The sequence below is a fragment of the Mesorhizobium sp. B2-3-5 genome (genome assembly GCF_006442395.1).
GTDB lineage: Bacteria > Pseudomonadota > Alphaproteobacteria > Rhizobiales > Rhizobiaceae > Mesorhizobium.
This window is the reverse complement of record NZ_VFVX01000026.1, coordinates 1-56,806: the sequence shown is the minus strand read 5'-3', so window position 1 is coordinate 56,806 and position 56,806 is coordinate 1. Positions and strand designations below refer to the sequence as shown.

The 56,806-nt window shown below is 61.4% G+C and carries 56 protein-coding genes and 3 pseudogenes (1 of these 59 cut by a window edge); 38 read left to right on the top strand and 21 right to left on the bottom strand.

Annotation, left to right across the window (positions count from 1 at the left end; all coding sequences use genetic code 11):
• Nucleotides 1-354, bottom strand: the 5' end (the start) of a protein-coding gene (locus tag FJ958_RS23885) for a sugar phosphate isomerase/epimerase family protein (protein ID WP_181176494.1). 495 nt of this gene lie to the left of the window's left edge; the window shows 354 of its 849 coding nt (coding positions 1-354); the start codon lies at nt 352-354; its stop codon lies off the left edge, out of view.
• A gap of 89 nt (nt 355-443) precedes the next feature.
• Between FJ958_RS23885 and ugpC the strand changes: the two genes are divergently transcribed.
• From ugpC to FJ958_RS23840, 9 genes and pseudogenes are all read left to right on the top strand, one after another.
• Nucleotides 444-1,574, top strand: a complete 1,131-nt coding sequence (ugpC, locus tag FJ958_RS23880) for a sn-glycerol-3-phosphate ABC transporter ATP-binding protein UgpC (protein WP_140746022.1) — start codon at nt 444-446, stop codon at nt 1,572-1,574.
• Between the two features lie 32 nt (nt 1,575-1,606).
• On the top strand, nt 1,607-2,815 hold the full coding sequence (locus FJ958_RS23875; RefSeq protein ID WP_140746020.1) for a CaiB/BaiF CoA-transferase family protein: 1,209 nt from the start codon (nt 1,607-1,609) through the stop codon (nt 2,813-2,815).
• Between the two features lie 9 nt (nt 2,816-2,824).
• Nucleotides 2,825-3,793: a dihydrodipicolinate synthase family protein gene (locus FJ958_RS23870; RefSeq protein ID WP_140746018.1), complete on the top strand. Its 969-nt coding sequence runs from the start codon at nt 2,825-2,827 to the stop codon at nt 3,791-3,793.
• A gap of 106 nt (nt 3,794-3,899) precedes the next feature.
• A complete protein-coding gene (locus tag FJ958_RS23865; protein ID WP_140746016.1) occupies nt 3,900-5,561 on the top strand; it encodes a choline dehydrogenase in 1,662 nt (553 codons plus the stop codon).
• Nucleotides 5,562-5,681: 120 nt separating this feature from the next.
• Complete coding sequence (locus tag FJ958_RS23860; RefSeq protein ID WP_140610680.1) at nt 5,682-6,458, top strand: TIM barrel protein; 777 nt, start codon at nt 5,682-5,684, stop codon at nt 6,456-6,458.
• Between the two features lie 102 nt (nt 6,459-6,560).
• Nucleotides 6,561-6,715, top strand: a pseudogene (locus tag FJ958_RS23855) (IS110 family transposase); the annotation flags it as partial.
• A 195-nt stretch (nt 6,716-6,910) separates the two neighbouring features.
• Nucleotides 6,911-7,276: a nuclear transport factor 2 family protein gene (locus FJ958_RS23850; protein ID WP_140746014.1), complete on the top strand. Its 366-nt coding sequence runs from the start codon at nt 6,911-6,913 to the stop codon at nt 7,274-7,276.
• Nucleotides 7,277-7,322: 46 nt separating this feature from the next.
• Complete coding sequence (locus FJ958_RS23845; RefSeq protein WP_140746012.1) at nt 7,323-7,925, top strand: DsbA family protein; 603 nt, start codon at nt 7,323-7,325, stop codon at nt 7,923-7,925.
• 64 nt (nt 7,926-7,989) lie between these two features.
• Entirely contained in the window at nt 7,990-9,159 is a 1,170-nt protein-coding gene (locus FJ958_RS23840; RefSeq protein ID WP_140746010.1) for an MFS transporter, read from the top strand.
• Between the two features lie 490 nt (nt 9,160-9,649).
• On the opposite strand, the gene FJ958_RS23835 is transcribed toward FJ958_RS23840, so the two are convergent.
• On the bottom strand, nt 9,650-10,189 hold the full coding sequence (locus tag FJ958_RS23835) for a DUF6101 family protein (RefSeq protein WP_246679727.1): 540 nt from the start codon (nt 10,187-10,189) through the stop codon (nt 9,650-9,652).
• Between the two features lie 532 nt (nt 10,190-10,721).
• On the opposite strand from FJ958_RS23835, the pseudogene FJ958_RS23830 reads away from it, so the two are divergent.
• The 3 genes and pseudogenes from FJ958_RS23830 to FJ958_RS23820 all read left to right on the top strand — a co-directional run.
• Nucleotides 10,722-11,310, top strand: a pseudogene (locus tag FJ958_RS23830) (transposase); the annotation flags it as partial.
• Between the two features lie 598 nt (nt 11,311-11,908).
• A complete protein-coding gene (locus tag FJ958_RS23825) occupies nt 11,909-12,136 on the top strand; it encodes a hypothetical protein (protein WP_140746008.1) in 228 nt (75 codons plus the stop codon).
• 454 nt (nt 12,137-12,590) lie between these two features.
• Nucleotides 12,591-12,920, top strand: a complete 330-nt coding sequence (locus tag FJ958_RS23820) for a hypothetical protein (RefSeq protein WP_140746006.1) — start codon at nt 12,591-12,593, stop codon at nt 12,918-12,920.
• Nucleotides 12,921-13,131: 211 nt separating this feature from the next.
• On the opposite strand, the gene FJ958_RS23815 is transcribed toward FJ958_RS23820, so the two are convergent.
• The gene (locus tag FJ958_RS23815) at nt 13,132-13,764 is read right to left on the bottom strand and encodes a thermonuclease family protein (protein WP_246679725.1); all 633 of its coding nucleotides are present in this window, start codon (nt 13,762-13,764) and stop codon (nt 13,132-13,134) included.
• A gap of 205 nt (nt 13,765-13,969) precedes the next feature.
• Nucleotides 13,970-14,578 carry a hypothetical protein gene (locus FJ958_RS23810; protein ID WP_140746004.1) on the bottom strand — a complete coding sequence of 203 codons (609 nt, stop codon included), beginning with the start codon at nt 14,576-14,578 and terminating at the stop codon, nt 13,970-13,972.
• Between the two features lie 567 nt (nt 14,579-15,145).
• Between FJ958_RS23810 and FJ958_RS32180 the strand changes: the two genes are divergently transcribed.
• The 13 genes from FJ958_RS32180 to FJ958_RS23745 are packed head-to-tail and all read left to right on the top strand — an operon-like array spanning nt 15,146 to nt 27,430.
• Nucleotides 15,146-15,622 (top strand): lytic transglycosylase domain-containing protein, encoded by a 477-nt coding sequence (locus tag FJ958_RS32180; protein ID WP_246679724.1) that lies wholly within the window; start codon nt 15,146-15,148, stop codon nt 15,620-15,622.
• An 11-nt stretch (nt 15,623-15,633) separates the two neighbouring features.
• The gene (locus FJ958_RS23800; protein ID WP_140746000.1) at nt 15,634-15,972 is read left to right on the top strand and encodes a TrbC/VirB2 family protein; all 339 of its coding nucleotides are present in this window, start codon (nt 15,634-15,636) and stop codon (nt 15,970-15,972) included.
• A 3-nt stretch (nt 15,973-15,975) separates the two neighbouring features.
• On the top strand, nt 15,976-16,275 hold the full coding sequence (locus tag FJ958_RS23795) for a VirB3 family type IV secretion system protein (RefSeq protein ID WP_140745998.1): 300 nt from the start codon (nt 15,976-15,978) through the stop codon (nt 16,273-16,275).
• Between the two features lie 2 nt (nt 16,276-16,277).
• Complete coding sequence (locus FJ958_RS23790) at nt 16,278-18,692, top strand: VirB4 family type IV secretion system protein (protein ID WP_140745996.1); 2,415 nt, start codon at nt 16,278-16,280, stop codon at nt 18,690-18,692.
• Nucleotides 18,689-19,753 carry a lytic transglycosylase domain-containing protein gene (locus FJ958_RS23785; RefSeq protein WP_140745994.1) on the top strand — a complete coding sequence of 355 codons (1,065 nt, stop codon included), beginning with the start codon at nt 18,689-18,691 and terminating at the stop codon, nt 19,751-19,753. Before FJ958_RS23790 ends, FJ958_RS23785 begins: the two co-directional genes overlap by 4 nt.
• Before the next feature lie 32 nt (nt 19,754-19,785).
• Nucleotides 19,786-20,484 (top strand): type IV secretion system protein, encoded by a 699-nt coding sequence (locus FJ958_RS23780; RefSeq protein WP_246679723.1) that lies wholly within the window; start codon nt 19,786-19,788, stop codon nt 20,482-20,484.
• Nucleotides 20,481-20,723, top strand: coding sequence for a hypothetical protein (locus FJ958_RS32175; protein WP_140745990.1), 243 nt, complete (start codon nt 20,481-20,483; stop codon nt 20,721-20,723). The genes FJ958_RS23780 and FJ958_RS32175 overlap by 4 nt, the downstream gene beginning before the upstream one ends.
• Nucleotides 20,708-21,709 carry a type IV secretion system protein gene (locus FJ958_RS23770; RefSeq protein WP_140745988.1) on the top strand — a complete coding sequence of 334 codons (1,002 nt, stop codon included), beginning with the start codon at nt 20,708-20,710 and terminating at the stop codon, nt 21,707-21,709. Before FJ958_RS32175 ends, FJ958_RS23770 begins: the two co-directional genes overlap by 16 nt.
• A 50-nt stretch (nt 21,710-21,759) precedes the next feature.
• Nucleotides 21,760-22,455, top strand: a complete 696-nt coding sequence (locus FJ958_RS23765) for a type IV secretion system protein (RefSeq protein ID WP_140745986.1) — start codon at nt 21,760-21,762, stop codon at nt 22,453-22,455.
• 17 nt (nt 22,456-22,472) lie between these two features.
• On the top strand, nt 22,473-23,264 hold the full coding sequence (locus FJ958_RS23760; RefSeq protein WP_246679729.1) for a TrbG/VirB9 family P-type conjugative transfer protein: 792 nt from the start codon (nt 22,473-22,475) through the stop codon (nt 23,262-23,264).
• Entirely contained in the window at nt 23,264-24,484 is a 1,221-nt protein-coding gene (virB10, locus tag FJ958_RS23755) for a type IV secretion system protein VirB10 (RefSeq protein ID WP_140746055.1), read from the top strand. The genes FJ958_RS23760 and virB10 overlap by 1 nt, the downstream gene beginning before the upstream one ends.
• Entirely contained in the window at nt 24,465-25,490 is a 1,026-nt protein-coding gene (gene virB11, locus FJ958_RS23750; protein WP_140745982.1) for a P-type DNA transfer ATPase VirB11, read from the top strand. The genes virB10 and virB11 overlap by 20 nt, the downstream gene beginning before the upstream one ends.
• The gene (locus tag FJ958_RS23745; protein ID WP_140745980.1) at nt 25,487-27,430 is read left to right on the top strand and encodes a type IV secretory system conjugative DNA transfer family protein; all 1,944 of its coding nucleotides are present in this window, start codon (nt 25,487-25,489) and stop codon (nt 27,428-27,430) included. Before virB11 ends, FJ958_RS23745 begins: the two co-directional genes overlap by 4 nt.
• A gap of 322 nt (nt 27,431-27,752) precedes the next feature.
• On the opposite strand, the gene FJ958_RS23740 is transcribed toward FJ958_RS23745, so the two are convergent.
• From FJ958_RS23740 to FJ958_RS23720, 6 genes are all read right to left on the bottom strand, one after another.
• Nucleotides 27,753-28,034, bottom strand: coding sequence for a hypothetical protein (locus tag FJ958_RS23740; RefSeq protein ID WP_140745978.1), 282 nt, complete (start codon nt 28,032-28,034; stop codon nt 27,753-27,755).
• A gap of 242 nt (nt 28,035-28,276) precedes the next feature.
• The gene (locus FJ958_RS23735) at nt 28,277-28,459 is read right to left on the bottom strand and encodes a hypothetical protein (RefSeq protein WP_140745976.1); all 183 of its coding nucleotides are present in this window, start codon (nt 28,457-28,459) and stop codon (nt 28,277-28,279) included.
• A 173-nt stretch (nt 28,460-28,632) separates the two neighbouring features.
• On the bottom strand, nt 28,633-28,806 hold the full coding sequence (locus FJ958_RS31665) for a hypothetical protein (protein ID WP_181176492.1): 174 nt from the start codon (nt 28,804-28,806) through the stop codon (nt 28,633-28,635).
• Nucleotides 28,807-28,839: 33 nt separating this feature from the next.
• A complete protein-coding gene (locus FJ958_RS23730; protein WP_140745974.1) occupies nt 28,840-29,967 on the bottom strand; it encodes a WD40 repeat domain-containing protein in 1,128 nt (375 codons plus the stop codon).
• 13 nt (nt 29,968-29,980) lie between these two features.
• Nucleotides 29,981-30,313, bottom strand: a complete 333-nt coding sequence (locus FJ958_RS23725) for a hypothetical protein (protein ID WP_140745972.1) — start codon at nt 30,311-30,313, stop codon at nt 29,981-29,983.
• Entirely contained in the window at nt 30,310-30,786 is a 477-nt protein-coding gene (locus tag FJ958_RS23720) for a hypothetical protein (RefSeq protein ID WP_140745970.1), read from the bottom strand. The genes FJ958_RS23725 and FJ958_RS23720 overlap by 4 nt, the downstream gene beginning before the upstream one ends.
• Nucleotides 30,787-31,347: 561 nt before the next feature.
• Here FJ958_RS23720 and FJ958_RS23715 point away from each other — a divergent pair.
• The 10 genes from FJ958_RS23715 to FJ958_RS23670 all read left to right on the top strand — a co-directional run bounded on the left by FJ958_RS23715 (nt 31,348) and on the right by FJ958_RS23670 (nt 41,721).
• Nucleotides 31,348-33,015 (top strand): aromatic/alkene/methane monooxygenase hydroxylase/oxygenase subunit alpha, encoded by a 1,668-nt coding sequence (locus tag FJ958_RS23715; RefSeq protein WP_140745968.1) that lies wholly within the window; start codon nt 31,348-31,350, stop codon nt 33,013-33,015.
• A gap of 57 nt (nt 33,016-33,072) precedes the next feature.
• Nucleotides 33,073-34,134: a 2Fe-2S iron-sulfur cluster binding domain-containing protein gene (locus FJ958_RS23710; protein WP_140745966.1), complete on the top strand. Its 1,062-nt coding sequence runs from the start codon at nt 33,073-33,075 to the stop codon at nt 34,132-34,134.
• 49 nt (nt 34,135-34,183) lie between these two features.
• A complete protein-coding gene (locus FJ958_RS23705; protein WP_140745964.1) occupies nt 34,184-35,242 on the top strand; it encodes an aromatic/alkene monooxygenase hydroxylase subunit beta in 1,059 nt (352 codons plus the stop codon).
• Between the two features lie 16 nt (nt 35,243-35,258).
• Entirely contained in the window at nt 35,259-35,630 is a 372-nt protein-coding gene (locus tag FJ958_RS23700) for an MmoB/DmpM family protein (RefSeq protein ID WP_140745962.1), read from the top strand.
• Nucleotides 35,631-35,709: 79 nt separating this feature from the next.
• A complete protein-coding gene (locus FJ958_RS23695; RefSeq protein ID WP_140745960.1) occupies nt 35,710-36,732 on the top strand; it encodes an amidohydrolase family protein in 1,023 nt (340 codons plus the stop codon).
• A gap of 5 nt (nt 36,733-36,737) precedes the next feature.
• Nucleotides 36,738-37,535, top strand: coding sequence for an iron-sulfur cluster assembly protein (locus FJ958_RS23690; protein WP_140745958.1), 798 nt, complete (start codon nt 36,738-36,740; stop codon nt 37,533-37,535).
• 77 nt (nt 37,536-37,612) lie between these two features.
• On the top strand, nt 37,613-39,244 hold the full coding sequence (locus FJ958_RS23685) for a molecular chaperone GroEL (protein ID WP_140745957.1): 1,632 nt from the start codon (nt 37,613-37,615) through the stop codon (nt 39,242-39,244).
• 39 nt (nt 39,245-39,283) lie between these two features.
• Entirely contained in the window at nt 39,284-40,327 is a 1,044-nt protein-coding gene (locus tag FJ958_RS23680; protein WP_115144037.1) for an NAD(P)-dependent alcohol dehydrogenase, read from the top strand.
• 71 nt (nt 40,328-40,398) lie between these two features.
• On the top strand, nt 40,399-41,088 hold the full coding sequence (locus tag FJ958_RS23675) for an MIP family channel protein (RefSeq protein ID WP_140745955.1): 690 nt from the start codon (nt 40,399-40,401) through the stop codon (nt 41,086-41,088).
• 135 nt (nt 41,089-41,223) lie between these two features.
• Nucleotides 41,224-41,721, top strand: coding sequence for a DUF1097 domain-containing protein (locus FJ958_RS23670; RefSeq protein ID WP_140745953.1), 498 nt, complete (start codon nt 41,224-41,226; stop codon nt 41,719-41,721).
• Between the two features lie 185 nt (nt 41,722-41,906).
• Here FJ958_RS23670 and FJ958_RS23665 read toward each other — a convergent pair whose 3' ends face one another.
• The 3 genes from FJ958_RS23665 to FJ958_RS23655 all read right to left on the bottom strand — a co-directional run bounded on the left by FJ958_RS23665 (nt 41,907) and on the right by FJ958_RS23655 (nt 45,040).
• The gene (locus tag FJ958_RS23665) at nt 41,907-43,985 is read right to left on the bottom strand and encodes a sigma-54-dependent Fis family transcriptional regulator (RefSeq protein WP_140745952.1); all 2,079 of its coding nucleotides are present in this window, start codon (nt 43,983-43,985) and stop codon (nt 41,907-41,909) included.
• 83 nt (nt 43,986-44,068) lie between these two features.
• A complete protein-coding gene (locus FJ958_RS23660; RefSeq protein ID WP_140745950.1) occupies nt 44,069-44,542 on the bottom strand; it encodes a hypothetical protein in 474 nt (157 codons plus the stop codon).
• Nucleotides 44,543-44,734: 192 nt separating this feature from the next.
• Nucleotides 44,735-45,040 (bottom strand): ribbon-helix-helix domain-containing protein, encoded by a 306-nt coding sequence (locus FJ958_RS23655; protein WP_140745948.1) that lies wholly within the window; start codon nt 45,038-45,040, stop codon nt 44,735-44,737.
• Between the two features lie 212 nt (nt 45,041-45,252).
• Here FJ958_RS23655 and FJ958_RS23650 point away from each other — a divergent pair, with 212 nt between their 5' ends.
• Complete coding sequence (locus tag FJ958_RS23650; RefSeq protein ID WP_140745946.1) at nt 45,253-45,648, top strand: VOC family protein; 396 nt, start codon at nt 45,253-45,255, stop codon at nt 45,646-45,648.
• A gap of 409 nt (nt 45,649-46,057) precedes the next feature.
• Here FJ958_RS23650 and FJ958_RS23645 read toward each other — a convergent pair whose 3' ends face one another.
• Nucleotides 46,058-47,467, bottom strand: coding sequence for an ISNCY family transposase (locus FJ958_RS23645; protein ID WP_140745944.1), 1,410 nt, complete (start codon nt 47,465-47,467; stop codon nt 46,058-46,060).
• Between the two features lie 425 nt (nt 47,468-47,892).
• A pseudogene (locus FJ958_RS32170) lies at nt 47,893-48,039 on the bottom strand (flavin reductase family protein); the annotation flags it as partial.
• A gap of 119 nt (nt 48,040-48,158) precedes the next feature.
• Here FJ958_RS32170 and FJ958_RS23635 point away from each other — a divergent pair.
• Both FJ958_RS23635 and FJ958_RS23630 read left to right on the top strand, forming a co-directional pair.
• Nucleotides 48,159-48,413 carry a helix-turn-helix transcriptional regulator gene (locus tag FJ958_RS23635; RefSeq protein WP_140745942.1) on the top strand — a complete coding sequence of 85 codons (255 nt, stop codon included), beginning with the start codon at nt 48,159-48,161 and terminating at the stop codon, nt 48,411-48,413.
• Nucleotides 48,413-49,732: a type II toxin-antitoxin system HipA family toxin gene (locus FJ958_RS23630; protein WP_140745940.1), complete on the top strand. Its 1,320-nt coding sequence runs from the start codon at nt 48,413-48,415 to the stop codon at nt 49,730-49,732. Before FJ958_RS23635 ends, FJ958_RS23630 begins: the two co-directional genes overlap by 1 nt.
• 130 nt (nt 49,733-49,862) lie before the next feature.
• Here the strand turns inward: FJ958_RS23630 and FJ958_RS23625 are convergent, their stop codons facing one another.
• From FJ958_RS23625 to FJ958_RS32160, 6 genes are all read right to left on the bottom strand, one after another.
• Nucleotides 49,863-50,051 carry a hypothetical protein gene (locus FJ958_RS23625; RefSeq protein ID WP_140745938.1) on the bottom strand — a complete coding sequence of 63 codons (189 nt, stop codon included), beginning with the start codon at nt 50,049-50,051 and terminating at the stop codon, nt 49,863-49,865.
• 80 nt (nt 50,052-50,131) lie between these two features.
• Nucleotides 50,132-51,862: an SEL1-like repeat protein gene (locus FJ958_RS23615; protein WP_140745934.1), complete on the bottom strand. Its 1,731-nt coding sequence runs from the start codon at nt 51,860-51,862 to the stop codon at nt 50,132-50,134.
• A 43-nt stretch (nt 51,863-51,905) separates the two neighbouring features.
• Entirely contained in the window at nt 51,906-53,312 is a 1,407-nt protein-coding gene (locus tag FJ958_RS23610) for an HlyD family type I secretion periplasmic adaptor subunit (RefSeq protein ID WP_140745932.1), read from the bottom strand.
• A gap of 108 nt (nt 53,313-53,420) precedes the next feature.
• Complete coding sequence (locus FJ958_RS23605; protein WP_246679721.1) at nt 53,421-55,454, bottom strand: peptidase domain-containing ABC transporter; 2,034 nt, start codon at nt 55,452-55,454, stop codon at nt 53,421-53,423.
• Nucleotides 55,455-55,939: 485 nt separating this feature from the next.
• Complete coding sequence (locus tag FJ958_RS32165; RefSeq protein WP_246679719.1) at nt 55,940-56,209, bottom strand: hypothetical protein; 270 nt, start codon at nt 56,207-56,209, stop codon at nt 55,940-55,942.
• Nucleotides 56,210-56,417: 208 nt separating this feature from the next.
• Nucleotides 56,418-56,806 (bottom strand): hypothetical protein (locus tag FJ958_RS32160; protein WP_246679718.1); only part of this gene is annotated, 389 nt, incomplete at its 5' end.

Here is a 56,806-nt window from a genome sequence, read left to right as displayed (position 1 = left end):
CCTCGCGACCCGAATATCCTTCAGATCGGGCTGCAGACCGCCGGGAACTATGACCAGAGTGTCGGCGTGCAATTCCGCCGTCGCCTCGATCTGGCGCAGAGTTTGGTCAATGGCGGCGTCGCGTTGTTCCTTTGTCGAACCTGTAAAGAAGCCTCCGCGGTTCACGCCACTGATCGCGAGCCCGTGGTCTCGGATGAGCTCACCCGCCGCAGTAGGCGACAGGCCGTCAAGCCGTTCAGTCCATACACCGACGCCTCGTGCGCCTGTCTCAGCAACGGTCTCCAAAAACGTTCGGAACGACGCCTCTGGTCCGAATGTTGCGTGGTTGAAAGAAATACGATCGAGAAATGGCAATGGACGGCCTCTGGACAAGCAGCTTGTAATCGATTACAACCCCCGCCCTATGTAGTCAAGCGCAATTGAATTTGCGAAGGAGGAAGCCGATGCAGGGCGTGGAACTCGTCGGAATAAACAAATCATACGGCGCCGTTCAAGTCGTGAAGGATGTCGACCTCTCGCTTGGGCACGACGAATTCGTCGTGTTGGTCGGGCCGTCTGGTTGCGGCAAAACGACTACCCTTCGCATGGTCGCGGGCCTCGAGACCATCACGTCCGGCAAGCTGTCTATTAGGGGGCAGCATGCCAACCACCTCAGTCCCGCCCAGCGGGACGTCGCCATGGTGTTCCAGAACTACGCCCTGTATCCGAACATGAACGTGTACGACAACATGGCCTTCGGACTGCGAAACCGCGGCATGCCGAAAGCGCAGGTGGACAGCGAGATCAGACGCGCCGCCGATGTACTGGCCCTCGGAAAATTGCTGGACCGCAAACCCCGCCAGTTATCAGGTGGACAGCAACAGCGCGTTGCGCTCGGCCGCTGCCTTGTCCGGAATCCGAAACTCTTTTTGTTCGACGAACCGCTTTCAAATCTGGACGCGAAGCTGCGTTTGGAAATGAGGCAGGAGCTGAAAAGGCTCAAAAGCCGTATCACCGCGACGTCCATCTACGTCACCCACGACCAGATCGAGGCCATGACGCTCGGCGATCGCGTCGTTGTGATGGCCAACGGCGAGGTCCAGCAGGCCGGAACACCCGAAGACATTTACCACCGCCCGAGGAACATTTTTGTCGCTACCTTTATCGGTTCGCCACCTATGAACATCATCGAGGTAGGAATTACCTCGATCGGCGACCGCTCGTTCTTCACGGCCGGTGACCTTAAGATGCCTGTGCCGGATCGTTTGAAAGCGGCAGTTCTGTCACTACGTGGCAACGCGCTTCTCGGCCTGCGTCCTGAACATATCGTTATCGATGGGGCCTGCTCGAGCAGTTTCGCATCCGGCAACGTCGATATCACCGAGCTTCTTGGCTCGGAACAACTCGTTCAGGTGCGTCTCGGCGAGAAGCAGGTGACAGTGACCCGTGTCGACCCATTCCGGCGCCTGTCACCGGGTCAAGCCGTCAACCTGTCGATCGCTACTGAAGAGATCCACGTGTTTGACCCCGCGACCCAACAGAACATCGCCGACCATCAAGATCGACGCGCTGCGACCCCTGTCATTGCGGCCTAAAGCTACCGTTTACTGCACAAGGAAATGCACAGATGCTTCTGCAAGGAATGAAAATCGTCAGTTTCTGCCACTTTCTGCAGGGGCCGGCTGCGACCCAGTACCTGGCGGACATGGGGGCCGACGTCATCAAGATCGAACCTGCTAAGGGCCCATTCGAGAGGAGCTGGTCCGGCGCCAAGGTGTTCGTCGGCGGCGTCAGCGGGTTCTTCCTGGCGGCCAACCGCAACAAGCGAAGCTTTTCCGTTGACCTGAAGTCGGCCGAGGGCAAGGAGCTGGTTCTCAAGCTCATCGATCAGGCGGACGCCGTGGTAGAGAATTTCCGCACCGGCGTCATGGACAAACTCGGCCTGTCCTATGAGGACCTGAAGAAGCGCAAGCCGGATATCATCTTCGCAAGCGGCACGGGCTGGGGCCTGAATGGACCCATGGTCGGCCGCACGGCTCAAGACCTGATCATTCAGGCCCGTTCAGGTTTCATTTCCGCCACTGGCCCACACGATCGTCCGACGGCGGCTGGGTGCGCTATCGTTGATCAGCACGGGGGCGCTTTGCTCGCCATGGGCGTTCTGGCCGCCTACATCAAGAAGCTGAAGACTGGCAAAGGTACCCATGTCCAAGGTAGCCTCCTGAATTCCGGCCTGGACCTTCAGACTGAGCCACTCACGAACTATATGTCCAGCAGGCCCGGAACAGAGGCATTCGACCGCCAGGAGAATCTGATCACCTGGTTCCACGAAGCCCCGACCGGCGTCTATCGCATCGCCGACGCCCAGGTCGTGATCCCGACCAATGACATTGCTAACGTCGCCGAGGCGCTGGACAGCGATGCCCTGCGGGCGCTGCAACACCTTGATCGCTACGACGACCGTGACGTGCTGGCGGCGGCGGTTGCCGAAGCCGTTCGCAGCTGGACGTATGACGATCTGTCAAAAGCCTTCGATGCGCGCGGCGTATGGTACGGGATCGTTCAGGACTATGAGGCCGTTGCCGCCGATCCGCAGATCGCCGCGAATAACGTCTTCCGCGAGGTCGAGGTCAACGGGAAAACGGCAACGCTCGTCAACCATCCCCTACGTTACGATGGCCAGGTGCCGGAACTTCATACGCTCTCGACCGAAGTCGGCTCACATACCTCCGAAATCCTGCATGAAATGGGTTTGTCGGACGCCGATATAGAACGCCTTTTTGCCAAGAAGATTGTCTCGGGTCCGGCCGAAGTTGTCGGCGCCCTCACGGAATAGGAGGAAACCATGAAGCTCGATGGTGGCGTGCTGATCGCGAATATAACGCCTTTCAAGGACAACCTTGAGGTCGACTGGGACGAAATGGCCAAGCGCACGCGTGACCTGGCATCGGTGCCCGGGATCCAGGGGTTTGTCGTCAACGCATTCGCCGCGGAGTCCCCTGCGCTGACCACAGAGGAGCGTCAGCGCGCAGTCGCCGTCCACAAGGAGAACATCCGCCCCGGTCAGCCGGTTGTCGCGGCGATATTTGATTGGGCGCCACCGGCAACGATACGTCGCGGCGAGGAGGCACGGGAAGCGGGCGCCGACGCGGTCATGGCCTGCTCGCCCTACCTCTCGGCTTACAACGCTAACCATAGCCCCGAATACGCCTTCCACTTCCACAAGGAGGTCGCGGAAGGCTTGGACATGCCCATTCTGCTGTTCCAGCTGGCCTCCGGCGACCAGCTTTCCTATCCCCATGAAGCGTTGATCAAGATGGCGTCTGAGATCGACCAAGTGGTCGGAGTGAAGATGGCGCAAGCCGCGGACTGCGTACGTTACGATCGCGACTACTACGCCTTGAAATCCCTCAACAAGAAGATCATCTGCCTGCCTTCGGTCGGGTCCTCTTTCTTCCACAACCTCTCGACAGGCGCCGACGGCATCCTGTCCGGGCTCGCGGCACTCGCTCCTTACGAGTGCGTGGAAATGCTGCGTCTTGTTGAAAAGGGCGACCTGCTAAATGCGCAGGCCCTTCATCGTCGTCTCGCGCCGCTCAACCATGCGATCTATGGCTTCCCATATGCGGACCTGCACACCCGTTACAAGGAAGTGGCCTACATGGTGGGCGCGATTTCCCGCCCGGTGGTGCGTTCGCCGCAACTGCGCATGCAGGCGGCTGAACTGGATCGCCTCTGGCGTGCAGCCCAGATCGCCGACCTACGTCCGATCCCAGGTGCGGATACAGCGCGGCCTCGGCTGGTAACAGCCTGAAGGGACCACACTCTCCAGGCCAGCTCCAAACGGGGTTGGCCGTCTCTTCATCGCGCAATGGCGCTAAGCCATTGCCACCTCCTCGCCCGAACGATTGGTGCGCAAGATGCGTAAAGACTATGACTACATCATCATCGGCGCAGGCTCCGCAGGCTGTGTGCTCGCAAGCGAGTTAGGCCAGGATCCAGATGTCCGGGTCCTGATCCTGGAGGCCGGTCGCCGAGACTTGTCGCCGATGATCCACATGCCTGCCGGCATCCAAAGCCTGATCGAAGGCACCAAGTACAACTGGGCGTTTCGTACGGCCCCTCAGAAGCACCTGAACAATCGGGAAATGTTCATCCCACAGGGCAAAGCGATCGGGGGTAGCAGTTCAATCAACGGCATGATTTATATACGCGGCAGCCATCAGGACTATGACCGTTGGGCAGAGGATGGCTGCATAGGTTGGAGCTACCAAGACGTTCTGCCGGTCTATAAACGCCTTGAAGCCAATACCCGTTTGCACGACGAATATCACGGCAACGACGGCCCGCTAAACGTCACCGACTTCACCTACCTTAATCCTCTGACCGCGACCTTTATCGAAGCCTGTACGGAGGTCGGCATACCGCGCAGCAAGGATTTCAACGGTGCTACCCAGCACGGTGTCGGTCACTTCCAATACACCGTGAAAGACGGACGGCGCATGAGCTCTGCCCGCGCGTTCCTACATCCGGCGCGCAAGTCCCGCTCGAATCTCGACGTTTACGCGAACACCCTCGTTTCGCGGATCATCATTGAGAAAGGGCGTGCCGTGGGAATCGAACTGGTCGGGAATGACAACCGCACCACAAGGGTGAGTGCGACGCGCGAGGTTATCGTCAGCTCGGGAGCTTTTAATTCTCCCAAGCTCCTCCTTCTTTCCGGCATCGGTCCGGCAAGTGAGCTTAAGCAAGCCGGCGTGACAGTAGTGCACGACCTGCCCGGTGTCGGCAAAGGCCTGCAGGACCATCTCGACGCGGCGGCCATCTGGCACGCGACCACTAAACTCACCTACGATGACGCGGCGCGTTTCCCCTACAAATATATTCACGGCGCCCGCTACCTCCTCTTCAGGTCAGGACCGGTCACATCGTCGGGATGCGAGGCTGTCGCTTACACCAAGAGCGAAGCTGGGCTCGAGGAGCCAGATATCTCTGTCCACTTCCTGCCGGCGTGGGTCATCGACCACGGGTTCACCAAATTGCCCGGCAATGGCATCACGCTGCACAATAATAACATGCGGCCGGTCAGCCGCGGCGAGGTCAGACTTACCTCGTCGAACCCGTTAGATGCTCCCCTGATCGACCCAAACTTCATGGCCGACCCTATTGACGCCAACAAGATGATCGCTTGCGTTAGGATTGGAAGGGAAATCATGGAGTCCAAGGCATTCAGGCCCTATGTGTCTCGCCCCTACGCCCCCTTAGCCGACGTCAAGACCGACGCGCAGATCCTCGACTTCGTCCGGCAGACTGCTGAGACCGACTACCATCCGGTTGGCAGTTGCAGGATGGGAGTTGACGAGCTCGCGACAGTCGATCCGAGGCTCAAGGTTCGTGGCCTCGAGGGATTGCGGGTTATCGACTCGTCCATCATGCCGAGGCTGATTGGCGGTAATACCAATGCTGCATCGATTATGATCGGTGCCAAGGGCAGCGACCTCATTCGTGAAGACAACGGGGGAAGCGTTGGGGCGTGGTCCACGGGAAACCGCGCTTCCAATTGGTCGACGCAAGATGCCTGATGATGGCGGATCCGGTGGCCGCCACGAACGCCATCCTAATCAGCGACCATGAAACCCTGATCAACAAGACAGTGTTCGGATTCAAAAACCCAGGACACTTCGTCCAATGATGGATCGACTATGCTCCGCTTCTCCGCAAACCTAGGATTCTTGTGGCCCGACCGCCCGCTCGTGGATCGCATCGACGCGGCAGCGGCGGCTGGATTCAAAGCCATCGAATTGCATTGGCCCTACGAGACGCCAGCGGGATTGGTGAAGCAGCGCTGCATCAATCACGGCCTAACTCTTCTCGGGATCAACACGCCGCTGGGCGATACCGACAAGGGCGATTTCGGACTGGGCGCCATCGATGGACGCCAGAGCGAATTTCGCACGGGATTCGCGATGTCCGCCGGCTATGCGCGCCAAGCCGGCGCGAACTCGATCCACGCGATGGCTGGCGTCGTTCCGCTGGACCAACGAGCGCGAGGAAAGCAAGTGTTCATCGAGAATCTTGTCTTCGCCACCAATGCTGCCCCAGACCTGACGATCCTGCTGGAGCCAATCAACCAGCGCGACAAACCGAACTACTTTTACTCCACGATCGAGGAAGCCGCTGACATGCTTGATCAAGTCGGAGCGCCGAACCTAAAGATCATGTTTGACATATACCATGTCGGGATTAGCCAAGGCGATGTGCTGACTCGACTTTCCCGTCACTTGCCGAAGATCGGCCACGTCCAGATTGCGGCGGTGCCGAGCCGTGCCGAGCCCGATGAAGGCGAGATCAGCTATCTTGCCGTGTTTGCAGCGCTTGAACGGCTTGGCTATCGGAACTGGGTTGGATGCGAATACAAGCCCAGGGCCGCAACCGACCATGGCTTGAAATGGATTAAGACGCTCAGCCTTGAATTATGAGACTTGCGGGCAATTCGACACGCGATGTCCGAGAAAGGGTTCGAGCATCTCGCAGATCGCATCGGGGTCGGTCACGACCGCCACCTCCAGATGCACCTCGCGCTGCGTCGCGTCGCTCACGAGACCGGATCGCTGTTGCCCTGGCTGCATCCGGAGCTCAAGAAACTCGGCCTGGAGACACGACACCGTGCGTGCTGCGATGTCGGCGCAGCGCACAAGACGCCCTCATCATGCGCACCGGCTGGTTCCGCCAAGCTGATAATCAACTCGGACAACGATTTGGATCATTTTTCCGGCGCGGGCTTCGGGTCAGCGATGTGTCCAGGCTTGTAAGAAGAGTTCGGCCGCGGACCATCTTTTGGGTGGAGAGGCCAGCGGCCGACCCGTATTGGAGGATTGTCGCATACCTGAGAAATCCCTAATATAGCGATCTAGCGCCCGGAGGGCCGCCGATGTCGATCCACGAGGAACTGCAGGTTTTCTGGAATGCCTATGTGGCTGCCTATCGTGCCGGCGACACCAAGACATGCGGCGCGATGTTTACGGCTGATGCCGAATTACATTCGCCCTACGCGCCTCCGGCTAGAGGCCGCGACGCGATCGAAGCTCTCCACGCAACCTGGACGAATGGGCACAGCGAGGCGACCGACAAGAAAATGAAATTGATATATGCGGGCAGATCCGGTGACCTGGCTTGGTGCCTGGCGACGTATACCGAGGGCCTTGAGGTCGGCAACGGTACGTCGGTCGACGTCTTCGAGCGACAGGCCGACGGGTCATGGCTAATACGCATGTGCAGCCTTAACAGCACCGACTGAGGAATAGGTTTGTTGCCGACTTGGCGCGGCCGCGGAGGAGGAGGGAATGAAGCAGATCGACTTCTTCTATTTTTTCGGGAGCGGCTACGCATATCTGTCGGTGATGCGCATTGACGCCATGGCGAAACAGTCGGGCGTTGCCGTTCGATGGCGCCCATTCAATGTCCGCACCGTGATGGCCGAGAACAACATTGCCCTCCGCACCCAGGCGGCAAAGGTAAAGTACATGTGGCGCGATGTGGAGCGGCGCGCGGCGACGCACGGCGTCCCTTACATCAGGGCTCCCATCTGGCCGACCGACCCGGACCTTCTGGCTAACCGGGTCGCCATGGTGGCGGCCGAAGAGGGCTGGTGCGAGGTCTACACCGTCGCAAGCTTCAGGGCGTGGTACCTGGAAGGCATGGAACTGGGCAGCCGCGTCCATCTGGGGCATGTGCTGGCTCCCCTGGGTCAGGACATCGACGATGTGGTTGCCAAGGCTGACGGCGCCCGCGCCCATGAGCGTCTCAAGCAGGAGACCGACGCGGCTCGCAGCTATGGCATTTTCGGCTCCCCGGCCTTCGTCGTCGATGGCGAAACATTCTGGGGGGACGATCGGTTGGAAGAGGGGCTTGCCTGGGCCGCTGGGCGACATGAACTGCAACGTTGAATCATGACGAAGAGGACGCATTTGGTGAAGCCATGCGCTGATCGTCAATCCCAGGGGGGATCAAGTGCGAAGCCGCTGGATCATTCTTGCTGTGTTGTTCGTCGCTCGTGCCGCCTTCGCCTTCCAGTTCGGCAGCGTGGGGGCCGTAGCGCCGCAGCTTAGCGAAGGTCTCGGCGCCAGCCTGACCGACATCGGCATCCTTATCGGAGTCTATTTTGCGCCGGGCGTCCTGCTCGCCTTCCCCGCTGGCACCATCGGACGCCGCTATGGCGATAAGGCGACGGTTCTCGCCGCACTCCTGGCGATGCTGGCTGGCGAATTACTGATGGCTGCATCGGCGTCATGGAGCGTGCAAATCGCAGGCCGACTGATCGCCGGCACTGGCGGTATTCTCCTCAGCGTTCTGATGACCAAGATGGTCGCCGACTGGTTTGCCGGCCGGGAAATCGCAACCGCGATGGCCATTTTCGTCAACTCGTGGCCGGTAGGCATCGCAATCTCGCTCATGCTCTTGCCATGGATTGGAGCGAGATTCGGCCTTTTTGCCGTCAACCTAGCCGTCGCAGGGTGGATCCTGATCGGCTTCGGCCTGATGGCGTTTTTCTATCGCGCTCAGGAGGCGCCCGTCCCCGTTAAAGGCGAACGAGGCAGTGTGACCTCGGAAAACGTCTATGCGATGATTGCCGTTAGCTCGATCTGGTGTCTCTACAATCTCGGTTTGGTGATGATCTTCAGTTTCGGCCCAACGATGCTCGTCGAGCGAGGCTGGTCCATGGCTGCAGCTGGATCAACGATCAGCATCGTCCTCTGGCTCACGGCGCTTTCGGTTCCCTTAGGAGGCTTGCTCGCTGATATGACCAAACGCGGCGAAGCCATCGTTGTCGCAGGCTGCATCGGCTTTGCGCTGCTGACGGTTCTCCTGTCGCGAAGCGGCCAGGTGCTTCCCGCCGTCATTGCTGTTGGGACCGTTTGCGGCCTGCCCGCCGGCGCCATCATGAGCCTACCGGCGCGCGTGCTCGAGCCGAAGACGCGGGCGATCGGAATGGGAATATTCTATACGGCTTTCTATGCTGGAAGCCCGGTTGGCTCCGCGATCGGCGGAAAGCTTTCCACGTCGCTCGGCTCCGCGCGCGCCGCGCTCGACTTCGGCGCCCTCATGCTCCTGGCCTGCCCAGCAATTCTGTGGGTCTTCCACCGTATCGTTGCTGGCCAAGATCGCCCGGCACTTCCCTAGGGGCGGCGGATGCCAAAGCTCATAGCCAACCTACTGCTCCTGTTCGCCACCGTGATTGTCGGCGCCGAAAGCGGCTCGGTCCTGTAGGTTGCGATATCGAACGAAGCACCGGTGCGCCTCACCTCTGAAACCGACGCTGGCGCTTCCGACGCACCGATCCACGGCTTTGCCGGCGCACCGGCAGGCTGGGGGCTCTTGTCGGCAACGCGCACCGCCGCGCCTAGCCGATTGCACGGCTTCGAAAACGATCCGTCAGTGAGATGATGATTCCCGATCAAGCACTGCATCCCCGCAGGTCCGCGGCAGTTTGCCGACGCCGAGAGATCGGCCAGACGAAGGGCCGGGAAAGCGGTCCAGTCCTTGGCTGAGACTGGCGGTCTTTTCAACCAGGCCGACGCTACCTGGCCGCGCCTGGCGGGGGTTCCCCAGCAATCGACACAGTGGGGAGGATCGACCCTGCTGCCCAAATGAACACGAGACACGTGTCACATCACTTCCGATCCACCAGTCGACCGATTTGCTCTAATGGCGTCAGTTTGTTCATCAGGCCAGCATCAGAAAGCCTGGCCGCATGATCGAGACGCAGCCCACCGAGCGTTTCCTCAAGCGTGCGGGCAACGCCGTCGGCACCAAGCAGAAGCATAGGCAGACGGTAGGCCTCGGCCCAGGCACGCCAGTCGGCGGCAACAAGTTCGAGATCGTCGGACACCAGCAGTGGCACCGTCAGCATCGGATCGTTGTGCAGAAGCTTGAGCTCCGATGTGAATTTTCCATCCGGATCCTCCATCGCGCAGGCGGCCACGCCGCGGAAAACCTTGGCGGGAAGGGCAATGATTGCCGGTACGCTGCTTAAATCCTGCATGCGTCGGACCACCACACCACGCTGGTTGAGCGTGAAGGTCACGTCGCCATAGGTGTCGCGCGTGGTATAGCTCACCATCTCCGGCAGGCGCGATGGGTCGAGACGCCTGTTGCGGCCGGTCCAAGAACTCGTCTCCGGTTCAGTACGAGCCCGCTCACTATCGTCCATCACTGGCACCTGGAGAGAGAAGGCTCCCGAAGCACAGCGCGCAACCAGTGCCCCGAGTGAGCCCCAATCCTTTGCGGCGCCGTCTTCGGCTTGAGTCCAGCAACAGCTGCGTGCCTTCGCAATCTCTACTCCTTATTGAGGTCGAACGATGTACCCGCCCTCGAACTCTCACTCATGTCCTACTGTCACATAAAGTAGCAGTGTATTCTGTATTAGCGATTACTAATTTATGTCAATTTTTCGGTAACTTTGGCAAAATGGGCGTCGGCTGAGCTATGCAACCCGACAGACGCGGCTGGACCCAGTCAGCGCATTTGTTGCGCGCCGATTCCGAGTAGGCTTCATCGGTTTTCAGCTGGTCGTCGGTGATGAGGATATCGGCCGGTTAGCTGTCCCCCGGTTGAGGTAGCCAAGCGTCCGCCGCCAAGCGCAGTTCGTTTTCGGTACTCTTGCCCGGACTGAGCTTAAAAGTCGGAACGGCGATGGGTACCATGGGCGTCGATAAGGCGTACATTGTCATAGAGACTTCGATTTGGGCCACGGGGCCAGCTCGCTGTCGCCGTGGATGCACCCGGAACTGAAGAAACTCGGCCTGCCGGCCATCTGCCTGGAGTCGCAGCATGTGCGCGCCGCAATGTCGACGCAGCGCAACAAGACCGACAAGCCCGATGCGCTGGGCATCGCCCACATCATGCGCGCCGGCTGGTTCCGATAGGCCTATATCAAGTCGGAAAGCTGCTACCGAACGCGGTTTCTGCTGACGCACCGGCCCAATCTGAAGGCCAAAGTTCCTTGACCTGGAGAACGCCATCCGCCACTCGCTGAAGTCGTTCGGCATCCGCTTGAGCAAGGTCGGACGCTCGGCATTCGAGCACGCGGTGCGCTAGGCTGTGGCGGAGGATCCGCTATGGGTCGAGCTGATGGTAAGCGATGCTGTCGGCCGCGCGCGGCGCTGTGGCGACAGTATTGCCGACTGCATGACATGGTCGTGAAGATCGTCACCCGCAACGAACCATGCCGGCGCTTCATGGCCGTCCCCCGCGGGCCCGGTGACCGCGCGCTCCTTCCTGACCGCGACCGACGATCGGTCGCGCTTCCGCCGCTCGCGTGATATCGCGGCCTCACATTGAAGGTCAGCTGTCGTGCTTCCCTGGTCACAAGCGAACTGACCGCTAGCGGCCCCATCTCAGACTACCAGTCCGAAGTCCGATGGCGTCGGCGGCAGCAGGCTGCCTTCTCGCCAAAAGATTGGTCGCTTGCGGCCAACGCGCCGCCGCCAGCCAGCGACGCAAGGTCGGCTTCCGACGCGAAATACTCTTTCTGAGCGCCGGTTGACTGCGGTGAGTTCTTGCGCAGTGGAGACGCTGTGGGCACCGGCCGATCTCATTTGGGCTAAATTCTACATTCTACGAGGATCGTGTACCCCTCCGTTCCATTGCAGGCCAACAGGCCCCTTCGACGTCGGCCGATCGGGAAACCCGATCTGGCAATGATGCCTGTCGATCTCGCACGCTGGTTGCCTTGGCGCGAGAGCTCTGCAATAAATTGCCTCTGCGCCAGCTTCCGAGGTCCTCCTGCGAAGCTGTAGATGGCCAGGGACGACACGACGAATGTCCTAGGCGTAATGCCTCAGGATCGTGGCTCACCCCGTGAGTTTCCAACGTCCGGCCTTGCAGCGCATAGCTGCCGCTCGCCGGATCCACCGCGGGAGGCTTTTGCATGCCAGAAATTCATATTGACCGGCTTGGTTCCGGCCACGCCGAATTGACGCTGTGGGAGTTGCTGGACCCAGCAGCGACGGTACGGGCGACGATAGAGCTCTATGGTCCAGATGCGGCGACAGCCGCGGCATGGTGCGCGCTGACCGCTAATTTCGACGGACGCGATGACGACTATCGCTTTTGGTGTCGGGTCTTCTCGAAATTGCGCAAGGAGCCGCAGGCCTGAAGTGATCGACTGACGCTCTAAAACCAATACCGCGGCGATGACAGGCTGCAGTTCGCAAGGACGAATATTTCGAACCCTTAACCTAAGCGCATTATATTTCAGTCGCTTCACATCATTTCATCCAACTTTAGCACGGTGGCTGCCGCAATTGCGCTATGCTTCCCCTATTCTGGCGTTCTGCTGGTTTTGCATTGGTGGCCTCGCTACCGAAACCAACACTGGCAGCATCCAAGGACGACGCTTCGGCCACGATGTACCCTTTGGGGCCATCTGCGCAGCTTGGTAAGGAAGGATGACGGGACAGAAACACACTGCGAATGCGGCCAGGCCGCAGAGGCCAAGCGAAGTCGTTGATCAAGGATTATCCACCGAGCATGACAGCTCCAATTCCCGACCGTTGGGACGCGGCCACGACAGCTGCCCCGCTCGGCGCAGGGCCGCAAGTTCCACGGCCATGGCGCGCGGCATAGCCCGGCACCGCCGCCTGCTCGATGCCATCGAAATGTTCTCCCGCAAGACAGGCTCCGGTCGCTGGACGGTTCGCTCCACCCCTGTCCGGTTGTGCCTGGTCCTAAGCAATCTTCTCGAAGCTTCAGCGCGTCGGCGACTGATCAAACTCCAGGCCGGGAACCGGCTGGAGGCTGAGCAGAAGGTCCGCTACCTGATCGCTACAATGCTGGCACGGAAGGTGAAGCTGCAGCCAAGCGAGGTCGACACCGTGAAAGCCAGCGTCGGAGAATTCCATCCGGATATTGCCGGGTTTCTGCGAAAACAAAGCGGCTAAGTTTCGGAACGAATTTAGATGTGGTCGGGCGGGATGGGATTATACGGCTTCTTCAGGTAATGCGTGTCGACATAGGTCAACCCACGAAGTCATCGACCTTGTGCTCCGGTGTCAGTTTCAGCTTTCTGATCTCATCAGCGGTCAAGTCTTGCGAAGTCTGTGGGGCCAACAACCCGGGCCAACCCGGGCGCTACCAATCACTGCGATATCTCTACCGGTCGGAGCGGACAGGGCGCTCTCGGGCGTCAAGGAATGGTGGCGAGATTTCCTGCTCACGCTCGCCCAGCAGATTCAGGTCGGCAAGCGGCTTCCGCCCCAGGGTTCTGTCCACTGCCTTGGCGCGCCATTCATCCGGATCGATCACATATGTCGCCCACATCCCATAGCGCGCTGACATGGCGTAGCGCTGCCATTTCCAATACTGCGAGCTCACGGGGGAGGGGCCTTGGACTCGAGCCCAGCCAGCACGCAGCATGCCGACCGCGAGATCGCGTCCACCCGCGATGCATCGGCCCGTCAGGGCTCCGTCGACGGAATAGGCTGAAATGCGGCAGACGACCGGGCTGTCGCCGACCAGCCGCTTCAGCCAGGCTTTGGACAAGGCTCCGCAGGGCACCGGCTTCAGGACCAGGCTGTCGCCATGCTGTTTTGGATCAAATGCCCATTGCGGCAGGTCGCATGCGTCGATGCCGTCGAGCCGAACCGTCTCGGACACATCGGGAAACCACAACGTGCGGCCGTCGACCACTGTCACGCGACCTGCAAGCCTTGCCATACTGGAACCGGAAAAACCCGTCGGCACGGTGTTCGCGCGCCAGCCGCGTGTAATGTCGGCCGCGAACACGGGGGAGGGAAGGCTGCAGACAATCAGCGCCGTCAGGGCGCAAGGCAGGATTTTGCTTTTCATGGCTGGACGCCATGGAGGTGGTCGGCCAACCCTGCATCGATCGAGAAGACGTCTGCCTTGGAAGTGCGCCCGCGGTCTCGCATCGAAACGGTCCGACGGGGCGCTGTCCCGATCGCGCGCCCAACCACAAAAGCCATGGTCCTCATTGATCCTTGATCCTTGGATCGGCCCACATGCCGAATCCGCCGCGGCCAATCTTCTCGGCTTCTGCGAGATCCTTGCGGGCGGGCGTGCCATCGGGCTTTTTGGCGATGCGGTGCGTGCCGATCGACACCAATTGCTCCTCCAACATGTCGATCGTGTCCAGGCTACCGGGGTAGTTGTAGTAGCCATAGCAGGTGGCATCCTGGGCCTGAGCATTCGTCTCGCTGAGAAAGGCCCGGCAGAAGATCACTTTCGGTGACTGCAGCATCGTCTGCAGCCCGCGCCTGGCGTAATCGGCGCAGGTGCCTGAGAAGTTCTCGCGCTGCTTGACCAGATCACCGTCGCACGGCTCGATGCCATAAAGATGCACCGTCAGCTTGTCATCGACTTGAAAGTCGGTTGGTGAAACGGCATCGAAGCCCCTGGCCGAGGCAAAGCCCTTGCGATCCACGATGGCGCCCTGGCCATCGTAATATTCCATGACCAGTACCGTCTTGCCCGGCGCCGCGAGCGACCTGACATAGGCCTGGTCGATGGGTGGGGCGCCGCTCGCCGGCAACGCCAACGCAAGGCCAGCAACGAGGCTGCCCAATATCCTGGCTTTCATCGCAACGCTCCTCTCGACATCCAATCACGTGGCCAATGTGCCTAGTTCTGATTTGCCGCGCAATAAAAACAATATCTGTTTGACATCTTTTTTCAAGTCGCTTACCGATACCCGGCATTCTTCGAACCGGCCACCCAAGGGCTTCCGATGACTGACCCCCTGTCCAGACCGACGAACCGGCATCTGCTTCTCGCCCTCACCAGCACGGCTCTGGTCGCGGTCTGGACCCCATCATCGGCCGCCGCGGAAGATGCCCGGTCAGGAACGGAACTAACCTCAAACCACGCGGCGATCCGGCCTTTTCAAGCGTCCGATGAAAGTGTTGCAGCCGTCTTCGACGCCCGCTGGGGAACTGACGCCAGGGAGTATGAACTTAGGCAGGATGGACAGCTTCATCGAACGAGCACGGCCACCGCAAGCCTGCCCAGACCGGGCTCCTCCGGACCGGGCGCTTCACCGGCACCCGAAAAATACAGTCAATTTGACAGTTCACCTGTTCCGCACCGGAATCCGCACGCAAAACCATGTGGCGCCTCGCCGATCAGCGCTGCGGAGATCGCCCGGCTCGTGAGGGCCGCGGCTTACAAATACGATGTCGATCCGGATTTCGCGCTTGCGATCGCCACGGTCGAAAGCCAACTCGACAGGGTCCGCAATTCCCCCAAGGGTGCGCGCGGGCCCATGCAGCTGATGCCGGCGACAGCAGGCGAGCTTGGCGTGAGCGACATATGTGACCCCGCCGACAACATCGACGGCGGCGTCAGATTTCTGCGGCAGCTGTTTGCGACCTATCGCGATCCGCTGATCGTTGCCGCCGCCTACAACGCCGGCGCCGCTCGCGTGGACGACTATGGCGGCGGCATTCCGCCTTTGCCGGAAACCGTGCGCTTCGTCGCCGAAGTCATCAAGCTGCGGCCTGGTCCGTCAAGCGCGGATCCGCAGGCTCGCGCCGCCGATGCCGCCGTCGATCTCCCCACGGCCGATACCGAAACGATTTCGCCTACCACACGCCGCCAATGGGTTGGCGGCGTCATGCAGTTCTAACGGAGCCAGACATGACCCGGATCTTGCCGACCTTAACGCCAACAGCCAAGACACGAACCGTCATCGCGGGCCTGGTTCTTGGGGTATCGCTGAGCGCGATCGCAGACCCGGCATTTGCCCAGACGTCGGGAGCCTTCGCCCCGCTCGAGACGGCGGTGCAGATGATCGTCGATTTCATCACCGGTCCCTTCGGCCGGCTGCTCGCCATCATCGCCGTCATCGGCCTCGGCTTCCTCGCCTTCGCCGGCCGGCTGTCCTGGTTCACCGCCGGCGCCGTGGTGATCGGCATCGGGCTGGTATTCGGCGCGCCGGCCATCGTCGACCAGATGATCTCGGCCGTCGGCAAGTGACCGATGGACGAGGCAACCAACGACAAGCCACAGCTGACGCCACTGGTAATCGGGCTGACGCGGCCGCCGATGATGTGGGGCGTTCCGCTCAGCGCATTCTACATCATCATTGGCATCACGCTGATCGCATTCCTGGTGACCGGCAGCTTCTGGTCCGTTGCGATCGCCCCGGCGACCTATCTCGCACTGTTTGCGCTGTGCAGCCGCGATATTCGCATTCTCGACCTTGCTCAGGTCGCCGGGCGCCGCACGCCACGCACGCCCAACAGGATCTTTTGGCAAACCAACTCCTACGGGGCCTGACCATGCTGAACGTCGTCATGGATGAATTGGGCTTTGGCCGCGAGCGCCGCCGCGACAGACCGGTGGCGACGCATGTGCCCTATATGCGCCACCTGGCAAACGGCATCGTCGGTCTGGAGAGCGGCGCGCTGGTCTGCGTGATCAAGCTCGATGGCCTGTTTTTCCAGACCGAGGACCAGGCCGAGCTCAATATGCGCGCCAGCGTCCAGAACACGATGATCCGTGCGCTTGGCTCAAGCCGGTATTCGCTGTGGTCGACGATCATCCGCAAGGAGGTCACGCCATCGATCGGCGGCTCGTTCGCCAATCCGTTCTGCGACGCCCTCCACACGCGCTACATGAGCGGGCTCAAACAACGGCGCATGTTCACCAACGATCTCTACCTGACCGTGGTGCGTGCCCGGATGCGGGGCGCGTTGGGAGCCGCTGAATCGCTCGCCAGGCTGTTCGACTGGTCGTCCGATCGCGAAGCGCGGCTGCTGCAAAGCCGAGAGCGCATCGGCGAGCTGGAGGAAGTGGCGGCCAACGTCACGCGCGAGCTGCAAAGATATGGCGCCCGCGTCCTTGGCATCGTCTACCGGGACGGCGATCCCTATTCCGAGCCTTGCGAGTTCTTCAACACGCTTTTGACCTGCGCAACATCGCGGCCGATGCGCCTGCCGCGCATGGCCATTCGCAATTTTGTCGGCACATCACGCCTGCATTTCTCCAGACGCACGCTGCAGGCGCAGGCACCGACCGAGGCCGACAGCCGCTTCGGTGCGATCCTGTCGATCAAGGAGTACCCGCCGTTCTCGGGCCCGGGAATGCTGGACGGACTCCTCCAGCTCAATCACGAATTCATCCTGACCCAGTCGTTCACGATCGCCGACAAGCCGATCGCACAGGAACGGATCGCAAGGCTCCAGCGGCAGATCCAGGCCTCCGACGAGGCCGGCAGCACGGTCGAGACCGACATCGATTTCGCCTTCAACAGTCTCGTCAACCAGGAGGCCGTGTTTGGATATCATCACCTGAGCCTGCTTTGCCTGGCCCGTGATCTCGGCGGCGTGGACAGATCGGTGTCGGAGCTCGGCGCCTGCCTGACCGACATGAACATCACCTGGCTGCGCGAAGACCTCAACATGGAGGCTTCGTTCTGGGCGCAGCTGCCGGGCAATCACAGCTACATCGCCCGCTCCTCGATGCTGTCGAGCGCCAATTTCGCCGGTTTCTCCTCGATGCACAATTTTGCGACCGGAAGGGCGCAGGGCAATCATTGGGGCCTGCCGATCTCCATCCTGGAGACGACGTCGCAGACGCCCTACTGGTTCAACTTTCATCAGCGCGACATCGGACATTTCCTGGTCACCGGTCCGACGGGATCGGGCAAGACGGTGGTGCTCACCTTCCTGCTTGCGCAGGCGTTTCGGATCTCGCCGCAACCACGGGCGGTCTTCTTCGACAAGGATCGCGGCGCCGAGATCTTCATTCGCGCCGTCGGTGGCACCTATGAGGTGCTGCGGCCGGGCATCAGCACCGGCTTCAATCCGCTCCAGATGGACAACAGCGCGCCAAACCGCGAATTCCTGCTGCGCCTGCTCAAGGTGATGCTGAAGCCCGCCGGCGGGCACGGCTTCTCGCAGGAAGAAGAGGACATTTTGGAACAGGCGATCGGCCGCATCTGCCGCGAGCCGATCGAGCAGCGCACGCTTGCCAATTTGTCCGGGCTGCTGATGGGGCGATCGCGCTCGGACGCCAACGATCTCCAGTCGCGCCTGCGGCCATGGTTCGAGGGCGAGAAGGCATGGCTGTTCAACGCGCCGCGCGACGCATTGTCGTTGTCCAACAGCCGCGTCTTCGGCTTCGACATGACGCATGTGCTCGACAATGCCGAGCTGCGGACGCCGGCCTTGATGTATCTCTATCACCGCCTCGATGAGTTGCTTGACGGCGATCCCGTCCTGATCTTCATGGACGAGGGCTGGAAGCTGCTCCAGGACGCGACCTTTTCCAACTACATCGTCGACAAGATGAAGACGATCCGCAAGCTGAACGGCATCGTCGGCTTCGGAACCCAGTCGGCGGCCGACATCGCCAGGGCGCCGCAATCCAACACGCTGATCGAGCAATCGTCGACAAACCTGCATTTCCCGAACCCGCGCGCCGACGCGGAAAGCTATGTTGGCCGCTTTGGCCTCACCGCCAAGGAGTTTGCGTTCATCCGCAACACGCCGCCCGAGCGGCGGACATTCCTGATCAAGCATGGCAACGATTCCGTCATTGCCCGGCTCGATCTTTCGTCGATGCCCGACATGCTCAAGGTCCTGTCGGGCCGCAAGGAAACCGTCGAGGCCTGTGCTGCCTTGCGCGCCCGCCTTGGCGATGATCCGGCCGACTGGTTAGCCGAATTTTGCCGGGAAGGGGCCTCGACATGATCCGGCGTTTCCCGCTCCTGCTGGTGCTGCTTGCCTCGCCCGCGGCCGCCGACATTCCAACTTTCGATGGCGCGGTGCTTGATCAACGCAGGCACGCGAGCGACAAGATCGCCGCGATCGAAGACATAGATCGCCAGCGCCTTGGCAACAATCAGGGTGTCACCTGCGCGCTCTACCGGCCAGCCCGCACGGACGATCCTGTCGCCGCCGCCAAGGCCAACGCGTCGATTGCCGGGCTGGTCCGGCGCATTGCGCGCGAGGAGGGCGTCGACGAGAACCAGTTCCTGGCGCTTGTCTACCAGGAAAGCCGCTTCAACCCTTGCGCCAGATCGGGCGCCGGCGCGATCGGACTGGCGCAGCTGATGCCGGCGACCGCCGCCGAGCTTGGCGTCAATCCCTACAGCATCGAGCAGAACCTGCGCGGCGGGGCGCGCTATTTCAAGCAGCAGCTGGAGAACTTCAACGGTGATGTTGCGCTGGCGTTCGCGGCCTACAATGCCGGTGCCGGCAATGTCGAAAAATACGGCGGCATTCCGCCCTTTCGCGAAACCCAGGGCTATGTCGCCAACATCACGCAAAGATGGATGCCGGCATTTGGCGGCTCCGACAAGTCCGGCATACCGTTGAATTTCGGCGGCACCGGCGAGGCCTATGCCGGTATGCGCACGGCGACGCTGGACACCATGGCGCTGACCGGCGCCTTCGGCGACGGATCGGACGGCGTCGCGTCCTGGTTTCAGCAACGCGCCAGACAGCCAAGCGGCACCATCCAGGAGAGCTGGGATCAGAACTCCGGCGCCCGCAACGCCAACATCGAGATGCTGAACCGCATGATTGAGTTGAGCGCGAGCCTTGCCGACCTCGTCAATTCCCGCAATGCCCTGGCGCTGAGCGACATTTCGGGGGCGCGCCGCTCGGGCCATTACACCAACGGCGATCGGCAAGGCGGCACGGAAACGACCGGCCGCTGTGACGAGCCGGGCCTCAAGTGGAGCCCCGACGCGCAAGGTTGCGTGCAAAAGCTCGACGCCAAGCCCGAGCTGCTTTTGACCGCGCAATGACATCTCACCCCGCAATGAACAGGAGAACCCTCGTGAAACATGTTTTTGCCCTCATCGCCGGCGCCGCAATCACCGTCAGTTCGGCCAGGGCCGACATCCCGGTGATCGACAAGACCAACTACGCGGTCGCCAAGGACACCGCCGACAAGGCGGCCAGGATCCTCGACACGAACAAGGATATCCTGGCCACGGTCGAAAAGACCCTTGAGGCCGTCACCGGCGAGCGCGGCAGCGATGCGGGCGCGCTCAAGGACCTGGCGGTCGGCAATGGCTTCAGTGTCTCTTCGGTGCCCTCCCTCGATGGCCTGCTCAAGGGCGGGATGCCGGATTTCGGATCGATGGATCCGCGGCTTGCCAAGGCGGCAAGCGCCTTCATCAACGGCCTGAAGCTGGTGAAATCGCTTTCGGGCAAGGAAAACTCGTCGCTGGCCAGCGACAAATCCTATGAGGAGCTGGTCAAGACGGTGCTTGGCGTCTCCGCCTTGATCAACGGCTCGCGGCAGGCGGTCGAGACGCGGCGGACAGCGCTCGAAAATGCCGGCCAGGACATCGGCCAGGCCAAGGACATCAAGGGCTCCATTGACCAGAACACCCAGCTCCAGGTCCAGACCGGCCTGACGCTCAACGAGATGATCGGCGTCATGAACAGCGCCGTCCAGTCGCTGCAGGCCGAGAACCAGCGGCGGCTGACCGACATCTCGAACACCAAGAAGGCGCTGACCTACGAATGAGACGGCCGGGGCGCGCAATAATTGCGATGTGCGGCGTGTTGCTGCTGACGGGGTGCGAGACGGCCAGGGAAAAATCGGCACCTTGCAAACGGCCGGACACCCTCACCAGTTTCGCGCCCGATCCTCGTGCGGAGTGTGGCCCGATGAGGGCGGTGAACGCCGACAGACAGGCAGCGCAGGCGCGATCGCGGCGCTCGGAAATCATGTGGAATAGGGCAGGGCGGTGGACAATTTCATAGGCGAGCTTCTGCAGCGCATCGATGCGTCCGGCAAGAACTTCTCAGAGCGCGCGTTCGAGGTCCTGAGCCGTGACATCGAGCCGCTGCTTCGCCTGCTCTTCATCCTGGTCGTCCTCTTTTACGGCGCGCAGCTGGTGCTGGGAACGTCGCGGCTGAGCGCGGGCGAGATCGTCGGCCGGATCACCCGGGTGTTCCTCATCCTCGTCCTGGTGAGCAGCTGGTCGAATTTCGACAGCCTCGTCTATCTGTGGCTCACCAAGGTTCCCGAGGCCGCGGGCCGCGCGGTGCTCGCCGCATCGGCCACGGGCGTCACCGAACCGAGCAACGGGCTTTCGCAGATATGGCAGACAGCCAATCTGGCTGCCTCGACATTCTCCGAACAGGCGGGCTACTTCTCGGTGCTTCCTGCCCTGATCGGCATGGTCATCATGGCGTTTGCCGGCCTCTTCGTGGCCGTTGCGCTGGGCATCCTGGTGCTCGCCAAGGTGATCTTGTGGGTCCTGCTTGGCACCGCGCCGGTGTTCATTGCCTGCATGTTCTTCAATGCCACGCGCGGCTACGCGGTTGGGTGGTTCAACCAGTCGCTGCTCTATGCGCTCATTCCGCTGTTCGTCTACGTGATCGCCGCCTTCCTGATCGCGGCCATGGCGCCCGAGCTCACCAAGATCGACCAGATCTCGGGCAATCGCGAACTGAGGCTCAGCGATCTCGGCGCCTTCATCATGTTGTGCCTGGCCGGCAGCTTCGTGCTCATCCACATCCCCTCGCTCGCCCAGGGCATCGTCGGCGGCCTGCCAATGCCGGTCGGCCATCGCTCGCGCGCGCTCACCCAACAAGGCGTCGTGTTGGGCCGCAGGGTCCTCGGCGGCTCGGCCGGTCAGATGCGCGCCGCGGTTCAGCGCGTCCAGGCAAGGCTGCATACGCCGCGGACCTTGTCGCGCGATGCCATGCAGCGCGCCATCGCGGCCAATGGCACTCCGCGATAGCGCGCGCCGAGGTTTCCGAGATCTGGCCTCCCAACGAATGGAATTGATGCATGGCAGCAGACACCCAGGACGGACTTCGATCCTACTTCCAGGATGGCGATGTCTGGGAACATGAGATCCTCAAGCGCGCCAGGCATTCGAGCCGCATTGCCTGGTTCTTCACCCTGGTCTTTGCCGCGTTCGCCTTGCTTGGCCTGCTGGCGGTGGTGCTGATGCTGCCGCTGAAGAGTTTCGAGCCATACGTCGTCGAAGTCGACAAGAACACCGGATACATCGAGGTGAAGTCGGGCCTGACCAAGGCCTCGACGCTCTCCGGCCAGGAAGCCGTCACACAGGCCAACATCGTTCGCTACATCCGCAATCGCGAGGGTTATGATCCCTTTGCGATCGAGGAGTATTTCGGGATCGCGGCGCTGTTGTCGACGGGCGAAGCCGCACGCGACCTGCAGACGCTGTTCAGCGCGGCAAATCCGAAAAACCCGGCCAAGGTGAACGGCGTGCTGAAACGGGTTCTGGTCGATATCAAATCGGTGTCGTTTCCCAATGACAGCACCGCCATCGTTCGCTTCTCCACCACCGAAAAGAGCGAGACGGAATCGATCGACAGGCATTGGATCTCGGTGGTCAGGTTTCGCTATACCGAGACGCCGCTCAAGAACGAATGGCGCTTTGAAAACCCGCTCGGCTTCCAGGTCTACAGCTACCGCCGCGACCAGGAGACGGTCACGCCAGGGTCAGCCGGATGAGACCAGGCGCGATCGTCATGGCGGCGCTGGTGGTTTGCGAGCTGACCACGCCGGCAAGCGGCGCACAGGCGCCGAAAGCCGGCGCCCTGGATGCGCGCGTGACCAGTGTCGCCTACCAGGAGAACAACGTCGTGCGGGTCTCGGCCACCTACGGCATATCGACAATGATTGTCTTTGATGAAGACGAGAGGTTCGAAACCATCTCGCTGGGCGACAGCGAGAGCTGGCAGGTGGTGCCGGCCGACAAGGGCAACATCCTGTTCGTCAAGCCGATCGCCAGGAATGTCGCCACCAACATGAACGTCGTCACCAACAGACGCATCTACTTTCTCGAGCTCGCTGACAGTGCGCCCGACAGCGGCCGGCAGGTTTTCGGTATCCGCTTCTCCTACCCCGACAAGAGCCTCAACGCCGGGCTGCGGCAGGAGGCGGAGCGGCGCCTGGCCTGGCCAAACATTGCCGGCATCGACAAGGCCAACGTCAACATCGACTATTCCTATTCTGGCGATGCCCGGCTGAAGCCGTCCCTGGTTTTCGACGACGGTCACAAGACCTTTTTCACCTTCAGCGGACGCGTCCCGGCGATCTTCGGCGTCAATTCGGATTTCTCCGAAACGCTGAAGAATTTCCGCAAGGAGGGCGAGTACATCGTGCTTGACGGCGTCTCGACCCAGTTCACGCTCCGCGATGGCGATCAGTGGATCTGCATCTTCAACCTGCGAAAGCCCGACTTCGGCGCGCCCGATGCCGATGTCATGGCTCCCGCAAGGGACGTGCAGGCAAAGATACGCAGGAGGAGCGGCAATTGATCCAGCGCAGTCCGGAACTGGAGGCCTTGGCCAACAGCGGCGGCTCGGCAATCGCCGATACATCCATGCGCCGCAAGAACCTGTTTGGCGGCGCCGTCCTGATGCTGTCGGGGCTGCTCGCCGGGTACTTGGTGCTGGCCGGGCGTCAACCGCCGCAGCGCGACATCCTCGCCGGCGACGAGGAATTCTCGACCACGACTTTTCGTCCGCCGTCCTTTGTCCGCGACGGCGACCCGCAGCCCAAAACGGCCGAACCCGCGGTCATCGAGTTGCCGCCGCCGCCATCCCCGCCGCCGGCAAAGACCAATCCCGACACCACGCAGTTTGATGTCCCGCCACCCCCTGGCGCCACGCCTGCGACGCCAGACGTCTCGGTGGTGGGGCCAGCCGACGAGTTTCCCAAGCGCTATCGCTCCAACATGGTGGTGTTCGACAACAAAGGTTCCGCTGACGGACAGGATGGCCAGCCGAATGCAAGCGGGCAAGGCGCGGTGGTTGCCGGCGACGACCGAAACAGCAAATTTCTTGCAGCCGCGTCCGGACTTGGTGATCGCTCCGCCGTCGCCAGGAAGCTTCGGCGCATGGACGCGCTCGTGCCCGAAGGCACGCTCCTTGCCGGAATCCTGGAGACCGCGATCGTCAGCGATCTGCCTGGCCAAATTCGCGCGATCGTGTCGCAGGACGTTTATTCCTTCGATGGCCGGCGCGTTCTGATCCCGGCCGGCACGCGCCTGATCGGCGAATACCAGTCCGAAATGACCCAGGGACAGAAACTGATCTTCGTCATCTGGACACGCCTGCTTCGCGACGATGGCGTCAGCGTGCGCCTGAACTCGATCGGTGCCGACAGCCTCGGTCGCTCCGGCCTTGGCGGCCATGTCGACAAGAAGTTCCGCGAACGCTTCGGGGCAGCGATCCTGCTGTCGATCGTCGGCGGCGGCGCCAGCTATCTCACCGGCTATGGCAGCCAGGCGGCTACCGGAGGCAGCGACGAGGGCCAGCGCGCGCAAGAGATCGCCCGCGCCACGCTTGCCCAGACTTTTTCGGACATGGCCAATCAGGTGCTCGGCGAAAGCCTCAAGATTGCGCCAACGATCAGCGTACCGCAGGGCGAACGTATCTTCGTCTTCGTCCGTCAGGACCTCGACTTCTCGGCAATTTATGAAGATCCCCTCTCGCAAGCCATGAAGGACATCCGTCGTGAGCGCGGCCTCGACTGACAGTGCTGCAAGCCACCAGCATTACTTCCTCTATCGGGCGCTTGAGCCGGTGGCGGCATTCCTGGCCGATCCAGAGATCATCGAGATCTCGGTCAACAAGCCTGGCCATGTCTATGTCGAGCGGCTTGGGGCCGATCACATGGAGTTCCATTCGATCCCGAAGCTGACCAGCGCCGAGATCGCCAACATGGGCGAACGGGTCGCGGCCACCACCAACCAGTTCATCAGTCCCGCCAACCCGGTCCTGAGCGCGGCCCTTCCTTCGGGTGAACGCATTCAGTTCGTCCTCCCGCCGGCCTCGCCCTGTGGTGGTGCGGTCTCTATCCGCAAGCAGGTGGTCGCCGATTTCAGCCTCGAGGACTATCGCGACAGGGGCGGCTTCGATCGGGTTTCGGTGGCGATCGGCGGGATCAGCGATGGCATCCGATCGCTGATCGAGCTTCTGCTTGGCGACGACATCCATGGCTTTGTTCGCGGTGCGATCGCCAACCGCTTGTCGATCCTGATCAGCGGCGGAACCTCGAGCGGCAAGACCACCTTTCTCAATGCGTGCCTGAAAGCGGTGGATATGCACGAACGCATCATAACGCTGGAGGACACGCGCGAACTCTATCCGCCACAGCCCAATACCGTTCATCTGCTTGCTTCCAAAGGCGATCAGGGCACGGCCAGCGCCACGGTTCAGACCCTGCTGGAGGCTTCGCTTCGCATGCGCCCGGACCGGCTGTTCGTCGGCGAGGTTAGGGGCGGGGAAGCCTTTTCGTTCCTGCGCGCCATAAACACGGGCCATCCAGGATCCATGTCGACTGTCCATGCCGACACCCCCCAAGGGGCCTATGAGCAGCTCGCCATGATGGTGATGCAATCGGGTCTCTCCGCGGCCTATCCCAAGGCCGACCTGATCTCATACATCCGCAGCGTCATCCCGATCGTCATCCAGCTTCGGCGCCACGGCGGCAAACGCGGCGTGTCGCAAATCTATTTCTCCGCGATGGACAAGCCATGAGCGGCCCTTACCGCATCGCCTACATCGCATTTTGCCTCGCGCTGGCGATCGTGGTCTGGCTGCTCGCCTATGGTCTGGGCTTGAGGCTGCTGCATGGCGACGGCCGCATCCTTGACGTGACGATCACCACGAACCCGTTCGCACCGTTTCAGCAGCTGATCCGATATGCCGACAGCCCTGTGCTGCGTCGTGTCGGCCTGGGCGCCCTCATTCCCGCACTGATGTGTGCGAGCCTGGTCGCCTATGCCGGTCTGAAACCGGTTTCCAACCCTCTGGGCGATGCGGAGTTCCAAACCCTGCAGTCGCTTCGCCGTGGCAATTGGTTCCGGCGAAAGGGTCACATATTGGGGCGCTTCGGCCGACGATTGTTGCGCGTCGAGGATGAACGCCACCATCTGGTGATCGGGCCGACGCGCTCGGGGAAGGGGGCTTGCTACGTCATCCCCAACGCACTGACCCATGAAGGTTCGATGATCGTCACCGATCTCAAGGCGGAGATCTTCCGGTCGACGGCGGGCTACCGGAAGGCGCAGGGCAATCAGGTCTTCCTGTTCGCCCCAGGATCGGAGAGGAGCCACCGTTACAACCCGCTCGATTTCATCAGAACCGACCGCGGCGAGCGCACGACGGACATCCAGAATATCGCAAACATCCTCGTGCCGGAAAACGCCGAGTCCGAGAATTCGATCTGGCAGGCGACGGCCCAGATCGCGATCGCAGGCGCGATCAGCTACATCGCCGAAAGCGATTTTTATCGAGACCGGCGTAACCTTGGCGAAGTGACATCCTTCTTCAACAGTGGGGCCGATCTCCAGGCCCTCATGAGCCGGATCAAGGAACGAGAACCTTACCTGTCGCGCTTCACGCGCGAGAGCTTCAATGCTTATCTCGCGCTGTCCGAACGCGCCGCCGCCTCCGCCTTGCTGGACATCCAGAGGGCCCTGCGACCGTTTCGCAACGAACGTGTGGTGGCGGCCACTTCGGTCAGCGACATGGATCTGCGCGCGCTGAAGCACAGGCCGATATCGATCTATCTGGCGCCCAACATCACCGATGTCGCGCTGCTGAAGCCGCTGCTTTCGCTCTTCATCCAGCAGACACTTGATGTGCTGCTGCGCGCGCATGATCCGAAGGCCGTGCCGGTCTACTTTTTGTTGGACGAGTTCCGCCAGCTGCGACGGCTGAGCGAGATTACGAGCAGGCTACCCTATGTCGCCGCCTACAACATAAAAATGGCCTTCGTCATTCAGGACCTCAAGAACCTTGACGAGATCTACGGCGAAACCACGCGTCATTCGCTTATGGGCAATTGCGGCTATCAACTTGTCCTTGGCGCCAACGATCAGGCGACGGCCGAGAGTGTATCGAAGGGACTGGGCAAGAAGACGGTGCGCTACAAGACCGAAACGCGCACCATCGAGTTGATGGGACTGCCCCGACGCACCAAGGTCGAACAGCTCCGCGATCGTGATCTGATGATGCCTCAGGAGGTCAGGCAGCTGCCGGCTGACAAGATGATCATCCTGGGCGAGGGACAAAGGCCAGTCCTGGGCCAAAAGCTGCGTTTCTTTGCAACGGCACCCTTTATCGCAATGGAAAAATACTCGCAGCTCAACGTCCCCGATGTCCCGCCAACAGAGTTTCTACCGCCCATGGGCGTGCCCGCGACCGCGGCTGGTTATGGCAGTGCTGACGTTGAGCCCGGGCCGATGGAGAGGCCCGGGGCAGCCCGGTCACAGACGGGCTCCGGCCGCCCGATGCCCGGCCAGCCAGTTGACCCGCAGGCAGGCCCGCGCATGGACACAGAGACCCGTTTTGCCGCCGCGGCCCGCAAACTCAAGCTGCTGACGGCCAAGGCGGCCTCGAATTCGACCGGCGCACGCGCCAGGGATTGGTCGGCCATCTTTGATGAGACCGTTCCCGATGAAGAAGATGCATAAGGCCGTGATGGCGGGTCAGCATGAATTTCGGTCTGCGACGATCGTCACGTGCACAAAGCAGCCGCCTGCGCTTATTCTAAATGCCCCCGCGGGCAGCCCAACCGAGCCAACTCAACGCTGGAAGACGAGATCGCGCTTTCGCCCGGACGAGGACGAAGGCGCCACGGCCTTCTCAAATCGCAACCGTCGCCGAGCGCGCCGAACCCCAGTATGCCTCCCCTTCCGGCCAGATCGGTCGCCGTTGCGATATTGTCCAAGCCTGTGTCCCTGCCTGAGGGATGGTCTCGATCAAGATGAGAGAGGATGGGAGAGAAGCGGGAGGCTATGGCCGCAGGAGCGCACCACCAAATTGCGCCCACAATCGATCGCAATCCGTTGCCCTAAGGCTAGGCGTTCCAGGTTCGCCATAAAAGACCATGGCCGAACGGACATCGTAGCCGAGCACGGAGGCATTGGCCACAAATTGGATGGCCATTCCCAAGTTGCTCGGTATGGGCCTGGACTCGGTTTTATTGGTGAGGTCGACGACGCCAACAATTTCGGCATTTCCGCTCCTGCCCGCCAGGACCGTCGTCGAGATCGCGTTCTCCATGGCAAGGAGCATTTTTGTTCGGTCCCCGGAAAGCCGGCTCCTTAACGCGCTTGAGCCAACTTTGTTCCCCGCGGAATGCTTGTCGCCGATCCGCCGAGCTTGTCGTCACATCCCGGCGGCAATTGGGGGAATGATCCCGTGGGTTACGCGGACGTGAAGATGGGCTGGTCGAGGTCGGATCCTATCGTCGTGGCGGATCGACAATCGTGCGGCTGGTGAGATTCCAGGAACCGTTCTAGCACCTGCTAATTGACTCAGCGCCTGCCGCGCTTGCCGTGCTTCGGTGCCTTGCTCTTGGAAGGCTTGGAACCGTAGGCACTTTCAATGATCCGCAACGCGTCTTCAAGAGGGATGCCGCACTTCCTGGCGTAGTAATTCGCCTCGGCCAATCGTTCTTCCGATACGGCCTCAGTGATCAGTCCAGTTTTCTTCCCCACGGCAGCCCCCACGGTGGACCATAGCCGATTCTCGGGAAATTTTCATCGGTGCCAGCGCGGTCGTTTTTGGTAGCCGGTGCCTCTCGTTGGCGATCGCCCGAATGGCGCCGGCCTGACAGTTGCGAGCATTGCTCACGGCGAAGTCCTGCCGGCCACAAAGCCAAATGAACTTCCTAATTGGTCTTCAACCGTCCAACCCGGTTCTCGGCGATCCAGCGGGCGGCGAGCACCAGCGCGCCCATGCTGAAATCCTTGCCGTGCTTGGCCACCATCTCTTCCGACAGTTTGGCGAGTTGTTCGAAGAACGCGTCCTTGCTCTCTTCCTCTGTGGTGATTTCGGTCTGCATTCCATCCTCCTGTTTTACGCGGGGCCGCGCGCCTTATTTGAACATCTGCACTGGGAAGGTGATGATCGCCGCGGTGCCGTCGACCATGCCTGCAGCCAGGTGCCGTCCGTCGCCCGACCAGGCCAGCGCCGTTATCCCGCTGCCCAGCGACCTGATGACAAGCTCGTCGCGTCCGCCGATCTGGGCGACCGTGATGCGGCCGTTGGCGTAACCCGCCGCGACAAGTTTCTTCTGCGGATGCGCGGCCACCGTCTCGACCAGAACGAGACCGGCGCGACCGGTTTCCAATGCTCCGGCGGTTTCGCCGTCAAGCGGCGGCGCGGTCATCGACCAGCCGGCAATCCGGAACGCACCCGAGGCAAGCAGCGCATTCGCCGGCGCGCTCCAGCACACCGCGCGTACCGGGGAGGGAAATCCCGCAACGATAGCCGTTAAACCGTCGGCAGGGCTGATCAGCCCAAAGCCACCCGTCTCGAGACCGCAAGCCAGCCATGTGCCGTCGCCGCTCCAGCGGATCGATATTGGGCGCGCCGGCAAGGAAAAGTCTCGTATCAGGCTGGCAGGCCCTTCGACCGCCCAGATCGACAGTCCATTGCCCAAGCCGCAGGCGAGACGGCGTCCGCCCGGCGAGAAGGCCACCGCGTGCGTCGACGATGTCACATTGCGTTCCAGTCTCGCCACATCGCCGCGGTTGCGCGACAAGAAGACGTCGTGCCCGTCGCTGACCGCTGTCACCGCTGTCCGTGCACTATGATCGATGGCCACGATGGGGCCTTCGATCTTGACCAGCGTCTCCGCAACTTCGCCGCCAGCCGTCAGATGCACTGCTTCGCCGGCCGCCGTTCCGACAAGGAAGCCGGAACGCAGGTAAGCGACGAGGGGAGGATCGCCATCGCCAAATGCGGCGGACGCGATCAACGGCACCGGGGGCTTCTCGCGCGGGCGGATCGTCGTCTGGCCGAGATCGCCGCTCACCCGGATCCGCGATTCCGGCGGTTCCTGATCGGCGACCGCGGCAATGGCGACGGTTCCGTCCACGGATGTGAAAGCAACGGTCGAATCATCGGCGCTGAAGCAGAGGGCGGCGACGGCCGACGGCCGTCGCCAGCTGCGAGCCAGGAGCTCGAACAGCGTCAGGTTCTGCATCATCTGCTGGTTCACTGAGTCTCTCCCATCAGTCCTCGTTCACTGTCGCCGCAAGCTCGCGATCGACATCCGCGACATCGCCTTCGGCTGCGGCGATACGGTCCTCGCATGCCGCGCATGCGTTCATGATCGCCTCGGCGCTCTCTTTCGCCTCATGCAAGTCCTGCACCAGTTGCGCGCTGGGGCCGTTCCTGCCGATCTCGAGTTCCACGCGCAGCACATCCATCTCAAGGCCGGCGAGCTTCTGCTTGAGCCGCAATGCCTCGGCGGTGAGCGCCGAGACGTTGCCGACAAGCGCCAGCCGGCGCTCGAGCAGCACCTCACGCGCAGCGGCTTGTCCCTTCACTGGACCCTTCATCATTTTTCCTCGCCGGCTGTCGGCCAGGCCGGGGGCTCGAAGGCCGAAAGCAGATTGGGCAGAGTGTGAGCCTGCGACTGGAATTGCTTTTCGGCCGTCTCGATGTGGCTCTTGAGTTGGTCCCAGATGTCGACGCGGATCATCGATGTCGTGTCGCCGGTCAGGCGCTCGATCTCGTCCACAGGGAACTGGCGCGCCAGCGAAACGCCGGAAAACACGAAGTCGCGCAAAAGGATCGCATGCCTCTCGATGAACAGATGGATCATCGGATGCGTTCGCGCGGTGACGCCGCCGGCGGCCAGCTCGGCGCGGATGAAGTCCTGGAAATGGCGCTGCAGCCGGTGCTGGCTTTCGCCCATGAAGCGCATGACGAAGACGAGGTCGCGCGGCATCAGCCTGACAAGATCGCCGGTGACGCCGTCGGCCTGACTGGACAGCGGTGTGGGTGGCCCCTGGCTGTGTTTACCGTTCGGCATGATCTTTCTCCAGCGTCAGGACAACACCGGCCGCCGTCTCCACGTAGTATAGAATGACGAAAAGTTAAATGGCTTGAGGTGAATTTTGATGTTTGCTGCGACCGCTAACTGAATATCTCGCAGTGCGAAATAACGCTAAATATTACAGGCGTAAGTTACATCTGTAAAATAACGTTACAGTTTGCACCTTGCCCATCTGCGCAAAGAGCGGGGATTTTGTTGTGAGTGCCAGTTATGGGCGCTGTCGCCAAACTGGCACGGCGTTTGCTTTGTCTCTTGCACAAGAAGCCCATCGCGCTTTGACGCAGGGCCAAAAGAACGAAGGACCGGAGGAAGCAGGACATCGGCTTTGATACGCCATCGCAGCTGCGATCGGCGCCTCGCAGCTCACGCCAGACGCCTCGAACACCTTTGCCCGATCCATTTGAACGGCCCGACCTTGTCGAGCGCGTTGCCGCGCAACCCTTTGTCATGCCGTTCGCACTCTCACTGCGGTGCTTTTGTGCCGCTTCATGCCGGGGTCAAGGACCCTCGGCTCAAACCTGGTGGAGGCTTATGACCATGACGTCTCTGACGCTCAACAAGATTACCTCGCAACGCGGCATCTCCGTGGGCGAAGCGACCAAGAAGATTGCCGACCTCGGCTGGAATCCTTCCTACGTCCAGGAAGCAATGACGTTTCCGACCGACTACAAGATCAACAAGACGCCGCGCGATCCGATGAAGCAGGTCCTGCGATCCTATTTCCCGATGCAGGAAGAAAAGGACAATCGCGTCTATGGCGCGTTGGATGCGGCGCTGCGCGGCGACATGTTCCGCAATGTGGAACCGCGCTGGGTCGAGTGGATGAAACTCTTCCTGGCCATCATTCCCTTCCCGGAGATCTCCGCTGCCCGCTCGATGGCAATGGTCGCACGCATCGCCCCCGGCGAGGAGCTCAGAACCGGCTTTACCATGCAGATGATCGACGAGTTCCGTCACTCGACGATCCAGATGAATCTGAAGAAATGGTACATGGAGAACTACCTCGATCCGGCGGGCTTCGACATCACCGAGGAAGCCTTCGGAAAATGCTACGCCACCACCATCGGGCGCCAGTTCGCCGAAGGCTTCATCACCGGCGACACCATGACCGCCGCCTGCATGTACCTGACCGTGGTGGCCGAGACCGCCTTCACCAACACGCTGTTCGTTGCCATGCCCTCGGAAGCGGCCCGCAACGGCGACTACGCGCTGCCGACGGTCTTCCTGTCGGTGCAGTCGGATGAAAGCCGGCACATCGGCAACGGCCACTCGCTGCTGATGGCGGCGCTCAAGGAGCCGGAAAACCACCTGCTGCTCGAGCGCGACCTGCGTTACGCCTTCTGGCAGAACCACGCCATCGTCGATGCGGCAATCGGCACTTTCATCGAATACGGCACCACCAACCGCGACAAGAACAAGGAGTCCTACGCGGAAATGTGGCACCGCTGGATCTATGAGGACTACTACCGCACCTACATGCTGCCGCTCGAGAAATACGGCATCAAGGTCCATCACGATGACGTCCAGGCTGCCTGGGAGCGCATCACCAAGAAGAATTACGTCCACAAGGTCGGGCAGTTCTTCGCGGTGGGCTGGCCGGTCAATTTCTGGCGCATCGAAGCCCAGACCGACAAGGATTTCGAATGGTTCGAGCACAAATATCCGGGTTGGTACGCCGAGTTCGGCGATTTCTGGAAATGGTACGCCAAGCTCAGCCACAAGGGCGAGAAGGTGCTGCTGTTCAACAGCGACGTCGGCTACGTCTATCCGCACCGCTGCTGGTCGTGCCTGGTTCCATGTCTGATCCGCGAGGACATTGTGGTCGACGAGATCGACGGCCAGTTGCACACCTTCGCCCACGAGCTCGACCGCTGGACCGCTGTCGAAGCTTTCGCGGACGAGTATCAGGGCCGCCCGACACCCGCCATGGGCCGTTTCAGCGGCAAGCGCGAGTGGGAGACGCTCTATGACGGCTGGGATCTGGCCGATGCGATCAAGGACCTGAACTTCGTCCGTTCCGACGGCAAGACGCTCGTTCCGCAGCCGCATATGCGCTTCGACGACAAGGAAATGTGGACGCTCGACGACGTGCGCGGCAACACGCTCGGCTCGCCGTTGAACGCGCTCCTCGCCATGACGCCGGCCGATCGCGACAAGCATCTCGCGGAATATCGCGCGGGCTTCACGATCAACCCTTGCAACTGATCAGGCCAAGGGGGGCGGGTTCGCCCCGCCCCCGGCTTATCCCAACTGGAGGTCCGCATGTCGGAAACCCACACGGTCAGGCTTAGCCCGGTCGGCGTCGATTTCGAGGTCGAGCATGGCGAAACGGTGCTCAACGCCGCGTTCCGTCAGGGCATCGCCTTGCCCCATGGCTGCAAGGAAGGGCAATGCTCGGCCTGCAAAAGCGTGTTGCTCGATGGCGAAGTCGACATGTTGAAATACTCGACCTTCGCCTTGAACGACATGGAGAAGGAGAGCGGCCACGTCCTTTTGTGCCGCTGCGTTGCCTACTCCGATTTGGAAGTCGAGCTTCTCAACTATGACGAGGAGATTTTGGCGAAAGCGATCGCCGTGAAGACGTTCAAGGGCCGGATTGCTCTCATCGAGCAGCTGACTCACGACATTCGCGGCATCGAGATCGAACTCGGCTCCCCGATAAAGTTCTGGGCGGGGCAATATGTCGACATCACGGTTACCACGCAAAAAGGGGAGACGATTACGCGCTCGTTCTCCATGGCAAATACGCCGGACCAAACCGAGAAACTCTGCTTCATCATCAAAAAATACCCTGAGGGAAAATTCTCCGGAGAACTCGATTCCGGAGGCATCGAGGTCGGAGCCGAGGTCACCGTCGTCGGACCCTACGGAACCTGTTTCCGTCGGGAAGAGCGGCAAGGACCTCTAGTCCTGGTCGGCGCCGGCTCGGGCATGTCGCCGATCTGGTCGATCCTCAACGACCACCTGAAGAGCGGCGAGAAGCGTCCGGTCTATTTCTTCTATGGTGCCCGCACCCGCAACGACCTGTTCTATCTCGACAGGATCGCCGAGCTGGTCGGCAATCATTCGGACGTCACCTTCATTCCCGTGCTGTCGCACGCGAACGACGACGCCGAATGGCGAGGCGAACGCGGCTTCGTACACCAGAGCGTCGATGCCAAGCTCAAGCAACTGGCGCTCGACGGGCAGGGCGATGTCCATGCCTGTGGCCCGCCGCCGATGATCGATGCCCTGCAGCCGGTCCTGTTCATGAACGGGTTCGAAACGGAGCGGATCTTCTTCGACAAGTTCACCACATCGGCGGGTGCGACGCCGGCCCATTGAGGGGCGGCCACGCAAAGCCAATCACAACTGCAACAAGGGAGAGAGAACTATGCCAGCAACCTCGAGTTCAGTCGGATCAGGAGCCGCCGGCGCGGCGATCTTCGCCGACTCCGACAGCCGGAAATACCGGTATTTCGACCCGAAAGGCCAGCGTGCCACCCACTACGAGGACATGACGGTCGACGTTCAACCCGACCCGGAACGCTACCTGATCCAGGACTGGATCATCTCGTTTGCCGACGGCAAGGGCGCCTACGTCAAGCAGAACACCGCCGCGCAGAGCTCCAACTGGCATGCCTTCCGCGCCCCCGACCAGGAATGGGAGCGCACCCACTATCAGCGCCAGTCGAAGATCGAGACGATGGTGCAGAGCGTCATCAACAACGCCCGCAAATCAGGCGCGCCGAAGACCTTCGACAAGGCCTGGATCAAGATCCTGCAGACGCAACTCGGCGCCTGGAAACACGCCGAATTCGGACTCGGCACCTCCCTGATGCAGGCCCAGCGTTACGGCTACACCCAGATGATCAACAACGCGACGCTGACCAACTCGTCCTACAAGCTCAGGCTTGCCCAGGACATCACGCTCTATCTTGCCGAGATCGGCATGGACCTGCCTGGCTGGGACGACGAACTCGGCAAGAAGGCCTGGCTCGAGGACCAGAACTGGCAAGGCGTGCGCGAAGCGGTCGAGACCATTATGGGTACGTCCGATTATCTCGAGCAGTATTTCGCCATCAACATCATCTTCGAGCCGCTGGTCGGTGAAGTGTTCCGCTCCGGCTTCCTGATGCAGATCGCGGCCGCCAATCATGACTTCATCACGCCGGCGGTGATCTCGGCGGCCGAGGCCGATTACGAGCGCAACCTAGCTAACACCATCGACCTCATGCATCTGCTCGCCAATGACGAGATGCATGGCGGCACCAACCGGAAGCTCTTCCAGGGCTGGGTCAAGAAGCACGCCGCGCTCGCTGACAAGGCGGCCATCGGCCTGCAGCCGATCTGGTCGATGCCGCATTCCAAACCGGTCGCCTTCGCCGATGTCCGTGCCAAATCCGAGGAACGGATTGGCCAGATCCTTGGCGAACTCGGTCTCAAGCGCTGAAACAGGAGAAATCGTCATGTCACTAGCAGCACGCGACGCAACGCACTCCAACATCTTCAAGGAGATGAAGGACATCACCTTCGAGCAGACGATTTCGCATCAGTGCGGCGTCACCATGAACGATTCGGTCGAAGCAAGGGCCATTGCTGAATTCATGGGCAAGAAGCCGGGGGTGACCATCACCTACCAGCCGGCGCTGATCCGCATCGACGGCGACGGCAAGCTGATCTTCAAGATGGATGCGATCGGAGAATATCTCGGCCGCGAAATATCGGCCGAGACCTTCGAGGTCAACACCTCCACCCATTACGGGCGCATGGTTCGCGTCGACGACAACACCGTGATCCTGTTCGGCAACATGGACGAGATGTTCGAGTACATCGAATAGGCCGCGCCCCAAAAATCCGGCGCGCCGCGTGGGTCGCGGCGCGCTCACCCGATCAACGCGATTTGCTGCGGAGGCAACAATGTACAGAACACCGGAAGGCAAGGACATTTTCGTGGTCGACGGCCACACCCATTTCTGGGACGGCAGCCCGGAGAACCAGAAGAACATCCACGGCAAGCAGTTCATCGAGTGCTTCTACGCCTATCACACGGGCTTGAGCCCGAAGGACCAGCTCTGGGAGAAGAGCAAGTTCGAGAAATACAGCGCCGACGATCTCTACCGCGACTTGTTCATCGACGGCCCTGATGATGTGGCGATCGTCCAGTCGACCTATCTCAGGGATTTCTACAAGAACGGCTTCAACACCATCGAGCGCAACGCCGAGGTTGCCAAGCGCTATCCCGAGCGTTTCATCGTCAACGGCGCCTTCGATCCGCGCGACGGCGAGAAGGCGCTCGAATACATCCACTTCCTCAAGGAGACGTACGACGTCAAGGGCGTGAAGATGTACACGGCCGAATGGAACGGCGCGTCCAAAGGATGGAAGCTCACCGATCCCGACGCCTACAAATGCTTCGAACTCTGCGACAAGCTCGGCATCCGCAACATTCACGTCCACAAGGGCCCGACGATCATTCCACTTTCGAAGGACGCCTTCGACGTGCATGACGTTGACCACGCCGCGACGGACTTCCAGGGCCTCAACTGGATCGTCGAGCATTGCGGCCTGCCGCGTCTCGACGATTTCTGCTGGATCGCCACGCAGGAGACCAATGTCTATGGCGGCCTGGCGGTGGCGCTGCCCTTCATCCATGCGCGTCCGCGCTATTTCGGCGAGGTCATCGCTGAACTGCTGTTCTGGCTTGGGCCGGAAAAGATCCTGTTCGGCTCCGATTATGCGATCTGGACGCCGCGCTGGCTGGTCGAGAAATTCTGGGCCTACCAGATTCCGCAGGACATCGCCGCCGAACGCGGTGTGCAACTGACCAACGAGATCAAGGAAAAGATCCTCGGCCTCAACGCCGCGCGGCTCTACAACATCGACATCGAAGCCAAGAAGAAGGCGCTGGCCAGTTCGCCCTTCAGCATCGCGGCGGAGTAGGGGCCATGGCAACCGCCAGCATTTCCGACGGCCGCGAGAAGGAACTCTGGCGGCGCCTTGGTGAGGTCAACGACCCGGAACTCGACGAGCCCGTCACCGAGATGGGCTTCGTCGAGCGGGCACAGGTGAAAGGCGGTGGCGGCGTGGAGGTCGATTTCCGCCTGCCGACCTACTGGTGCTCGCCCAACTTCGCTTTCCTCATGCTGGACGGCCTCCGTAAGGCGCTCGACCAGCTATCCTGGTCGCCCGCCTATCGCGTCAAGCTGCACGACCACATGTTCGCCGACGAGGTCAATCGCGGCATGGAAGCCGGCAAGACGTTCGGCGATATCTTCGCCGAACTTGCCGAGGATCAGGATCTCGGCGCCTTGCGCGAAACTTTCCGCATGAAGGCATTCAAGCGGCGCCAGGAGGCTGTCTTGCGCGGCCTGAAGGCGCACGGTCTGACCGATCGGGAGATTCTCGGCATGGGCTTGCCTGCATATGACATCGCGCGGTTCGAACCGAGCGAAGCAGCCAGGCAGAAGCCGAGATACAGGGCGGCCCTGCTTGAGCGTTTTCCCAGCCGCCGGGCAGATGATCCGGTCTTCGTCACATGGGATGGGCAGCAAGTTTCGCCCACGGGATTGCCTGCCTATCTCGGCGAACTGCGCGCGGTGCGCATCAACATGGAGTTCAACGGCGCGCTCTGCCGTGGACTGAAACACACACGATACAAGGAACTGGGTGAGATCGACGGCGAGCCGACGCTGGTCGATTTCATTCTGGATCGCGTGCCCGGTCGAGCCGCGCCGACAGCCTGAAGCAGAACTGACAGCAACGGCCTCCAGTGCACGAGGCCCCCAACCAACAAGCCGCCCGTAAGGCGGAAGGAGGAATCATGCCCAAAATAATGCTCCACAATTCCGATGCCCGTCGCGCCCTGGCCCGTGGCGTCTTCCGGCTGGCGGCGGCCGTCGAGCCGACGCTCGGCCCCAAAGGCATGAACGCCATGATCGACCGACCGATCGGCACGCCGATGGTGACTCGCGACGGCGTCAGCATCGCCTCCGAGATCGAATTGCACGACCGTTTCGAGAATATGGGCGCGCAGGTGGTGCGCGAAGTGTCGATGCAGACCAATGAGGTCGCCGGCGACGGCACCACGACCGCCATCGTGCTCGCCAACGCGCTCATCCAGGCCGGCATTGAAGCCAATGAGCGTGGCGCCAAATCCGTCGATCTCTGCAAAGGCATTGAACTCGCTGTGGCCTCGGTGGTGGCGGCGCTCAAGGCCTCGGCAAAACCCGCCAAGGGGAATGGCATCCTGGCCGCTGTCGCCAACATCGCTGCGACCAACAGTAAGCTTGGCGCGCTCGTGGCGGAAGCTCATCAGCGCGTCGGCGCCGAAGGCGTCATCACCACCGACTTCAGCGTCACGACCGAGACCACGCTCGATGTGGTCGAAGGCATGTCCTTCGAACGTGGCTATCTCTCGCATCACATGGTCACCGACCAGGAGAAGATGGAGGCAGTTCTCGAACGCCCCTACATCCTGATGACCGATCTCAAGATCAAGGATCCCGGAGCGCTCGATGCGGCGCGCCGCATCGCCGACGAGGACGGGCGGCCGCTGCTGATCGTGTCCGAGGAAATGTCCCCGGAAGTGGTGGTGACGCTGCTCGGCAAGCAGGGACCGGGAAAATACCTCGTCGTCCATCCGCCGGAATATGGCCACTGGCGCAAGGCGATGATGGAGGATCTGGCCATCATCACCGGCGGCAAGGTGATCGCGCGCGATCTCGGCGGCCGGCTGGAGAATGTTACCGCTGAAGACCTCGGCACCGCCGACCGGGTGAAAACCAGTTCTTCCTACACCTCGATCATTCGCGGTGGCGGCGACCACGCGGCAATCGCCTCGCGCCGCGCTCAGGTGCAGCGGCAATACGAAGCCTCGCCGCCGAACATAGACCAGGACAAGCTGCGCGAACGCCTAGCCAAGCTCTCCGGTGGCACCGCGATCCTTTATGCCGGCGGTGTCACGCCGGTCGAGCAGAAACGGACGATTCAGCTCATCGAGGATTCGCTCAACGCGGTGCGCGCCGCATCCGAAGAGGGCGTCGTCGCCGGGGGTGGCTCCGCACTCGCCCAGATCGCACCACTGCTGGACAAAGTGGCGGCCGGAGTAGCCGGCGATACCGCCGAAGGCGTGCGCCTGGTGCGGTCTGTTCTGTCGCGACCGCTATGGCGCATCGCCGCCAATGCGGGCGCCGATCCAGAGGCCGTCGTCGCCGAGGTGACGCGCGTCAACGGCGGCTACGGCTACAACGCATCCGCCGGCAGCTACCAGAACATGTTCGAGGCAGGAATCATCGATCCCGTGCGCGTCACCTACACGGCGCTGGCCAATGCGGCTTCCGTCGCGACGCTGATCCTGACCACTGAAACGCTGATCGGCGATCTCGCCGAGGATGAGGATCCGACTGCCGGACCCGCACGTGGCGGCGGGTCCGAAAAGCTCGGCCGCGCCTGAAGCAATCCCAGACACATTCGACGTTGAAAGGACACGACGATGAAAGCTGCCAGACTGTACGAATACGACCCGAAAATGAACGTCCAGCTACGGATCGAGGAGGTCAAGGCACCGACGATCACCGCGCCTGACGAGGTCATCGTGCGGGTGGGTGCCGCCGGCCTCTGCCGCACCGACCTGCACATTATCGAAGGTGTGTGGAAGCCGACGATGGATCCCGAAGGCACGCTTCTGCCTTACATCATGGGGCACGAGAATGCCGGCTGGGTCGAGGAGGTCGGCAGTGGCGTCCGATCGGTCAAGCGCGGTGACGCCGTGATCTGCCATCCGTTCCGCTCATGTGGCATCTGCCTCAACTGCCGCCATGGCGAGGACATGTATTGCGATAACGGCCAATTTCCTGGCCTTGGCATGAATGGAGGCTTCGCAGAGTATTTCATCACCAGCGAGCGTTCGCTGATCAAGCTGAACGCCAACATCACGCCGATCGAGGTGGCACCGTTGGCCGACGCCGGTATCACCGCCTACCGCGCCGCCAAGCGCGCGGCAAAGCTGCTGCGGCCAGGGAGCTATTGCGTGCTGCTCGGCATTGGCGGGCTTGGGCATATCGCGCTGCAATCGCTGCACGCGATCTCGGGCTGCCGCATCATCGCCGTCGACCGCGAGCCGGCGGCGCGGGTGCTGGCCAAGGATCTCGGCGCCGACTTCGTCCTCGATGGTGGACCCAATGTCGTCGAGGAAGTCAGCCAGATCACCGGCGGCGGCGCGCATGTGGTGATCGATTTCGTTGGCGAACTCGGTGTCGAGAACATCTGCTGGAAGATGGTGCGCAAGGGCGGGCAACTGTTCGTCGTCGGCTATGGCGGCACCGTCAACGTGCCGACCGCCCATCTCGTCATCGAGGAGATCAACATCGGTGGCAGCCTGGTCGGCAATTTTACCGAGCTGGTCGAACTGATGGAGCTCAACGCCGATGGCAAGGTGAAGATGCACTACACGGAGTACAATCTTGCCAGCATCAACACGGCGCTCGACGACTTCAAGAACCGGCGGTTCACCGGCCGCGGCGTCATCGTTCCCTGAAGCACCCGGACTGGACACGTGCGGGAACCGGCGCGGCCTCCAGTCCTCATCACAAATCTGGAGAGGAAACAATGAACAAATACGTCTGTGAATTCGTCGGGACTTTCGCGCTGGTATTCTTCGGTTGCGCGGCGGTTCTTTTCATGCGCTCCGAAGTCGGTCTGCTGGGCGTGGCCATGGCATTCGGCCTTTCGGTGGTGGCGATGGCCTATTCGATCGGACCGGTGTCGGGGGCTCATCTCAATCCGGCCGTAAGTCTCGGCTTTTTCGTCGCCGGCCGCATGAAATCGAACGACCTCATCGGCTATATCCTCGCGCAATGCGCGGGTGCGATCGTCGCCTCGGCGGTGCTCTATGTGATCGCGCAAGGCAAGGTGGGCGGCTTTGACGTGGCGGCGAACGGTTTCGCCCAGAATGGCTGGTCAACCTATTCGGCGACCTCGGCGTTCCTGTTCGAGGCGGTCGCCACGTTCCTGTTCCTGCTGGTCATCCTGCGCGCCACCGCCGAAGGCGGCGCCGGTCCTCTGGCTGGCCTGGCGATCGGGCTGACGCTGGTCATGATTCATCTTGCCGGCATCGCCGTATCCGGCTCGTCGGTCAATCCGGCCCGCTCGCTCGGCCCGGCACTGTTCGCCGGCGGAGCGGCGCTGTCGCAGCTCTGGCTCTACATCGTCGCACCCTGCCTCGGCGCGGCTGCCGCAGGGCTGGTGTCGCGCGCTGGTGTGATCGGTGCGGGCCAAGCAGCAGCGCAGCCGGCCTGATCGCCTGCCGGACCGGGCAAGCTCTTTTCTTGAACCCACGTGGCTACCGCCACCGCGTTTTGGGTGTCGGGACGTCAGCGAAGCGCGATCCTGAAACGAGTTCTTTGCTTCGAGTTTGGAAAACGGGAGGACAACATGGATCTTATCACAGGGCTGGCCGTCGTCATCGGCATCATGGGTGGCATTGCAACATGGGCGGCGATCACGATCGGCAGTCCCTATCTGCTGATCTGGGCGGTATTTGTCGGCTGGGGGAGTTTTTACCACTGCAGCGGCAAGGAGGCCGGGTTCAGGAATTCGGCGGTTGCGAACCTATGGGGAGCGATCTGCGCGGCCGGCGCCCTGATCGCGCTGACGTCCATCGGGGTTACGGCGATCATGGCTGGTATTTGCGTCGGCGTTTCAATCGTGGTGCTGATTCTCGCTGCCAGATTGCCGCTGCTGAGCGCCATCCCGTCGGCGGTCTACGGCTACGCCACGACCGCCGCGCTTTTTCTGCTTGGTGCCGCCGCCTATGGCGAAGGCGCCAGCGGCATAGTCAAGGTCGCAGCCGCCGTGGTGATCTCGCTGATCATCGGCAACATCCTAGGCTACGCCTCAGAGAAAGTCACAGGAGCCCTCGTAAGGAGCTGATCATCCGCGCGACCGCTGCTGCCTGACTGCAGTTTCGATCGACAAACTTCCCCGCCCTGCGGCGCGAATGCCGCGGGGTTTTTTTGCAACGGATCTGAATCAGTGTGTTGTTGGCGGCTTTCGAGAGTACCGCAAGCCTAGAAAACTGCCGCTTGCAGGTCGGCATCACCTGAATTCAACACATCCTAGAGGAAGCCGCGCCGGATCCCGTACTGGCCAAGCTTGCGATAGAGCGTCGGCCGCGAAACCCCAAGCCGCAGTGCGACCTTGCTGAGATTGCCACTCTCGGCGGCAAGTGCATTCTTGATCGCCTGGCGTTCGGCATCCTCGAACGAGCACACCGGTGCCTCGAGCATGGCTGTGCGGTGATCACCGTGCGTGGCCTTGTCGTTGCGGTTACCCGCACTGATTTCGCCGGGAATATCCTGGAGCTCGACCGTGCCGCCGCGCGCCAGCACATGCAGACGCTCGACCAGGTTTTTCAGCTCGCGGACATTGCCCGGCCAGCGATAGGCCCGCAGCGCATCGAACGCTTCGTTCGAAAACTCCAGCGGATCATTGCCCGCCAGCCTTGCAATGTGGCGATTGAAATGCTCGATCAGCAACAGCACGTCGTCGCCGCGCTCACGCAAGGCCGGGACATGAATCGAGACCGCGCCGATGCGGTAGTAGAGATCGCTGCGGAAGCGGCCGGCGGCAACTTCCTGCTTGAGATCGCGATTGGTCGAGGCGACAAGCCGGACGTCCACCGGTCGCCCCCTCGAGTCACCGATGCGGTGAACCACGCGCTCTTCCAGTACACGCAACAGGAAGGGCTGGATTTCGAGCGGCAGTTCGCCGACTTCGTCAAGGCTGAGCACGCCGCCGTTGGCGAGTTCGAAGACACCCGGCTTGCCGTCGCGCGAGGCCCCGGTGAAGGCCCCGGCGACATGACCGAACAGTTCGCTGCCGAACAGTTCCTTGGTGATCGCCCCGCAATTCATGGCGATGAAAGGATCGTTTTCCGAGCGCCGGCTGCCGGCATGAACAAGCCGCGCGAACAGCTCCTTTCCGACACCCGTTTCGCCTTCTATCAGCAGCGAGGTGACGCCGTTCGATCTTGCGACGCGGGAGGCGACATCGATGGCGGCAAGCAGCTTGTCGCTCTCGCCGACAATCATCGCAGCCGCCGTCTGCAGCTGCTTGTTCGGCTGCCGGTCGATCACGGTCACGCCGGAGACGACCGGCACCGAAGGGAAAACCAGCGCCGCGCCTCGAAGGTCACCGTCGAGCTTCAGCGGCGTGACATGGCAGGATCGCAGATGCGCCGGCAGCGCGTTGGCGAGATCGCTCTCCGAGCCGGAGGCCGGCAGGTTCATCAGCCAGCGACCGCGGCCCGGTTCCATCGGGCCGTCCATCATCTCCGTCGTGTCGCCGTTGGGCACGTTGTTGCAGAAGATCGCGCGGCCGCGATGATCGACGATCACCAGCCCATCCTTGCGGCGATAGCTGGGGGCCGACGAGATGAAGGCCTCGAGCAAGCGCGTGCGCTGCTCCTGCTGCTGTTCGGCCAGCGCCTTTTCGATCTGCCTGGCGGTGGCGGCGACGAGTGCTGTGTTGTGCGGCCGAAAAATCGGCGAATAACCGGACAGGTCGACCACGCCGATGATCTTGCCGTCCAGCGGATCGCGGATTGGCGCTCCGGCGCAGGTCCAGGACTTGATGCCGGCGCAGAAATGTTCGGCCGCATGGACGAAGATCGGTTCGCCGGTCCACAGCGCGGTACCGATGCCATTGGTGCCGACGGCGTCCTCGTTCCATTTGCCGCCGATGCCCAGATGAATGTCCATGCCGTCATGCAAGGTCTTCTTGTCGCCGATGGCGTCGATCAGCACGCCGTCGCTGTCGGCGAGCACCAGCATCGCTCCCGTCCCTTCCAGCAACTGGCCAAGGGACTCGAACGATCGCCGCGCCGCCGAAAGCAGCTCGGCGTTGGCGCGGGTCAGGTATTCTATCTCGTCACGGTCACTGCTCAGCGGCGCTTCAATGCCTTGCGCATTGATGCCGCCGGTGGCGCTGCGATACCAGGAATCGTGGATCAGCGAGCGAACGTGGACCGGATCGCGTGCGCTTGTCGGCTCGTCGGAAAGAAAACTCTCCCACGCACGCATGGTGGCGCGCTCATCATAGTCGATCTTGTCCAGAACCAGTTGCCCGGTGGCCATCGACGCACGCGCCGGAAGAGCACCGGGTTTCATAGGATTGGGGCCGCTCGCGTGTTTCATTCAGTCATCACAGTACCTTTGAGGTATGCCATTTCTGTATGCTGTCGCGGCGGACGTGCACAGCCACGCCCGGATATCAGTCCTCAGTCGATGCCTAGTCTCGCCCCGATGTCGGCAGCAAGCTGCTCTTCGCTGTAAGCCGCCGTCAGCCGCGATCCATCCAGGCCGGCAAGCGCCTCGGCGATGGTGTCGTCGACTGGTGAGAAAAAGCCGTTCTTCTTCGTAGCCAGCACGAAGGTCTGGTCTCCGTTGCGGTTGCGGACATCGCCGATATGATGAAGCTGGCGGCCGGTATTCTGATCCTTTGAGATCACCCGGCCATTCATCGTCACCTGGATGGACGGCTTGGCGTCAGTCGCGGTTGTCGCGCTGCCGCCGACATGGATGATCAAGCCTTCCGCCTTGCGTTGCTGGCGCGGCTGCTTGGACGCCGAATAACCACCACCGCTGATCTGGTCGGCGAGGCGAACGATGGTGGAGCGGTTCTGCTCGATCAGCCGCTTGACCTGAACATCCTCGCGTCGCGGGCCGTCCCGCTTGGAGATGATCTCGACCATGAATCCTCCCAGATTCGTTTGCCGGCGTCCGTAGGCGCGGGGGCGCATTCTTTTTCTTTGCAGCGAACCTTACACTGCCACCGTCCTGGTCCGCCATTCACATTTAGTTAGCGCCGAAATGAGTGTCGTTGGTAGCAGGTGGCTGCTACACGGGAGAGCCGGTATTCGTACGTTTGATGAGTAGTGCCCGTGTCAGGCCGCCTTGTTCTTCGATTCCGAGGGTTCGCTGTGGAAAGGGTGCCTGTCGCGCAGATAGAGCGCGCATGTGGTGCGCAGCATCGAGGCAAAGTTCGGGATATGGCCGTTTATCTCGATCGCTTCATCGTAAAGCGTCGAGAGGAATTTCGGCGCCGTCATCCCCTGTCCATGAGCGATCTCGTCCAATAGCGTCCAAAAAGTGGCTTCGAGCTGGATGCTCGTCGAGTGGCCGCCTATTCGAACTGAGCGATTGATTAATCGATACCCTTCCGGATCCTGTCCGGCAAAGACCTTACACATGTGATGACCTCCCGTTTGATATTGCTTTTGGGCGAGGCGAAGAGCTTCTGGACGATACCAACCCAGCGCGCATTTTCCCTTCAATTTGCAGTGACCGCAATCGGACCTTGGTGCGTGATCCAGCCCAAACGCCTCTCGACGTGGTAACCGGCTGCTACCCGCTTTGTAACGGTGAGCGGTATCCCAGACCACATGCTAGGCGGGAGGCTTCTTTGGCGAAAGCAATACATTCGATGATCCGAGTGATCGACGAGAACCTGTCGGTCAGTTTCTACAAAAGCGCATTTGGATTCAACGTTGCGGACCGGTTGGATTTCGACGCGTTCACATTGGTTTATCTGCGTGGTGCAGAATCCGATTTCGAGCTTGAACTGACGATCAACAAGGGCAAGAGAGAACTCTATGCGCTTGGCGAAGGCTATGGCCATTTGGCTTTTTGCGTCGACGATCTCGAATCCGAATACAAGCGCTTGGCTGCGGCAGGCTTCAATCCGCGAAAAATTGTCGAGTTCAAGCGCGAAGGAGCGCTGCTCGCGCGGTTCTTTTTCGTGGCCGACCCAGATGGATACCAGATCGAAGTGCTGCAGCGCCACGGACGCTACCAATAGGGGCATTCGATGGGTGCATGCTCATGGCTTGCACAATCGCGACTTCTTGAATACCTGCGTGATCGCGTAGAGATAACCATCAGCCACGCGGGGAGAATGGCATTCAGCAAAGGGAAAGCGACATTCCTACTTTGCAGAAATGGGACATTTTAACTTAGCTGCTACATCCGATGTTAAAGCGATTTAGAGACGCGACACCGCCAGCCAGTTAGAAATGCGACAGCGATGCGCTTCTTGGTGCTGACGCGAGCGCCCGATCGGGCGTAGCTGGTCAGGGTTGCGCAGCCCGATCGGGTGCGATCAATCGTGGCTTCTTCGGCCTTAGCTTTGAGAGCCTGCCAATTACATGGATGCGGCAGCGTCCGACCGGCCTACGACACTGGCGCAATGTCGCTGTGGTCACGACATCTCATTCCGCAGCTTCCAGCCTCGTCAGTGCCTGCTCACGCCTTGCTATGACAGCGGGATCGTTCATGAAATCCGTCCGTCGACCAGGCTTGCGGCCACGCTTCTGGTAGCCATTGCTCTGGCTGCCATCGGGAATGCCGAACAAGTGGTTCGCCTGGCCTGTGCGCCGCGGTCCGTGTTGGCTGCGTGTCAGCTCACGGCCGGCCTGCATCTCGGCGACCATCGCCAGTGCTTCGTCTAGGCGCTTGTTCTCCACAACCTCGGACCTGTGAACCGAGCGCAGCTTGTCAAAAGTTCTATAGGGTAGGGACGTGCTGCCTTCCATGATCTCGAGGCGGCCATCGGGATAGTCGCACACGACGACCTTCTTACCGGCCAGGCGCTTAGCGAGGACGCTCGGATCGAGAATGAACAGCACCTTGTCGTAGCGCAGTGTCAAAGCCTGGGACAGCGTGCGGAATTCCTTGCGACACATCGCGCCGTCGAGGTTCTCATGCTTGGCGAGGAGGCGGTGCATATCCTTCGGATTGCGTGGTTCTTTGCCGAAACGGGCATTGAAATCGGCGGCGAACTCGGCCGCATAGGCATTGGCCGCCTCGATCGTGCTGAGACCGCGCAGGCGCAGTTCCTTCACGAGCCGGTCCTGTAGCGTCTGATTGGCGCGCTCGACGCGACCCTTTGCCTGTGGGGTGTTGGCGCAGATGATGTCGATGTTGAGCTCATAGAGCGCGCGGCCAAACTGCGTCAGGCCGCTGGTGCGGTCCTTCGCCGAACCATGGGTCGTTCGGAAGATGCCGTGCTTGTCGCTATAGAAAGCCAACGGCTTGCCCCATTCCCGCAGATACGCCTTGGCCGCGTGGAAGTAGTCGAACGTGTTCTCGGAGCCGGCAAAGCGCAAATGAAGCAGCTTGCCGGTCGCATCGTCGATGAAGACGAGCAGGGCGCATTTGGCGCCACGGTTCTCGAACCACCAATGGTGCGAGCCGTCGATCTGCACCATCTCACCCAAGCAGTCGCGCCGCCCGCGCGGCTGATGCAGCCGCCGCTTCCGCTCACGGCGTGACGTCCAGATTCCAGCTTCCGTCATCCATTTGCGCAGCCTCTCCTTACTGACCGCGAGCTGATGTCGTTCGATCAGCTTCTCGCGGGCAAGCGTAGGTCCGAAGTCGACGTAGTGTTCGCGGATCAGCTCCAGCGCAAAGTCGCGAACGCCATCGACGATGCGGTTGTTGGAATGCCGGCCGCGCGCCTTGTGCCGGAGAGCCGCACCGCCATCCGCCTGGAACGTCTTCAACAGCCGCCGGACCTGACGAACTGAAACGTCGAGCAGGCTTGCCGCCGCAACGCTTGTCATTCGCCGCTCAACAATCTTCGACAAAACCTCGATACGTCGCAGCTCGCGTTCGCTCATCAAAACACGTCCCAATCTGCAATCTCCCGCGCTCTCGAACGCGGGCACATTGGCAAGGCAGGAGCGACATTCCTACTTTGCCAGATCCGGACATTTTAACTTAGCTGCTACAAACCGAAGTCGCATAACCTGAATTATGGAACTCACTTAAGATATTGTTTTCGTTTGATTTCTAGTTGAGAAATCTCACGCGGCGAGCCATTTCGGTACGAGCGTGCGACCCATCGGGACCGTTCGGCCTTTGCAGCCCGTATGTCCTACCGGGCGGACGTGCAACAGGTGTAATATATCGATAGTGCTTGCCTTTTCCGAGGTGCGCAGGGTCAAAATCAGCTTCCGGATCGACGACATGACAGTTCGGCAACAATGAAGGCCGCCCACCTGCCTCTCAACCCGCTCGACAAGGGCGTGCCGGGAACGATTTCCAGGCAGTCAGCGACCAACGGGGCCTTGACCTCTTTTGCCTGGCGCGTCTTCAGCCAAAAACGCAGAAACTTGTCTACGGAATCGCCAGAGCAATTGCCGATATCGACGACGGTCTCGGCCAGATCGATTATTGGAATAGCAATGACGATACGCGATCCCGTATCTTGGCCAAATATACGCGCTTGCGTTTACTTACCATCTATACGCGGTCGCGTATATTGACAGTTCATACGCGAGCGCGTATACAGAATTCTGGAGACTTATCATGACCGACCAGATCGCTCGCAACGAAAAGCAACTCGGTGCCATCCTACGTCGCGCCCGCAGGCAAGCCGACCTCACACAAGAGACGCTTGGCAGTCAAATCCACCTGCGCCAGGCTACGGTGTCTCGCCTTGAAGCCGGCGAGCCGGCGGTGCAGCTCAGTACGTTGATGGCTGCCCTCTCTGCCCTCGACCTTGAACTTGTCGTTCGCCCGCGCAGCAAAAGCAACGCCACGGAGATTGAGGATCTGTTCTGATGGCGCGGCGGCCGGCTCACCCACCGCTCAACGTCTTCCTGAACGGGCGCCTGGTGGGTGTGCTGCGCAGGCAATCAACCGGCGCCGTGGACTTCCAATACGCCCGTGAATGGCTGGACTGGCAAAGCACTTTCCCGGTCTCGCTCTCGCTTCCTTTGCGGGAGGACCGCTATATCGGCGCGCCAGTGATCAATGTCTTCGACAACCTGCTTCCTGACGATGAAGCCATCCGCAAGCGGATTGCCGAACGCGTCGGCGCAGTTGGGACCGATGCCTACAGCCTGCTCGCCGTCCTCGGCCATGATTGCGTCGGAGCGCTGCAGTTCTTGCCTGATGGTATCGATCCTGGCAATCCGGGCAGCAGCGACGGCAAGCCGATCAGCAAAAAGGCCGTCGCGGACATGATCGAAAATCTCGCAGCCGCTCCTCTCGGCCTCGGTGAGGACGACGATTTCCGCATCTCGATCGCCGGCGCCCAAGAAAAGACGGCGCTGCTACGCAAGGACGGACGCTGGTTCAAGCCGGTCGGCACGGCGGCGACCACCCATATCCTGAAACCGCAGATCGGCAGGTTGCCGAATGGCATCGATCTCTCCGATAGTGTTGAGAACGAATATCTGTGCCTTAAGCTGATCGAGGCGTTCGGGGTTCCTGCCGCCAAGACGGAGATCGCTGATTTCGGGGAGCGCCGCACGCTGATCGTCGAGCGCTTCGACCGGTTGTGGGCCAGGGACGGCCGCCTCCTGCGCCTGCCGCAGGAGGATATGTGTCAGGCACTGTCGGTCCCGCCAACACGCAAGTACCAGTCAGAGGGCGGTCCCGGCATGCGGGAGATCATCGAGCTTCTGAAGGGCAGTGACAGGCCGGAAAACGACATAGCGGTCTTTCTGCGCGCATGCATCGTATTCTGGCTGATCGGCGCGACCGATGGCCACGCCAAGAATTTCAGCATTTTTCTCGCGCCTGGTGGGCGGTTTCGGATGACGCCGCTTTATGATGTAATTAGTGCGCAACCCAGCCTTGATGCTGGACAGATTCCCCGCAAGAAATTCAAACTGGCAATGTCAGTCGGCAAGAGTCGGCACTATTCCGTACATGAGATCATGCCGCGTCACTTCATGCAGACCGCTGAGATTGCTGGGGTGGGCACACCTGTCATGCGCAGAATATTCGAAGAAATCGCCGGAGACGCCGAGAGGCGGGTCGAGGTCGTGATTTCTTCGTTGCCGCATCGCTTTCCCGCGCGCGTCGTCGAGTCGGTCAGGTCGGCAATAACCAAGCGCGCGATGCTTCTCGCCGAGGCACACCGATCAAGCTGAAAGCAAGGTCCGACAAGAAATCCAGGCTAGGGTTGAAGCGCCTCGTAATGATAAGGCAAAGCGGGCAACTCAAAAGCCATAGGGTCCTCCTGCTTGAACTCGTTTTCCCTCGCCGCAGGTAGCGCCTAGTCTAGACATGGGTGTGTTCCAAATGACGCTTACTCGTCACCGTACTGTTGACGGTTTTATCCTTGATGGCCTGGATTGCCGCTTTGAGTTGCCGCGCTCCGGCCGTGTCTGTGTCGATCGGCGTGCGGGCATTCACAAGTCTAGTGATGAAGGCATTGATCGCATCGACGCTGAACCGGTCGCGGGTCATCGAATCTCCGCCTCGGCAGATGGTCAGAAATCCATTTGTGAAGGAAATCGGCGCCGCATGTGCTCATATTCCATCCTCCCTCAGTCCGAGGCAAACTCAGCGAGTTCGTCGGCAGCTTCCTGAAAACCTTGCACCGCCGCTCGCTCGAGCCAAAGGCGGCCGGCTGCCGGGTTGTGCTCTCCGGCAAGGCCTTTCGAGAGATATCGGCCGAGCATGAGTTGGGCCTGCCCGTGCCCCCGCTCGGCCGCGGCTGCAAACCATTTCTGCGCCGCCATGTGGTCGACCGACACTCCCTCGCCGGAGCTGTGCAGCGCGCCGAGCGCAAACATTGCCCCGGCATGACCGTCGGCGGCGGCCCGTTCGAACAGCTGCACTGCGTGTTCCGGGGAACGCTTGCCGCCGCCCCCGTTGAGCAGCATCTCCGCAAGTGCCACTTGCGCGTCGAGCACGCCACCGTCAGCCGCCTCGGCAAACCAGGCGCGGGCCTGTTGTCCGTCCGCCGCCACGCCGCGACCATCCCTGAGAATGCGCGCATACATGTATTGGGCCTCGGCCACGCCTTCGGCGGCGCGCCTCAGCCATTGCGCCGCCTGACCTTCATCCTGACGCACGCCGACGCCCTTGGCGAAACAGAGCCCGAGATTGAAGGCAGCGATAAGGTCGCCCGAGAACGCGGCTGCCTCGAACCATCCGGCTACGCTCGCCGTATCGTCCGGCTCACCGGCTCCTTGGAGAACGAGATTGGCCAGATCGACTTGTGCTGCCCGGTTCCCGCAGCTTGCGGCAGTGCGCAGCCAGCGCGTCCCCTCTTGCTCGTCCCTGGCAACACCGTTTCCCGTCAGGTAGAGAGAGGCCAGGGCGCGGGCAGCGGTCTGGTGACCTGCCTCGGCCGCCCGGCGATACCAGGTTGCAGCCTCTGAAAAATCCGGCGGCCGGCTCTTCACGTTACGATCGCCGAGGAGATACGCTGCCTCGCTATTGCCCGCCAGTGCGGCGCGCCGCATCCACGCCTCGCCAGCCATCAGATCCTGATCGACGAAGGTCCCGTCGATAAGCGCCAACCCCAATCGGAATTGGGCCGCGGGAAGGCCTTTCTCCGCAGCTGTCTGGTATAGCCGAGCTGCACCAGCAAGGTCGCCTATGACGCCGAGGCCATGTTCGGTGAGGATCGCGAGAAGATAAATTGCTGTTGGCAAGCCATCGTCCGCCGCCCGCCGGACCTCATCGGCAATCCTGGCTCGGTCTGCCGGCAAACCCCGCCGCGCTAGCGAAAGAGCAAAACCAAGGTTTCCTTCGGCGCAGCCGGCCGCGGCCGACCGCTCGTACCACTTATGGGCAGCATCCGCGTCGCGCATTGGTTCGGGACCGCTGGTTAGGATGTAGCCGAGGAGTGCCTGGCCGGTCGCGGAGCCGGCCTCGGCCGCCTTCGTGGCAAGGCCGAGCGCTGACGCAAAGTCTGGCTCGCTCGTGGTGTCCTCCACGAACAGGCGATCCGATTCGGAGCCCTTGTCAGCTTCGGCTGTCGCCATCCCGGTCACGTAGAGTGCGGCGAGGAGCGCCTGCGCATCAGCGCTCCCGTGATCCGCTGCTCGCCGCAGCCATCTTGTCCCCTCTGCCCGGCTCGGCGGCACGCCCGAACCTTCGAGATAGCAACGCGCGACCCGATACTCGGCATTGCCGATGCCCGCACGCGCAGCCGTCGCGAAGAGCGGAAAGGCCTCTGTGGGCTTGCCATTTTCAGAAAGTTGGATCGCCCGCCGCAGCGCTACGGACGGGCTAGCCAAACCAGTCAGGCGATCCAGAATTGCCATCGATGCCGGCCTTTGAATGCTCCGGTTCCTCTTTAGCTGCAGACTACGGCTCGCGCATCGCTTCCTGGCCGATCGGGAGCATCACCCCAAGAATGTATTTGAGCACCGTGCGCCGGCCAACCTTGACGTCGGCGGTCACAGGCATGCCAGGGCTGAGGGTGAACCCCGCGGGAACCCCGTGCAACGCGATCTGGTCGATGGAAATGCGCGTCCGATAGAACGGCTCGGCATTCGAGGGCAGCATGGCGAGGGAACTGTTTGGGTCGCGTGCTTGCTCCTGGGCCGAAAAAGAATCGGGGCTGAGCGTTCGCACAGTGCCGTGGGCGAGGCCGTATTGTGAATAGGGGAAAGTGTCGAACTTGATGGCCACGGGATCGCCGATGTGCACGAAACCGCTGCTGCGGCCGACGACGTTTGTCTCGATCTCGAGCGACGCGTCGGCCGGCACCAGCGTGATCAAGCGTTCGCCCGACTGCAGGACTGAGCCAACCGAGACCTTTGCCACCGATTGGACGATGGCATCTCCTTCGCTTTTCAGCTCTACCAACTGCTTGCGGAGCTTTGCCTTGTTGAAGAGCTCGCGGGCGTCGGAGATGCGAGAGCTTGCTTCCGACAGACCTTGCGAGACTTCCGCTCTCCAGCCTTGAATGTAGCCGGCGCGGTCGGCGGCTACCGCCGCCTGCTGGCGCTTGGCAGCTTCTGCCGTCTGCTCGGCGTTGCCGAGCGCCCTGGACATTTCGGCCGAATTGTCCTCGGCGAGAAGGGTATTGAGGCGGCTCCCGACCTCTCTTTCTTCCAGCTGCTTGCGCATCTGTTCTATCGAGGCCGCGACGGAGAGCCGCTGCCGGTAGCCGGCGGCATCGGATTGCGCGCGCGAGATCACAGAACTAAGTTCGTCGCTCTGCCGGTCGAAATTCTCCAGCTTGGCCTCGTAGACCGCCTTGCGGCGCTCGAAGATGGACGCCTGCAGGGTCCAACTCGGGTCGAGGCCGTCATAGTTGAAAGCCTGGCCGTTGGCCTCCGCCTTCAACCGCGCCACTTCGGCTTCAAGCGTGGAGACCTGCATAGCCAACGCCTGCAGGTCTGCTGAGGCAAAGGTCGAATCGAGGCGGGCAAGCAATTGACCGGCCTGCACATGCTGTCCTTCGCGCACTTCGATCGAGCGGACAATCGCCGTCTCCAGCGGCTGTACGATGATGTTGGGCGATTGTGAGACCACCAGCCCTCTGGTCGTCACCACCTGATCGACCGGTATCAGTCCTGCCAAGGCGATCAAGGCGATCACCAGGCTTGAAATAATCCATACGATGCCGCGCGCAGCTCGCGGAATAGGCGCATTGGCGACCGCCGTCGACGGCCACTGGAATTCGAGGATGGCTGGTGTCGTCGGATCGCTCGTTTTCGTCCGAGGCCAGCGGGCGGGGCGGATCGTGAGGGAGGTGCTACTCATGGCTTACCAGAGCTGAAGTGCAGATGGTCTTTGTTGAACCGGGCCATTTGATCTCATCCAATCCACCCTCAGCCATGCCCCGAAGCGCTTTTCGGCCGCGCGACATCGTCAAACCAACCGCGACGGTACGGCTACCGGGCGACCGTGGTGGCCATCGAGGTGCCGGTTCTGCTGCGACCACAGCTGGCGATAGAGCGCACATCGGTCGAGCAGGATCGCGTGCGGCGCGACGTCGAGGACCCTGCCCTGCTCCATGACCAGGATCTGGTCGCACTCGGTAAGCGAGGACAGCCGATGCGAAACGATTATCATCGTGCGCCCGCTGGCTATGCGCATGAGATTGGCGCTGACAACCGCCTCGCTCTCCGGGTCGAGTGCGCTAGTCGCTTCGTCGAGGATAAGGACGGTCGGATTGTGGATGAGAGCGCGCGCGATCGCCAGCCGCTGCTTTTGACCACCCGACAAATTGGGCGAACCTTCCTCGATGTATGTATCGTAGCCATTCGGCATTCGTTCGATGAATTCTTCGGCGCCGGCCAGATGCGCGGCACGCATGGCATCGGAAAGCGTCAGGCCTGCGCGCCCGGCGATAATGTTGTCGCGGATCGATCCGCGGAACAGGAAATTGTCCTGGAGGACCACGCCGAGCCCCTGGCGAAGGTGACGCAGGTTGATTTCCTTGAGGTCGACACCGTCCAGCTTGAGGAAACCGCTATAGTCGCGGTTGATCCCCTGCAGGAGACGCGCGATCGTCGATTTTCCCGACCCGCTCCGCCCGACAATGCCGAACATGGTCCCCGCTGGAATATTGAAGCTGACCCGGTCGAGCGCCGGCGTCTTGGTGCCGATATAGCTGAATGTCAGATCGCTGAACGTGACCTCGCCGACGAGCCTTGGTCTGAGGCCGAGGGAATTCGAACTGCTTTCCAGCGGCCGGTTAAGGACCGACGCCGCCTCGCCGATCGCCGCGCCGACCTCCTCGTAGTCTTCGATCAGTCGGACCAACCCGACCAGTGGTTGGGCGACGCGTTGGGAGATCATCATGAAGGCGAACAGGCCACCGACCATATAGCCGGAAGTGTCGCTCATCGCGAGATAGGCGCCAAGCAACATGGTGCCAAGCACCATTACGCGTTCAATTGGCGTAACCAGGGTCTGCGGCCAGCTGGCGAACTGCCCGAAGGAGAGACGTGCCCTCCCCGCCTCCGCCACCCGCTCGTCCCAAAGGGCCTTGCGTTGCGGCTCGAGGCCTAGCGCTTTCACCGTCTTTATGCCGACAACAGTTTCACCCAAGGCTGCCGACTTCCAGGTCTCGGCGTCGATCACGCGCTGGTACCTTCGGCGCAACGGCTTGAGGAAGGCGAGGATGATCAGCATGATCACCGCTGCGCAGGAAACGACGATCCAGGCGAGCTTGACGTTGATGTAGAACATCACCGGTAGCAGCACGCAGAGTGTGATCAGATCGAGGAACGTGCTGAGCAGTTTGCCGGTTAGGAATTCGCGGATGCGATAGACCTGGGCGAGGTGGTACATTGTCTCGCCGGCAGGATGACGCTCGAAATAGTCGAGCGGCAGGCGCAGCAACCGGCTGAAAACGTGCAGCTGCAGCTTGGTGTCCAGACGGGCTCCAACGACATTGATGATCAAGCGTCTCGCGTGGCCCAGGAGCGTTTCGTAGGCGAAGACGACAGCGACTATGGCCGACAAGAGCAACAGCGTCGAGACACTGTTGAACTGCAATACCTTGTTGACCACCGTCATGACGATGAGCGGCGGTAGGATGGTAAGGACGCTGAGTGTAAACGATGCGATGGCAACGTCCCGAAGCGGCCGGCTTTCGAGCCGCACCAGTTCGAGGAGCCAGCGAAGCGTGAAAGGCGCATCCGCAGCAACATAGGATCGCGCGTTTCGCAGCAGCACCGCCTCACCCGTCCACACCTGCGAGAGCCGCAATTCGTCGATGGCGGTGGGTTCACCATCGTCAGGCGCGTCCGCGCTTTTGAGGAAGACCACGTTGCGATCGGCACTCGCCCCGGTGAGGAGACCCGCGCCGCCATCGCTGAACAACAGAACGACCGGTCCGGTGTCCTGAAAGCGCAACAGGTGAGACCAGCGAACGCGGACGGCGCGAGACCACATGCCGCCGTTCCGCGCCCATTCAGACAAGTCGGTAGCGGTTGGAAACGGGCTTGCGCTCGCCGCCCTAAACTCATTCGGGTCGAGTTCGACACCGTGATAGCGGGCAACCGCGAGTATCGCCTTAAGGCGCGGCCCGACCCGGTCAAACTCGGCTGGACCACCAGGAATCCGCCCTACTTCGCTCTCGCCGCCGGCGTGGCCGATCGCCTCAGTGCCATCGCGGATTTGGACCGGCTGTATTTCAGCATTCAGAGGGATGCTCACCGTGGACTTCCCTTCCGGCACGCAGGCGTGAGTTCAACAATGCCCCGGACCGACCATCCCCGCTGGGATTTCTGCCCGCGCTGATTATACGCCGAGCTGGTCGGCAGCACGAGCCCCTTGCCCATTCGGACGCGCAGGCCTTGCTTTTCCGCAAAGCCCGCGCGCCCATTTCTCAGCCTTGGACCGGTTTCTATCGTGGTCTGTCCGGTCACCACTACTGCTCACTCATGTGGCTTCAGAATATCCTTCAGAGCCTTCTTCACTGTGTCGTCGCTGTTGGCGTAGCCCGCACCATGCTTGGTCTGGTCCGAGGTCAGGTCGGTGCTCGCACCCAACGGCTTGTTCTGGTTCTGACCAGATCCCCTGATCGTGTTGAGGACATTCAGGAGGTCGGTCGTCACCGTACTGGCCGCCAGGCCGATGAGCTGGCGGAACGACGCATGGCTGACAGGATCACTGTCTGTCGAGCCGGATTGCAGGAACTGCGTCATGTCCTTGAGCCCGAGCGAACTGGACGTGACGTTGGCCGTGAGACCACCCCCAGGAGTTCCGTTTCCTTTGTCCTGACCACCGGCGGAGTTGCCCTGTCCGGAGTGCACACCGTTCTCGCCATTGTTGTGGTTGCCGGAATTACCTGGCGCGTCCTGATCTCCGTTGCCGTGGCCGTTATTGTCATGGTCACGACCATGATCACCGGTCTCACCGCCTGGGCCGGTCGCTCCGGTCGACCCTGTCGGACCAGGCGAGCCTGTTGCTCCGGTTGAGCCGCTGGCGCCCGTCGAGCCGGTAGCTCCGGTCGAACCCGTCGCTCCGGTCGAACCAGTTGCTCCGGTCGAACCAGTGGCGCCAGTCGAGCCCGTCGCACCAGTCGAACCTGTAGCTCCGGTCGAGCCTGTCGCTCCGGTCGAGCCGGTAGCGCCGGTCGAACCAGTAGCTCCAGTCGAGCCGGTAGCGCCGGTCGAACCAGTAGCTCCGGTGGAGCCTGTCGCTCCGGTCGAACCAGTGGCACCAGTCGAGCCGGTAGCGCCGGTCGAACCAGTAGCTCCAGTCGAGCCGGTAGCGCCGGTCGAACCAGTAGCTCCGGTGGA

Excerpts from the sequence above, each read along its gene's own strand:
- ugpC (WP_140746022.1), top strand. The coding sequence starts at position 444 with ATGCAGGGCGTGGAACTCGTCGGAATAAACAAATCATACGGCGCCGTT.
- FJ958_RS23875 (WP_140746020.1), top strand. The coding sequence starts at position 1,607 with ATGCTTCTGCAAGGAATGAAAATCGTCAGTTTCTGCCACTTTCTGCAG.
- FJ958_RS23870 (WP_140746018.1), top strand. The coding sequence starts at position 2,825 with ATGAAGCTCGATGGTGGCGTGCTGATCGCGAATATAACGCCTTTCAAG.
- FJ958_RS23865 (WP_140746016.1), top strand. The coding sequence starts at position 3,900 with ATGCGTAAAGACTATGACTACATCATCATCGGCGCAGGCTCCGCAGGC.
- FJ958_RS23860 (WP_140610680.1), top strand. The coding sequence starts at position 5,682 with ATGCTCCGCTTCTCCGCAAACCTAGGATTCTTGTGGCCCGACCGCCCG.
- FJ958_RS23850 (WP_140746014.1), top strand. The coding sequence starts at position 6,911 with ATGTCGATCCACGAGGAACTGCAGGTTTTCTGGAATGCCTATGTGGCT.
- FJ958_RS23845 (WP_140746012.1), top strand. The coding sequence starts at position 7,323 with ATGAAGCAGATCGACTTCTTCTATTTTTTCGGGAGCGGCTACGCATAT.
- FJ958_RS23835 (WP_246679727.1), bottom strand. The coding sequence starts at position 10,189 with ATGGACGATAGTGAGCGGGCTCGTACTGAACCGGAGACGAGTTCTTGG.
- FJ958_RS23825 (WP_140746008.1), top strand. The coding sequence starts at position 11,909 with ATGCCAGAAATTCATATTGACCGGCTTGGTTCCGGCCACGCCGAATTG.
- FJ958_RS23820 (WP_140746006.1), top strand. The coding sequence starts at position 12,591 with ATGGCGCGCGGCATAGCCCGGCACCGCCGCCTGCTCGATGCCATCGAA.
- FJ958_RS23810 (WP_140746004.1), bottom strand. The coding sequence starts at position 14,578 with ATGAAAGCCAGGATATTGGGCAGCCTCGTTGCTGGCCTTGCGTTGGCG.
- FJ958_RS23800 (WP_140746000.1), top strand. The coding sequence starts at position 15,634 with ATGACCCGGATCTTGCCGACCTTAACGCCAACAGCCAAGACACGAACC.
- FJ958_RS23795 (WP_140745998.1), top strand. The coding sequence starts at position 15,976 with ATGGACGAGGCAACCAACGACAAGCCACAGCTGACGCCACTGGTAATC.
- FJ958_RS23790 (WP_140745996.1), top strand. The coding sequence starts at position 16,278 with ATGCTGAACGTCGTCATGGATGAATTGGGCTTTGGCCGCGAGCGCCGC.
- FJ958_RS23785 (WP_140745994.1), top strand. The coding sequence starts at position 18,689 with ATGATCCGGCGTTTCCCGCTCCTGCTGGTGCTGCTTGCCTCGCCCGCG.
- FJ958_RS32175 (WP_140745990.1), top strand. The coding sequence starts at position 20,481 with ATGAGACGGCCGGGGCGCGCAATAATTGCGATGTGCGGCGTGTTGCTG.
- FJ958_RS23765 (WP_140745986.1), top strand. The coding sequence starts at position 21,760 with ATGGCAGCAGACACCCAGGACGGACTTCGATCCTACTTCCAGGATGGC.
- FJ958_RS23760 (WP_246679729.1), top strand. The coding sequence starts at position 22,473 with ATGGCGGCGCTGGTGGTTTGCGAGCTGACCACGCCGGCAAGCGGCGCA.
- FJ958_RS23745 (WP_140745980.1), top strand. The coding sequence starts at position 25,487 with ATGAGCGGCCCTTACCGCATCGCCTACATCGCATTTTGCCTCGCGCTG.
- FJ958_RS23740 (WP_140745978.1), bottom strand. The coding sequence starts at position 28,034 with ATGCTCCTTGCCATGGAGAACGCGATCTCGACGACGGTCCTGGCGGGC.
- FJ958_RS31665 (WP_181176492.1), bottom strand. The coding sequence starts at position 28,806 with ATGCAGACCGAAATCACCACAGAGGAAGAGAGCAAGGACGCGTTCTTC.
- FJ958_RS23725 (WP_140745972.1), bottom strand. The coding sequence starts at position 30,313 with ATGATGAAGGGTCCAGTGAAGGGACAAGCCGCTGCGCGTGAGGTGCTG.
- FJ958_RS23720 (WP_140745970.1), bottom strand. The coding sequence starts at position 30,786 with ATGCCGAACGGTAAACACAGCCAGGGGCCACCCACACCGCTGTCCAGT.
- FJ958_RS23715 (WP_140745968.1), top strand. The coding sequence starts at position 31,348 with ATGACGTCTCTGACGCTCAACAAGATTACCTCGCAACGCGGCATCTCC.
- FJ958_RS23710 (WP_140745966.1), top strand. The coding sequence starts at position 33,073 with ATGTCGGAAACCCACACGGTCAGGCTTAGCCCGGTCGGCGTCGATTTC.
- FJ958_RS23705 (WP_140745964.1), top strand. The coding sequence starts at position 34,184 with ATGCCAGCAACCTCGAGTTCAGTCGGATCAGGAGCCGCCGGCGCGGCG.
- FJ958_RS23700 (WP_140745962.1), top strand. The coding sequence starts at position 35,259 with ATGTCACTAGCAGCACGCGACGCAACGCACTCCAACATCTTCAAGGAG.
- FJ958_RS23695 (WP_140745960.1), top strand. The coding sequence starts at position 35,710 with ATGTACAGAACACCGGAAGGCAAGGACATTTTCGTGGTCGACGGCCAC.
- FJ958_RS23690 (WP_140745958.1), top strand. The coding sequence starts at position 36,738 with ATGGCAACCGCCAGCATTTCCGACGGCCGCGAGAAGGAACTCTGGCGG.
- FJ958_RS23685 (WP_140745957.1), top strand. The coding sequence starts at position 37,613 with ATGCCCAAAATAATGCTCCACAATTCCGATGCCCGTCGCGCCCTGGCC.
- FJ958_RS23680 (WP_115144037.1), top strand. The coding sequence starts at position 39,284 with ATGAAAGCTGCCAGACTGTACGAATACGACCCGAAAATGAACGTCCAG.
- FJ958_RS23675 (WP_140745955.1), top strand. The coding sequence starts at position 40,399 with ATGAACAAATACGTCTGTGAATTCGTCGGGACTTTCGCGCTGGTATTC.
- FJ958_RS23670 (WP_140745953.1), top strand. The coding sequence starts at position 41,224 with ATGGATCTTATCACAGGGCTGGCCGTCGTCATCGGCATCATGGGTGGC.
- FJ958_RS23665 (WP_140745952.1), bottom strand. The coding sequence starts at position 43,985 with ATGAAACACGCGAGCGGCCCCAATCCTATGAAACCCGGTGCTCTTCCG.
- FJ958_RS23660 (WP_140745950.1), bottom strand. The coding sequence starts at position 44,542 with ATGGTCGAGATCATCTCCAAGCGGGACGGCCCGCGACGCGAGGATGTT.
- FJ958_RS23655 (WP_140745948.1), bottom strand. The coding sequence starts at position 45,040 with ATGTGTAAGGTCTTTGCCGGACAGGATCCGGAAGGGTATCGATTAATC.
- FJ958_RS23645 (WP_140745944.1), bottom strand. The coding sequence starts at position 47,467 with ATGAGCGAACGCGAGCTGCGACGTATCGAGGTTTTGTCGAAGATTGTT.
- FJ958_RS23635 (WP_140745942.1), top strand. The coding sequence starts at position 48,159 with ATGACCGACCAGATCGCTCGCAACGAAAAGCAACTCGGTGCCATCCTA.
- FJ958_RS23630 (WP_140745940.1), top strand. The coding sequence starts at position 48,413 with ATGGCGCGGCGGCCGGCTCACCCACCGCTCAACGTCTTCCTGAACGGG.
- FJ958_RS23625 (WP_140745938.1), bottom strand. The coding sequence starts at position 50,051 with ATGACCCGCGACCGGTTCAGCGTCGATGCGATCAATGCCTTCATCACT.
- FJ958_RS23615 (WP_140745934.1), bottom strand. The coding sequence starts at position 51,862 with ATGGCAATTCTGGATCGCCTGACTGGTTTGGCTAGCCCGTCCGTAGCG.
- FJ958_RS23610 (WP_140745932.1), bottom strand. The coding sequence starts at position 53,312 with ATGAGTAGCACCTCCCTCACGATCCGCCCCGCCCGCTGGCCTCGGACG.
- FJ958_RS23605 (WP_246679721.1), bottom strand. The coding sequence starts at position 55,454 with ATGTGGTCTCGCGCCGTCCGCGTTCGCTGGTCTCACCTGTTGCGCTTT.
- FJ958_RS32165 (WP_246679719.1), bottom strand. The coding sequence starts at position 56,209 with ATGACGCAGTTCCTGCAATCCGGCTCGACAGACAGTGATCCTGTCAGC.